Source organism: Muriicola jejuensis, from assembly GCF_010671595.1.
Lineage (GTDB): Bacteria > Bacteroidota > Bacteroidia > Flavobacteriales > Flavobacteriaceae > Muriicola > Muriicola jejuensis.
Window position 1 is genome coordinate 1 of sequence record NZ_JAABOP010000002.1, and the last position, 57671, is coordinate 57671.

The following is a 57671-nucleotide window of genomic DNA, read 5'->3' on the forward strand; positions in this document are numbered from 1 at the left end:
AGGCCTGAAGCAGAGCCCAGGCTCGCTTCAGGATCCCTTCCTGGTAGCCGCTCACACATCGCCACGGCTCGTGTTCACGGACAGTCAGGGATAGGTCGCCGCCTTTTTTAAAAGCACTCATAGCAATATGGGTGCTTTTTTTTTGCTATACAATGAATCAGGCACCAAGGCCTGAAGCAGAGCCCAGGCTCGCTTCAGGATCCCTTCCTGGTAGCCGCTCACACATCGCCACGGCTCGTGTTCACGGACAGTCAGGGATAGGTCGCCGCCTTTTTTAAGAGTCCCTCACAGCAATGTGGGGGACTTTTTTTATGGCCTGACCTTAACGACCATAGCCTCAAAACTCAGGGTTCTTATCCTACCTTACCCCCAGGGGACTAACGTCCTTCTTCCCCCTTGAGAACAAAATAATCCGTAATACCGAAAGAAGAAAGCAGGAAAGGTTTTGGCTGACGCAGTAGCAACCCTAACTCGAAGTAAGCCTTAACAGGAGGTCCCAACCTATTCGTTCCCCCAGGGGACTAACGTCCTTCTTCCCCCTTGAAGACAAAATAATCCGCAATACGGAAATAGAAAAGCGGGGAAGATACATTGAGAGAGAACCCTACATACAATACTGTCCGTTTTCGCTATCGAATAAATTCCTCGAATTTTATTCAGACACCTCAAATACTTTAAACATCCCTTTATCTTCGCTATTGGGAACTTCAGAAATGAAGGCGTACTTTCCGGGCTTGATTTCGGCTTCAAAATACAAAGTGCTCCCTCCGGGAGCGTCATTCGTTCCCCCTAAAAAAGTGACACCCTCCGGAACAGGGGTCATCAAACCATCCGGTGTTGCCCAGTTCATCCATGCTTCTAATCTTACCAGATCTGCACCTTCCTCCAGCCGAACGAGATTGACATCGTGTCCCACAAAATTTTCGTGTACTATTTGATCCATATAATCCACGGAGAACAATTGCTTTCCGGCCTTTATCTCACCCTTAACGGATATTCCATCAGTGCTGGATATGGACACCTGCACTGCAGGAATCGGTGGTTGGCTTTCACCTGCTAAATCCTGTACAACCAGTTCTTTGGTCATCCCCATAGAGGAATGGAACCTTCCATCGGCCATCTTAACGTAGCATTCCATAATATAATATCCCGGAGGGAGGTTCACAATGGTTGTGCCAACAGTACCTGGAGATACCAGTCCGGTTCCCCCGGAAAACACGATCTCGGAAAACCAGGGAGGCAATTTACCAAAAGCCTGCATGGCAGCATCCATATCCCCTTTCATAATGAGTGACATTCCTTCGTCAAAAGGAGGCAGGACTTCTTTTTTCATATCTTCTATATTCTTTCCCTCAGGGTACTTGTCAAATAAAATAAAATGGGGTTCTGTAGACTTGTTGATGTACCTGAAGGTATTCCATCCTGAGGATATAGTGTCTACGGTAATAAAATCCATAACCCGAGTTACGACCTCTATGGTGGAATCCTTGGCAACCTGATCCATAACATCACTTACCGCTTTTTTAGAGTCCGGTTTACAACCTACCCAGGAGATTGTGAAAACAAATACTAAGCAGATCCGACAATAAAATTTAAAGAAGTTCATAATTGTTGGTTTTAGGTTGATTTTCAATATTAAATTTGATAAAGATCAAGCATTAGAAAATTAATAAAAATATTTTATTGTATGAATCCGGGTTGAATGCTAGATGTTTACAGAGCTATTGATTTATTAAATAAAAAAAGCCGCAATCTGCGGCTTTATACAAAGGCAATAGAATTTCATACTCTGGGTAGATCCCCTTCTCCCTTTAAAGGAAGGGAAGACTTGCCCATCAGATAAGTATCAACGTGATAGGCGGCTTGCCTTCCTTCAGATATGGCCCATACGATGAGGGATTGCCCCCTTCTCTGGTCACCGGCAGCGAAGACCCCCGGCACATTGGTCTTGTAGTCCTTAACCGAGGCTTTGATATTGGTACGTCCATCGGCTTCTATACCCAATTGCTCGGCCAGGGTCATTTCGGAACCCGTAAAGCCCAGGGCCAGGAGTGCCAGGTCACAGGGCCACTCTTTTTCTGTTCCCTCTATTTCTTTCAATATAGGGCGTTCCCCTGGTTTGTTTATCCACTCCACTTCTGAAGTAATCAGGGCTTTGAGATTTCCTTCACCATCTCCGATAAACTTCTTTGTGGAAATACTAAAAACTCGTTCGGCTCCCTCTTTGTGAGAGGAACTGGTCCTTAACCTCATAGGCCAGAAGGGCCATGGCTGATCCTGAGGCCTCTCTTCTGTGGGCTTACTGAGAATCTCGAAATTAGTCACCGACTTGGCACCCTGCCTAAAGGAGGTGCCTATACAATCCGAGCCGGTATCACCCCCACCGATCACGATCACGTGTTTGTCCGTTGCTTTAATCTCCTTCTCAAATTTCTTCTTTCCATCTACCCTCCTGTTGTTTTGAGCAAGGAAGTCCATGGCCTGAACGACTCCCTTCAAATCAGCGCCTTCAATGGGTAAACTCCTTCTTACCGTTGCCCCTCCGCATAAGACCAGAGCATCGTAGTCCTTCTTTAGCTTTGTTGCCGGTAAATCAACCCCCACGTGAATCCCACATTTAAAGACGATCCCTTCCTCTTCCAGTACTTTCAACCGCCTGTCTATAATTTGTTTTTCCATCTTGAAATCCGGGATTCCGTATCGCATTAGCCCTCCTGGTTTCTCATCCCTTTCATAGACGGTGACCCAATGTCCTGCCCTGTTCAGCTGCTGGGCAGCGGCTAACCCCGCCGGGCCTGAACCTATGACGGCTACCTTCTTGCCTGTCCTGTTTTCAGGTGGCGCAGCAACTACCCATCCTTTCTTAAAAGCAGTTTCCGCTATATTTTTCTCTATGTTTTCAATGGATACCGGGTCCTCATTGATCCCGAGAACACAGGCTTCCTCGCAAGGGGCAGGACAAAGCCTGCCTGTGAATTCCGGAAAGTTGTTGGTGGCGTGTAAAATAGTCGCTGCCTTTTCCCATTTACCTCGATATACCGCATCGTTGAAATCCGGAATGAGATTTCCCAAAGGGCACCCGCTGTGACAAAAAGGAATACCGCAATCCATACAGCGCGCTCCCTGTTCCTTAAGTTCGTTTTCCTTCAGGGGTACCGTGAATTCCTTAAAATTTGATATGCGTTTTTCTACCGGTTTGTACGGTTCCGTCTTCCTTTTGTATTCTAAAAATCCCGTGATCTTTCCCATATTTCCTTCCTAGGTGATTTGTAATTTCTCTTCCTCCAACCGCAATAAGGCCTGCCTGTATTCCTCCGGGAACACCTTTATGAACTTAGGCAGGTAATGATCCCAATTCTCTAGGATCCTTTGGGCAAGCGGACTAAAAGTGGCATTGTAGTGATTCTCGATCAGCATCTTTAACTCCTTTACATCCTTGTCTTCTTCTACGGCCAGCAGATTCAGGGCTTCTTTGTTGCAGCGCTTGTCAAAGGTCTTGTTTTCATCCAGCACATAGGCAATTCCTCCACTCATCCCAGCTCCGAAGTTCCTTCCAACTTCCCCGAGGATGACAGCAATTCCTCCGGTCATGTACTCACACCCATGATCTCCGATACCTTCCACAACCGCCGTAGCTCCCGAATTGCGAACGCAGAATCGTTCGCCAGCCTTGCCGTTGATATAGGCCTCGCCTGAGGTCGCCCCATAAAGCGTGACATTGCCCGTAATGATGTTTTCTTCCGGTTTCAAGGTCGATTTTTCAGGGATCTTGATGACCAGTTTTGCCCCTGATAGACCTTTACCCAGGTAATCATTCGTGTTACCATTGACGACCATGGTAAGTCCTCTGGTCGCAAAAGCCCCAAAACTCTGACCCGCTGATCCCGTAAAATTGAGTTTCAGTGTATTGTCCGGCAGTCCTTCTGCTCCGTAGATCTTGGAGATCTCATTGCTCAGAATGGCTCCAATAGCCCGGTTCGTATTGTGGATAGGGAAATCCAGGCTGGTCTTTTCCTTCCTGAACAGGGCTGGATGAGCTTGTGATATGATGTCGAATTCGATAGATTCCTTCACCAAATGCTCCTGTTTCGTTGTATTGTACAGCTTGGTTCCTTTGGGAACATCGATGGTATGGAGGATGGGAGTGAGATCCAGGCCATTCGCTTTATAGTGATCGATAGCCTTGTTTCTGTTGAGCTTATGAACTTGCCCTACCATCTCGTTGAGTGTCCTGAAGCCTAATTTGGCCATGATCTCTCTCAATTCCTGAGCAACGAAATACATATAATTTACTACGTGTTCCGGTTTGCCTTCGAACTTTTTTCGCAATTCCGGATTTTGGGTGGCAATGCCTACAGGGCATGTATTCAGGTGGCAAACCCGCATCATAATACATCCTGAGGCGACCAGGGGTGCGGTTGCGAAGCCAAATTCCTCGGCTCCCAGAAGACAGGCTACTGCTACGTCCCTGCCGGTTTTGAGCTGCCCGTCACATTCCAGTACGACACGGTTTCTAAGGTCGTTCATGACCAGTGTTTGCTGTGCCTCGGCTATCCCCAGTTCCCATGGCAGACCTGCGTGTTTAAGGGAAGTCAGGGGAGAGGCTCCTGTTCCTCCGTCGAAGCCCGAAATAAGGATCACATCTGCCTTGGCCTTGGCAACCCCGGCCGCTACGGTGCCCACTCCCACTTCGGACACCAGTTTGACGTTGATCCTGGCTTTACGGTTGGCCGCCTTTAAGTCGTAGATCAACTGGGAAAGGTCTTCTATGGAATAGATATCGTGATGGGGTGGGGGAGAGATGAGCCCTACATAAGGCGTGGAATTTCGTGTTTTGGCAATGGACGGATTCACTTTAGGTCCCGGCAATTGCCCCCCTTCTCCGGGTTTGGCGCCCTGGGCCATTTTGATCTGTATCTCCTGGGCATTGGTGAGGTAGTTGGAGGTCACCCCGAACCGACCTGATGCCACCTGTTTGATGGCACTGTTTTTCCAGTCGCCTGTCTGATTTTTGTAAAAACGTTCCGCGTCTTCACCACCTTCACCCGAATTGCTTTTCCCGCCAATGCGGTTCATAGCGATCGCCAGGTTTTCATGCGCTTCCTTACTTATGGAACCGTAAGACATCGCTCCGGTTTTGAAGCGTTTGACAATATTCGTCCAGGGTTCTACCTCCTCCAATGGGATGGGATCAAAATTGGTGAATTCGAACAGCCCCCTGATTGTCATCAGGTCTTTGGATTGCTCATTGACGATCTCTGCAAATTCCTTATAAGTCTCCGGTTCATTGTTGCGGACCGATTTCTGGAGCTTGGCGATCGACAGGGGGTTGAACATGTGCTTCTCCCCGTCTCGCCTCCACCGGTATTCCCCCCCGATCTCCAGGTCGAGATTGGCCGCTACATGGGTAGGGGCAAAGGCCTTTTTGTGCCTTTTTGCGATCTCTTTCTCGATCTGGTACAGCCCGATCCCCTGTATCCTTGTCGGGGTATTGGGAAAATATTTTTCAACGACCTTGGTGTTCAGTCCAATACATTCGAACAACTGTGAGCCCCTATAGGAATTCAGGGTAGAGATGCCGATCTTGTTCATCACCTTTACGATCCCTTTTCCAATGGCCTTATTGTAATTTTTGATAGCCTCATCAAAGGTGTATTCGGTAATATCGTTCTCTTCGATCTGCTCTCCTATAATCTCGTTTACGAGATAGGGGTTGATGGCACTTGCTCCGAAACCAAAGAGAAGAGCAAAATGGTGCACCTCCCGGGGTTCAGCAGATTCTATGATGATACTCAGCTTAGACCTTTTCCCGAGCCGCTGCAGACCACTGTTAACATAGGAGCACGCCAGCAGGGCAGGAATGGGCGCTTTATGCCTACTGACAAGCCTGTCTGACAGGATGATAATATTAGCCCCTTCATCGATGGATTTGGAGGCCTGGGCCAGGACAGAATCCAAAGCCTCTTCCAGGCCATTGTGCCCGCGATCCACCTCGTAGAGGATGGGAATGGACACCACCTTGTAATTCGGGCTTGCATCGTAATTCTTGATCTTGTCCAGGTCTTCCTTGGAGATCACGGGATTCTGAATCTTAAGTTTACGGCAGTGTAATTCGGTGATCTTGAAGATATTTTGGTCAGTACCCAGAGTGAGGCTGATGTCTGTAATGAGTTCCTCCCTAATCCCGTCGAGAGGAGGGTTGGTGACCTGTGCAAACAGTTGCTTAAAATAATTGTAGATGAGTTGTGGTCTTTCGGACAACACAGCAATGGGCGTGTCAGACCCCATGGAACCAATAGGTTCTTTGGCGTTCTTCCCCATGGGCAGAATAATGGTGTTGATATCCTCCAGGGTGTACCCAAAAAGGGCCTTCCTTTTTTCTACCGTTTCTTCCCCCAGGAAAAGGGGACAGTCGTTATAGGGGATGTCCCTCAGGTGGACCAGGTTGTCATTCAGCCATTTTCTGTATGGATGCCTCTTTGCAATATCCTCTTTGATCTCGCTGTCATTCACTATGCGTCCCTCTTCCATATTCACGAGGAACATCCTTCCGGGTTCGAGTCGGCCGTGCCGCTCAATATTTTCAGGTGCGATATCCAGTACCCCTGTCTCGGAGGACATGATGACATACCCATCTTTGGTGACCGAATAACGTGAAGGCCTGAGGCCGTTCCGGTCTAGCAGCGCGCCTATGTAGTTGCCATCCGTAAAGGGGATGGAAGCCGGGCCGTCCCAGGGTTCCATCATACAGGAATTGTACTCGTAAAACGCCTTTTTCGCATCAGACATTTCCGTGTTCTTTTCCCATGCCTCGGGGACCAGCATCATCATCACTTCCGGCAAGGACCGCCCTGTCATCAGCAATAACTCCACCACCATATCCATGGTAGCCGAATCCGATTTTCCGGGCAGGATGATAGGGAGTATCTTCCGGATCTCGGGCCCGAAAAGCGGACTCTCCATAAGGGCTTCCCTGGAACGCATACGGGTCACGTTTCCCCTCAGGGTGTTGATCTCCCCGTTGTGGCACATGTACCTGAACGGCTGGGCAAGGTCCCAGGTAGGAAAAGTATTGGTGGAAAACCTCTGGTGTACGAGTGCCAATCTCGTTACAACCCGTGGGTCCATCAGGTCTTTGTAATACAACTTGATGTCCTGAGGCATCAAAAGGCCCTTGAAAATGATGATCCTGGTGGATAGGCTGGGGACGTAGAAGAATTTGCTTTCCGAAAGCTTGGATTCAATGATCTTGTGCTCCGAAATTTTACGGGCAATGAACAGTTTTCGGTCAAAGGTTGCCGTGTCCTGTGCCTCGGATTCTTTACCTACAAAAATTTGTTTCACATAGGGTTCTGTCTCCGAAGCCATCCGACCAGGGATACCCTTGTTTACGGGTACATCCCTCCATCCGAGTAACCGCAACCCCTGTTTTGCTATCTCCTCTTCAAAAACGGACATGCAAAAAGCCCTCTGGTTCTCCTTTTTAGGAAGGAAGATATTGCCGGCCGCGTAATTGCCTGGCTCCGGAAGGTCAAAGGAACATACCTCCTTAAAGAACTGGTGGGGGATATCGATCAGGATGCCTGCCCCATCCCCGGTTTTACCATCTGCACTGACCGCGCCCCTGTGTTCCAGTTTGTCGAGGATCTCCAGGGCTTTGTGAATGATGTCATTCGACTTTTTCCCTTTGAGGCTACATATGAATCCGGCTCCGCAATTGTCATGCTCAAACTCAGGTAAATACAATCCTTGCTTCTTCAACATCATTTTAGTGTATTTGATCAAAAGTATCAAAAACACTGTGAATCTTCCTGGAAATGGCTTTATATGATATAAAAAATGCAACGTTTTTAATTTCTTCTTAAAAAATAATCAATATGGAATTTTAATCCCGATTTCAGTGACATTTTAATAATGGGTAAAGACAAAAAAAGACCCGGAAAACGGGTCTTTATAAGATTGGGAAGTGTACCTCTGTAATGGCCTGCTAATCCGTCAGGATACTCCTTGAGATCACGATCTTCTGGATCTCGGAGGTGCCTTCGTAGATCTGGGTGATCTTGGCATCCCGCATCAGCCTTTCCACATGGTAATCCTTGACAAAACCGTTCCCTCCGTGGATCTGGACCGCTTCCACGGCCGTATCCATGGCGACCTGGGAGGCGTATAATTTGGCCATGGCCCCAGAAAGGTCGTAATTCCTTTTCTGGTCCTTATCTACGGCCGCCTTGTATACCAGCATCCTCGCTGCCTCGATCTGTGTATGCATATCCGCCAGTTTGAAGGCGATCGCCTGGTGGTTCATGATCTCTGTCCCGAAGGCTTTTCGTTCTTTCGAGTACTTCTTGGCGAGTTCATAGGCGCCTGCGGCAATCCCAAGGGCCTGTGCGGCGATTCCTATTCGCCCTCCGGCAAGGGTCTTCATGGCGAATTTAAAGCCGAAACCGTCTTCCCCTATCCGGTTCTCCTTGGGGACTTTCACGTCGTTGAAATTCAGGGAATGCGTATCGCTTCCACGTATCCCAAGTTTGTTTTCCTTGGGGCCTATCTCAAAGCCTTCCATCCCTTTCTCCACGATCAGGGCGTTAATCCCTTTGTGCTTTTTACTGGCATCGGTCTGTGCCATCACCAGGTAGACATCGGCTGTACTTCCGTTCGTGATCCAGTTCTTGGTGCCATTGAGGAGGTAGTGGTCTCCCTTGTCTATAGCGGAGGTCTTCTGTGAAGTGGCATCGCTCCCTGCTTCTGGTTCGGAAAGACAAAAGGCTCCAATAATCTCTCCCGTGGCCAGGCGGGTGAGGTATTTCTCCTTTTGTTCCTCTGTTCCAAAGGTCTCTAAGCCCCAGCATACCAGTGAATTGTTTACGGAAACGATAACGGAGGCCGAAGCATCCACTTTGGAGAGTTCTTCCATGACCAGGACATAAGAGAGGGTGTCGAGTCCGCTTCCTCCGTATTTCGGGTCGACCATCATACCCATAAAGCCCAGTTCTCCCATCATCTTTACCTGAGCGGCGGGGAATTTTTGTTCTTCATCCCTTTCAATGACCCCAGGCAACAATTCCTGTTGTGCAAAATCCCGTGCGGCCTGCTGGATCATCAATTGCTCTTCTGTAAGTGTAAAATCCATCTTGCTTATCGTATTGTTAAAAAAGGCCTCCAAAGATACAGCTTGATTGGATATTATTCAATGATTATATAGTCGATTTGAGAATTTCACAATCATATTTTTCGCTTTAGAAGATGGAAGAAATGAAATCCTTTTATACCCGGGCAATATTTTTATATTTGTTCCTAGGGATTTTACACCACTTACGCGCACAGGAATTATGAGACAGCACTAGCTCCGAATAGATATCGTCCTTTTCCAAAGGACACGATTTGATCAAGTTGCCTGCTCATTACCTAATCCCGATTTTAATGAAAGAACTTTTAAAGCAATACGAAGAGAAAGCCCCTGAGATCGTCTTTAACTGGAAGGATCCCGAAACCGAGGCCGAAGGGTGGGCCGTGATCAATTCCCTCCGCGGTGGAGCCGCAGGCGGAGGCACAAGGATGAGAGAAGGACTTGATATGAATGAGGTCCTTTCCCTGGCCAAGACTATGGAGGTCAAATTTACCGTGTCAGGGCCCCCTATTGGGGGTGCTAAATCCGGTATCAATTTTAACCCAAACGACCCCAGGAAAAGGGGGGTGTTAGAAAGATGGTACAGGGCTGTTTCACCGCTGCTTAAAAGTTACTACGGCACTGGGGGCGATCTGAATGTCGATGAAATTCACGAGGTGATACCCATTACCGAAGACGCAGGAGTCTGGCATCCACAGGAAGGGGTATTTAACGGCCACTTCAAACCTACGGAGGCAGACAAGATCAACCGAATAGGTCAGCTCAGGCTGGGTGTTATCAAGGTCCTGGAAAGCCCAGCATATTCCCCGGACACTACCAAGAAATACACAGTGGCCGATATGATCACCGGTTTTGGTGTCGCTGAGGCTGTCAGGCATTATTACGATATCTACGGAGGCTCTGTGATCGGCAAAAAGGCTATAGTTCAGGGCTTCGGGAATGTGGGGGCCGCCGCTGCATTCTATCTGGCTCAAATGGGTGCCAGGGTAGTTGGTATTATCGACCGGGTCGGGGGGGTCATCAAGGAAGAAGGGTTCACCTTCGATGAGATCAAAATGTTCTTCCTGCACAAAAAGGGGAATACACTCATAGCCGATGCGGACAGGATGATCCCTTTCGCCGAGATGAATGAGCGGATCTGGAGCCTGCAGACGGAGATCTTTGCCCCATGTGCCGCCTCCCGCCTCATCACCAAGGATCAGATCACCCAGATGATAGAGAGCGGTCTGGAGGTGATCTCCTGTGGCGCCAACGTGCCCTTTGCCGACAAAGAGATTTTTTTCGGGCCTATCATGGAATACACGGATGAAAAAGTAAGCCTGATCCCCGATTTTATTTCCAATTGCGGGATGGCACGTGTCTTTGCTTTCTTCATGGAAGGAAGGGTGGCCATGGAAGATGAATTGATATTTAACGACACTTCCGATGTGATAAGAAAAGCAATTTTGAATATCTTTAAACAAAATCACACTAAGACCAACATCAGTAAAACAGCATTTGAAATAGCGCTAAAACAACTTTTGTAAAATCTAACCGATATGGAAACCATCATCATCATTGTCTTTTTGGCCGGTTACCTGGCTATCACCCTGGAGCATAACCTGAAAATCGATAAACTGATCCCGGCCCTGGCGATGATGGCTATTTTATGGGCGGTGATCGCCCTTACCCATATGCCTGTTTTCGAGGTGAACACGGAACTCAAGGAGTTGGAACCCTCCCACCTGGATGAGATGCTCCTGCACCACCTGGGAAAAACCGCAGAGATCCTGGTATTCCTGCTCGGCGCAATGACGATCGTTGAGATCATAGACTATTTCGATGGATTTGCCACGATCAAGGGATACATCAGGACGAAGAAGAAATCCAAATTATTGTGGCTCTTTTCTATCCTTGCCTTTGTACTATCCGCTATCATAGATAACCTTACGGCTACCATCGTGCTGGTCACCATCCTCCAGAAGGTGATCAAGGACAGGGAAGTGCGCCTGTGGTTTGCCGGTATGATCGTGATCGCCGCTAACGCGGGAGGGGCATGGTCGCCCATAGGGGACGTGACCACCACCATGCTGTGGATCGCCAATAAGGTGTCGGCCTGGCAGCTCATTGAACACGTATTCATTCCTTCGGTAATCTGCATGGTCGTGCCCGTACTCTTTGCCCTGAGATATAAAATATTTAAGGGAGAACTCGATATGGATCTGGAGGAAGAAATTCCCAAATCTCCTTATGGGGCAACTATGTTGTACCTTGGGCTTGGTTCCATCGTATTCGTTCCCTTTTTCAAGACAATCACACATTTGCCACCTTATGTGGGAATGATGTTGTCCCTGGCCATTGTGGCTACCTTCGCCGAGATCTACAGCAACGCCAAGTTCAGTATTTCCACGGTGGATTTTGACGAAGAAAAACACGATCACCACAGTCCGGTACACGCTTCCCTTTCCAAGATCGAACTGCCCAGTATTTTGTTCTTCCTGGGGATACTTTTGGCAGTAGCTGCACTCGAATCCCTGGGTATGCTCTTTGAGTTTGCGGAGGCCCTGGATAAATATATGCCGATGCTCGGAACCGAATCGGTTGCTGAAAAGGTATCCGATTTGGTGGTACTCATCCTGGGAGTGGGCTCGGCGGTTATCGACAATGTGCCGCTGGTGGCTGCAAGTATGGGAATGTTCTCCGTTCCTATTGACGATCCGGTCTGGCACTTCATAGCTTATTCAGCGGGAACCGGCGGAAGTATGCTTATCATCGGTTCTGCAGCGGGCGTTGTGGCCATGGGAATGGAGAAGATCGACTTCTTTTGGTACCTTCGCAAAATTTCCTGGCTGGCCTTGCTCGGATTCCTGGCAGGATCCATCAGTTTTATCCTCATCAGAAATTTAGTGTTGAACGCATAATTAAATACGCATAACTCCGTTATAGGGGCAAATTAATTAAGGGAACTTATATGATTCTATTTCAAGATCTGGCTAATGAAGCCCAGGTTGGGGAGGTAATATCCGAAGAAAAGACACTTTCCGTCATCGATTTGATCCTCAGTGGGGGTACCGGAAGTATTGTGATCATCTCCGTACTTTTTGCTATGCTGGCCGTAGCCCTGTACATCTACTTCGAACGGTTGCTCGCGATCAAGGCCGCTTCCACCATCGACAAGAACTTTATGAATCAGATCCGGGACCACGTGATGAACGGGAAGCTGGAGGCTGCAAAAATCCTTTGCGCCCAGACCGATTCACCGGTGGCCAGGCTGACGGAAAAAGGAGTGTCCAGAATAGGAAAACCCCTGGATGACATCAACGCCGCCATAGAGAACGCCGGGACACTGGAGGTCTATAAACTCGAGAAGAACGTAAACATCCTGGCCACAGTGGCAGGAGCCGCTCCCATGATCGGATTCCTCGGGACGGTCATAGGGATGATCCTCGCCTTTCACCAAATGGCGAGCAGCGGAGGGCAGGCCGAGATGGGAGCCCTCGCATCCGGAATTTATACGGCCATGACCACAACGGTAGCCGGACTTGTAGTGGGGATTATAGCCTACGTGGGATATAACCACCTGGTAAACCGCACAGACAAGGTCATCCACAAAATGGAGGCCAATGCGGTGGAATTCCTGGACCTGCTCAATGAACCCGTTTAATCCGGACCTATGAAACTGAGAAGAGGAAATAAGATCAGCCCGGAATTCAGTATGTCCTCCATGACGGACATCGTGTTCCTGCTCCTGATCTTCTTTATGCTGACGGCAAACTCACCCAATGCCCTGGACCTTCTTTTGCCGAAGGCCAAGGGGAAATCGACCAATACCCAGAACGTTTCTGTTTCCATTAACAGGGACCTCGAGTACTTTGTGAACAATCAGCAGATCAACGGAGCCTATATTGAAATTGAATTAAAAAAAGCGCTGGAAGGAAAGGAGAACCCCACCATTATTCTGAGGGCAGAAGAAAGCGTGGCCATCAAAGAGGCCGTCAATGTCATGGACATTGCCAACAGAAATAATTACAAGGTGATCCTGGCCGTGCGTCCCAATTGATGTCGTTCCTGGATACGAGACACAAAAAGAAATCCTTTTCGCTTACGGTCTTCCTGCTAAGCGCCCTTCTCTTATTGCTGTTTTACATCGGCCTTACCTATATGGACCCTCCCATTGAGAATGGGATCACCGTAAATTTTGGAAGTATGGAATTCGGTTCGGGCAGGGAGCAGCCAAAGGAGTTGCTCAGGCCAAAACAGGAAGAAACTCCCCAGCCTGTAGAAACGGAAAAGGCGGCAGCCGAACCCGAGGAAATTGAAGAAACTCCGCAGGATGTCGCTCCGGATAGCAAAGCGGAGGATCTGCTTACCCAGGAAAGGGAGGAGGCCATCCGTATACAGAAGGCGAATGAGGCAAAACGAAAAGCCGAGGAAGCTGCGAGAAAAATAAAGGAGGAAGCAGAAAGAGCCGAGCGTGAAAGACAGGCCGCCATTGAAAAGGCGCGGCAGGAAGAGGAAGCCAAGAAAAGAAAACTCGATGCCCTGATGGGGGGCATTAACAATGCAGACGGCACCGCTCAGGGGAATGAGGGGGATGATGCCCTGCCCGGAGACAAGGGCCGTCCCGATGGGGATCCCTATGCCAACAGTTATTATGGCAGCCCGGGATCGGGAAGTGGTACCGGCGGTTATGGCCTCAACGGCAGGTCCCTGGCGAGTCGTGGAAAAGAACAGCAAAATTGCAACGAGGAGGGAAGAGTGGTAGTGAAGATCGTCGTAGATCGCAATGGGAGGGTCATTGATGCCGAACCTGGTGTGAAGGGCACTACAAATAACAACCCCTGCCTGCTCGAACCAGCTAGAAAGACCGCCCTGTTGCACAGATGGAATCCCGACCCCAAGGCGCCCAGCCAGCAGATCGGATTTGTGGTCGTCAATTTCAAATTAGGGGAATAATTCATGACCTACCGGGAAACCTTGGATTGGATGTTTGCACAACTTCCAATGTACCAGCAAAAGGGGGCTTCTGCCTATAATGGTAAACTTGAGGGGATACAGTCATTTGCCACTCATCTGGGAGAACCTCACCTGAATTTTAAAAGTATCCATGTAGCAGGGACCAACGGAAAGGGTTCCTCCAGCCATATGCTCGCCTCCATATTGCAGGAGGCCGGGTATAAGACAGGATTGTATACCTCACCCCATCTTAAGGATTTCAGAGAACGCATCAGGGTCAACGGCCAGATGATCCCTGAAGGAGAGGTGGTTGAATTTATCTCTACCAACAAGCCCTATATCCAAAAGAATAGCATGTCCTTTTTTGAGATGACGGTGGCTTTGGCCTTCGATTTTTTTGCGAAGGAAGAGGTAGACATCGCCGTGATCGAAGTGGGGCTGGGGGGGCGGCTCGACTCGACCAACATTATCAAACCCGAGGTTTCTCTCATCACTAACATAGGGATGGATCACACGGACCTGCTGGGGGATACCATTGAAAAGATCGCCTATGAAAAAGCGGGAATTATCAAACCCTATACACCGGTGGTTATTAGTGAAAGACAAGAGGAGACCCTGGAGGTTTTTGCTGCTGTTGCACAACAACAACTGGCCCCGCTGACCTTTGCAGAAGATGTGATCACGGATGTTTATCCAACCTCTCTGAAGGGGCACTACCAGACCAGGAATATCAAAGGCGTGCTGGCAACGATAGGGGCGCTCCGGGATTTTAACATATCGGAGTCGCATAAAAGACAAGGGTTGATAAAAGTTTCGGAGAACACAGGACTCCTGGGACGCTGGCAGATCTTATCCGAGAACCCAAGGACCATAGCAGACACAGCTCACAACAGTGAGGGCCTGGCCCTGGTCCTTGAACAGTTGGGAAAAGAGGATTATGAGCAGTTGTTGTTCGTTCTCGGTTTTGTAAAGGAAAAGAACCTGGATCAGATCCTGCCGTTTTTCCCAAAAAATGCGCATTACCTGTTTTGCAGGCCGGATATTCCAAGGGGATTGGATGCCGAAATCCTGGCAGAAAGAGCAAGTCATTTTGGGCTGAGCGGACAAGTCTTTGCTTCTGTCCCAACCGCTCTCGAAACCGCCAGGAAAAGGGCTGGCAAAGACGATCTTATCTTTATCGGGGGCAGTAATTTTACGGTAGCTGAGGTTGTATGATTTTTTACTTTTTTTGTTTTAGGTAACAAAAAACTATTCTATATTTGCACTCCCTTTGGGGCTCTTAGCTCAGTTGGTTCAGAGCACCTGCCTTACAAGCAGGGGGTCACTGGTTCGAATCCAGTAGGGCCCACATCACTCAGAAAATCCACGCAGACCTGTGTGGATTTTTTTATACCCGAAAGTCGCCAAACTTGTTTGAGCGACTGGAGGGAATAAAAACATCGCATCCCGCGCATAGCGGGATGTGGATTTTCTATTTGCAGCCGCGGTCTCCCGATGGAACATCCCGCTTTGCGGGATAATCCAGTCAGAGATAAACGCCAAACTTGTTTGAGCGACTGGAGGGAATAAAAACATCGCATCCCGCGCATAGCGGGATGTGGATTTTCTATTTGCAGCCGCGGTTTCCCAATGGAACACCGCATTGTATACGGTAATGCGGAATTATTGAGAAGTCAAACAGAAGTCAGAAAGGATGCGAAGTGTGACACTATGTATTGCCTTGCGGATTTTCGATGGGACTTTGGTCCGTGCATTTTAATCCGACTATTTTCCTATCTTCAAGGTTAGTTCAAAATACATCTAAAGTTGATTTTATTTACCCAGACATCACGCTCCTTTACGGTTAGGCCTTATATTTTTTTATTTTCCGCTATTGCTCTGGGAATGGTCATGAACGGTTGTGAAATAGAATCCGACAAAAAAGAAGCTCCTGATTATTCCTCTTGGGAAAATTACGCCGGCACTAAAGATGGCAGCCGGTATTCTTCCCTGGAGGAGATCGATCTTTCCAATGTCAGAAATCTACAGGTTGCCTGGCGCTATAGTTCGGGAGACAAGGATACACTGAACCGGTCTCAGAACCAGTGCAATCCTATTGTGGTCGATGGCATCCTATACGGGTCTTCTCCTAAGTTGAAATTACTGGCTCTCAATGCGGCCAACGGTGAACCCAAGTGGGTGTTTGATCCTGCAGAGGAGGACAGGTCACATGCAGAGGATCCTTACCGCTTCTACAAGGTTAACAGGGGTGTAGTGTATTGGAGTGGGAATGATAAATACGACAGCAGGGTCTTTTACAATGTAGGATCCAGGGTTTACGCCATAGCCTCTGAATCGGGAAAAGTGATCCGCGAATTCGGAAGAGGAGGATATATAGACCTGGCTCAGGATCTGGACCGTGAACCGGGTACGTTCAAACCATTTATCGCCAATACTTCTCCTGGGATCATTTACCAGGATCTTATCATCCTCGGGTCCCGGGTGGCCGAATCTGCAGACGGGGCCCCCGGTCATATTCGTGCTTATAACGTAATCACCGGGGAGCGGGAGTGGATCTTCCATACCATTCCCCATCCGGGTGAAACGGGATACGATACATGGCCCGATAAGGAAGCTTACAAAAAGCTGGGTGGGGCAAATAGTTGGGCAGGCATGTCCCTGGATGAATCTCGAGGGATCGTATACATACCCACGGGATCGATAGCCGGTGATTTTTATGGGGGAGTACGGGAAGGGGAAAACCTCTTTGCCAATTCCCTGGTTGCCCTCGATGCCGGGTCCGGTAAATATCTTTGGCATTACCAGACCGTACACCACGATCTGTGGGACCGGGACCTCGCTGCCAATCCCAACCTCGCCACCCTCAGGAAGGACGGCAAAGTCCTTGATGCCGTGGCACAGATCACCAAACACGGGTATGTGTTTCTTTTTGACAGGGTAACTGGGGATCCCGTATTTCCGATTGAAGAAAAGCCTGTTTCCCAGAATGCCCTGCCGGGTGAGAAACCCTGGCTCACCCAACCGATCCCTGTATTACCCGAACCTTTTGCCAGGCAAAAATTCAATCAGGAAGATGTTACGAATCTGACTCCGGAAACACATGTGGAAATGCTCAGAAGGTATCATCAGATCAAGTACAGAGAGATGTTCCACCCACCTAGCAGGGAGGGTAGCTGGATCTTTCCCGGATTCGACGGGGGAGGGGAATGGGGTGGAGCCGCCGTGGATCCGGAAAGTCAGATCCTGTATGTCAACAGCAGTGAATTGCCCTGGGCTATGATCATGGTGGATGTCCCTGGAAAAGGTCAAAACCTTCAGGCTGATACCCCGGGGAGGGCAGTCTACAACAAATATTGCTTTGCCTGTCACGGCCTTGACCGGAAAGGCAACGGACCCTCCTTTCCGTCCCTCCTGCAGGTGGGAAGCAAGTACAAAGCGGATGAGATAAAGAATATCCTGAAAAATGGCATCAATATGATGCCCGCTTTCAGACAGATCCCTGATCACGAGATGGACGCCCTGATGGCCTTCTTAAGGGAGGAGGAGAAAGGCCCTGTCATAAAGGTCGCAGTGGCCAAGGAACCCATCACAACAAGGGGCACTGGGGGGGAAAGTATTTTGGATGAAGTGCCTTATCAGATGGCAGGATATACCCGTTTCCTGGATGATAACGGCTACCCCGGGATCACTCCTCCATGGGGTACGCTCAATGCGGTCGACCTCAATTCTGGTAAGTTGTTATGGAAAGTACCATTAGGCGAATATCCCGAACTGACCGCTCAGGGACATCCTAAAACAGGTACCGAAAATTACGGAGGTCCGGCCGTGACCAAAGGCGGACTCATTTTTATTGCAGCCACAAAGGACTCAAAGATCAGAGCCTTCAACAAGGAAACAGGTGAGGAGGTCTGGTCTGCAGAACTTCCTGCACCTGGCTACGCTACCCCCAGCGTGTATTCCGTCAATGGCAAACAGTACGTGGTCATCGCTTGTGGGGGCGGGAAGATCGGTAGCATTTCGGGAGATGAGTACGTCGCTTTTGCATTGCCATAGTATGAAAACCCCTCAAATTTGCCCGGGGAGAAAGAGGACATAAAATGTTGGTCAGGCTTTACCTATTCCCCAAAAAATTCCGATATTGCACCCCCGTTAGAACGCAGGTTCTGACAGGTCATGGAGTGTTAGCTCAGCTGGTTTAGAGCACTGCCTTGACAGGGCAGGGGTCGTTGGTTCGAATCCAATACACTCCACATCACTCAGAAAATCCACACTATTAGGTGTGGATTTTTGCATTTCATAGCTAAGCCGAGCTTGCTCGAGCTTAGCTGGAAATGTAAAAATAACTGCGCCTTTGGCGCAGGATTTTCTAATTGCAGCCGGGGAGCGATTTTGGATCATCGCACCTGCCTGCCGTGAGGCAGGCGAATGTGCGGTAATCCGAGAGTTGAGATTTTGGAGGGGATAAAAAACATCTCATCCCGCAGAGCGGGATGGGGATTTTCTAATTGCAGCCGCGGACTGAGTTTGGATCACGAGCTTGCCTGCCGGCAGGCAAGCGGAGCGAGTAATCCGTTTCTGAGTAGATACATACCAAAAAAGGTTAAGCCGAGCTTGCTCGAGCTTTGCTGGAAATGTAAAAATAACTGCGCCAAAGGCGCAGGATTTTCTAATTGCAGCTGCGGACTGAGTTTGGATCACGAGCTTGCCTGCCGGCAGGCGGAGCGAGTAATCCATGGCTTTAGGCTGGGTGTTCCATCCAAAGCGAAGTGGAAGATCCCACTAAAGGAATTCAAGCGTCCTTTCCAGGGCCATCCCCCTTGACCCCTTGATCAGAACCGAACCCTTTTTCAACGGGTGTTGCTCAAGATGGGCAGAGAGATCCTGGAAGGTTCGGAACTTTTGCCCTTTCACCTGAGTCTTAAAGAAGTTTTCCCCTACGAAATATCGTTCCTCCAGCTCCATTTCCCGAGCGATATCTGCAATGGCCTGGTGTTCCTCTGCAGCACTCTCACCCAGTTCGAACATATCCCCCAGGACAACGCTCTTGACCTTCCCTGGAGTTTGGCCAAAAGCCTCCAGGGCCGCCTTCATGCTGGTAGGATTTGCATTGTAGGCATCCAGGTAGATCTTCAGTCCGTTTTTCTCCAGGATCTGCGACCGGTTATTCTCAGGAAGGTAGGCTTCTATTCCCTTCTTTATCTGGGACACAGAAACCCGGAAGTACATACCCATCAACACAGCGATGGCTGCATTGGGAAAGTTGTATTTCCCTGGAAGGTTCGTTTGGATCTCCGTATTTTCGACCTTTAACCTAACCAGGGGGGTGGCATCCTGGAATTCGATTTTCTGATCTGCTCCAGCACCCTCACTAAATCCGGTCTTATTGGGATACCCTTTGAGTTTCCCGTCCTGTATAGGATCATCTGCGTTCCAGAATATATGGGCGTTTCTCGAGATCAGGTTGGTGTACAATTCACTCTTCCCCTTGATTACCCCTTCTACTCCTCCGAAACCTTCGAGATGGGCCTTTCCGAAATTGGTGATATAACCGTGGTCTGGTAAGGCCAGGCTGCTGAGGAACTCTATTTCCTTCTGGTGGTTGGCCCCCATTTCGACAACGGCGATCTCCGTGTTTTCCCTAATCCGCAGAAGGGTGAGCGGAACCCCAATATGGTTGTTGAGGTTCCCGGAGGTAGCGATGGTCCTGTACTTTTGAGAAAGCACGGCGTGGATCAATTCCTTGGTCGTGGTTTTCCCGTTGCTCCCCGTCAGGGAGATGATGATCGCCCCTGAATGGAGTCGGTGGTGGGTGCCGAGTTGCTGAAGGGAGGTGAGCACATCCCCGACGAGGATAAAGCGCTCGTCCACCCTGTATTCTTTCTCATCAATGACGGCAAAGGAGGCTCCTTTTTCCAGGGCCTCGAGTGCAAAGGCATTGCCGTTGAAATTAGGGCCTTTGAGGGCAAAAAAGATCCCGTCTTTGGGAATGTTACGACTATCCGTTGAGACGGAGGGATGTTTCAGGAAGATCTGGTATAGGGCCTCTGTTGTCATGCCCTAAAGATAAAAAAAGCCCCGACTTTTATGTCGGGGCCCGCATCCATTTCAGATACTTTTTTATTTGACTTTTTTACCTCTTACGGTCTTGTTTTTGGTTTTGGCCTTTGAGCCTACCCTCGACATGGCGCAGCGGAAACCGATATAGTCCGTTGCCATGTATTGGGGGAGGAATCTTCGTTGGGCCGGATCCAACCAGTAGGCCCTGTCTCTCCAAGATCCCCCTTTGTATACCCTTACTTCATCATTGATCAGGGTAGTCCTGTTATTGCTCGTATCATAGCCTCTGACGATATTTCCAAGGGAATCCCTTTCCACCTTGTGCTTGGGAGAATCGTACATCTTGCGCTGATTGGCTTCTTCCTCTTCATCGCTGAACTGCTCAAAAAATCTGGAAGAACCTGGATCTCCGTCCCTGAAAGCCCGGTTGTCGCTGTCAGAGAAGTTGGTCCTTAAATAAGTCTCATTTTCGTCTACCGGTACCATCAGGATCTCGCCGGGAAGATTCACTGCGACCACCTTACCGTTCGGTAGAGTGTCATAGACAATACTATCCCTCAGGATCTCTACTTTTCCATCCTCTCCGATAGCGGTTTTGGTGTAGATATTACCTCTGTAGTAATTGAAGTCGCTGATCTCATCGTCCACAATAGGCCTGTAAACGTCTGCCACCCACTCGGCCACATTACCTGCCATATCGTACAAGCCCAGGTCGTTGGGTTTATAGGACTTCACCTCGGCAGTGATGTCGGCTCCGTCATCAGACCAGCCTGCGATCCCGCCGTAATCTCCTTTTCCCTGCTTAAAGTTTGCCAGTTGATCTCCACGACCTACTCGCTGACCATTTCTGGTGTATTCACCTTCCCAGGGATACTTTTTTCTTCCGCGATAGTTGTTGTATTCCCTGCTTCCCTGAAGGGCCGCTGCCGCATATTCCCATTCGGTCTCAGTAGGGAGTCGGTATTCGGGCGAGATGATCCCGCTGCTGCGTTTGGCAAAAACCGCTACAGAATCTTTTTTCTTGTTGCCCTGAAGGGAATCGATCTGTCCGTTGTACACAGATTCGGGCCTGTTGAGATATGCTTCGGTGTTAAAAGTACCGGCAACCTCTCCGGTCACAGCCTGGTACTTGGCATCCTTCGCCAGGTATCCTTCCCTTTCCAGAACCGCTTCGTTCACACGGTCCGTCCTCCATTCGGCAAACTGGGTAGCCTGTATCCAGTTAACACCCACCACCGGATATTCGGCATAGGCGGGATGGCGAAGGTAGTTGTTGGTCATGGTCTCATTAAAGCCCAGCCTGTTCCTCCATACCAGGGTATCCGGAAGTGCGCCTTTGTAAATATTAGCGTATTTCGGGTTCTCTGGCGGATAAACACTTTTCAGATAATCGAGGTATTCCAGATACATGACGTTGGTAACCTCGGTCTCATCCATATAAAAGGATTGAACGTGTTGCTGGGTTGGCGTGTTATTCCAGTCGTGCATCACATCGTCCTGTACCTTCCCTTTCATAAAGGTTCCCCCTTCTACAAATACCAGACCGGGGGAGGTTTCCTGCTCCTTGAAATCCGAGTTGTATTGAAAGCCACCTTCTTTAGCATTGATCTTCCAGCCAGTGGCTCTGGATACATTTTTGGAACTAGAGGATTTTTTACAGCTGGTGACTGTAAAACCTGCCACCAGCACGGTGCAAGAGAGTACAACTTTGATAAATTGTTTTTTCATCTGTTGATCTTTGATTTAATAATTCTTCTGAATCCGGCGGTATGAACGTTGTTCCGATTATACATCCTCCTACCGATCTGATCCTTTCAGAAATTCTTTAGGTTTTGTCACCCCAATCCATATGGAATGACTGTTTTACTCGATTTCATAACATTTCCGGCTACTAAAACGGTGTTTTAACCATAATATTTTACAGCCGGAAAATTTCTTCAAGGCCTTTACTCAAACAGATACAGGCCAGGTTTACAAATTCATAACGGAACAAATTTCATTATATTATGGACTTATCCTTTTCTTTCCGCCAGGGGGTGTTAAAAAAGCATCCATGAACGCCGAGCCCACTAATTTTAAATACCTATCGATAAAACGCATCTTATTTTTGGTTTGAGATGTTAAAATAATGCACGCATCGGCACAAGATATTTTCAAATTGTCCGTTTACCTCATGTACAAAACACAGGAACCCGACAAAATAAAAGGAGTTAGAGGACCCCTTATGTTCTAAACACTTTATAGGAACGGGACCCGTAACTCCGGAATTGTCCGGGTCTAAATGTTGATTAAGAGAGAAATATGAGAAAATTAGTAGGCTTTTTTGTATTGCTTTGGATTTGTAAGGGAATAGCACAAGAAGACAGAGTGATCACGACGGCAGTACCGTTTCTGACAATTGCGGCAGATGCCCGTGCAGCCGGTATGGGCGATATGGGAGTCGCCACCTCCGTAGACGCCTTTTCCCAGCAATGGAACCCCGCCAAGTTCGCTTTTGCAGAACGCAAAATGGGAATTGGCGTAAGCTATACCCCCTATCTGGAAAGCATTATCACAGATATTTCCCTGCTTAACGGTAGTTTCTACAATAAGATAAACGACCGAAGTGCCTTTGCTTTCAGTCTCCGGTATTTTACCCTGGGTGAAATTGAGCTCAGGCAATTTGCCAATGACCCTGGAACCCTGGCAAAGCCCAACGAACTTGCGCTAGACGGCTCTTACGCTTTGAAGTTGAGCGAGAAATTCTCAATGGCAGTGGCCGGGAGGTTCATCCGATCCAATCTCAGACTCCCTGAGATCAGCAACGTTGACTCACAGGCAGCCAGTTCCTTCGCGGTGGATGTTGCTGGGTTTTACCGGTCTGATGAAATTGCCTATAACAGCTTTAATGGCCGGTGGAGAGGAGGGTTTAACCTCTCGAATCTCGGGGGTAAAATTCAATATGACGAAGGAGGACAGGAAAACTTTCTTCCCACAAACCTCAGATTCGGGGGTGGATTTGATTTTATTTTCGACGAGGATAACGCTCTCGGGTTGACCATGGAATTCAACAAGCTCCTCGTTCCCACTCCACGTGATTTCGACAACGACGGGGATGTGGATTCTGAAGATAACAACCAGTATCAGCAAATCGGATTCCTGAAGGGTGTCTTTGAATCCTTTGGGGATGCCCCGGACGGTTTTAGTGAAGAATTGAAGGAGGTCACCTGGGCACTGGGTGCCGAATATGCCTTCCAGCAGGCCTTTATGGTTCGGGCGGGATATTTTAACGAAAGTGAGGACAAAGGCTCGAGGAAATTCTTTACCCTGGGAGCCGGATTCATCTTTAAAGCGGCACAAATAGACCTGTCTTACCTCTTTTCTTCATCTCAGGTGCGGAATCCTCTGGAGAATACCCTGCGCTTTTCCCTGACCTTTAATCTGGGGGAAGAGTTTATCAATAACTAATGGAGTTTCAATGTCTATAGAAAACCTGCTCCTGAGCAGGTTTTTTTATGCGTTGGATTCCCGGAATTGTATCTTTAGCGTATGAAAAAAGAACTTCATTCCCTGGAACTCACCGTTTATGAATCGGAGGCAGAACTCCCGCCAGAAGACGCTTCCTTATTGCAGGCTGCATTAAAAGCTCAGGAAGACGCCTATGCGCCTTATTCGGAATTCAAAGTAGGGGCTGCTGTTTTGCTGGTCAACGGGGAAGTGGTCATAGGGAATAATCAGGAGAACGCTTCTTATCCATCCGGCCTGTGTGCAGAAAGGGTGGCCGTTTTCCACGCAGGAGCCAGGTATCCCGGGGTCCCTATCCTCAAAATAGCCATTGCTGCGGGATCTTCGGAAAAGCCATTGACGAAACCGGCAGCACCCTGCGGGAATTGCCGTCAGTCCATTTTTGAGTACGAGAACAAACAGGACCGCCCTATTGAACTCCTGCTGCTTGGGGGTGCCGGAAAAGTGTACAAGTGCCCGTCCGTACAAGGACTTTTACCCCTGGCATTCGGAAAGGAATTCCTCTGATCGACCCCTGAGAAATACAGATACGACAGGGAAGGACCTCCCGTGAAGCAAGGGGGGAAGCTTTTTACCTAAATCTTTTTCTCTATTATAATTATGTGTATTTTTGATTTCTTTGAAATACCCGACTTGGGATCACCTTAAAAGAGGGTTATTGCAATCGATTAAACTTCATTCTCAATGAAAAAAATTACCAAGGAAGTCTACCTCAAATGGTATGAGGACATGCTGTTTTGGAGAAAATTTGAAGATAAACTGGCCGCGGTCTACATTCAGCAAAAAGTGCGCGGATTCCTTCATTTGTACAACGGACAGGAAGCAGTCCTGGCCGGCGCCCTGCACGCCATGGACCTCACCAAGGACCGCATGATCACCGCTTACAGGAACCACGTGCAACCTATTGGTATGGGGGTGGATCCGAGAAGAGTAATGGCTGAACTCTACGGAAAGGTCACAGGGACTTCCAAGGGAATGGGAGGGTCCATGCATATATTTTCCAAGGAACACAGATTTTATGGCGGACACGGAATTGTCGGGGGGCAGATTCCTCTGGGTGCCGGTTTGGCCTTTGCGGATAAATATTTTAAAAGGGATTCTGTAACCCTTTGTTATATGGGCGATGGAGCGGTTCGCCAGGGAAGCCTGCACGAATCCTTTAACCTTGCTATGCTCTGGCAGCTTCCGGTTGTTTTCATATGTGAGAATAACGGGTACGCCATGGGTACTTCAGTGGCCCGAACCTCCCATTCCACAGAGATCTGGAAACTGGGACTGGGCTATGAAATGCCCTGTGGCCCTGTAGATGGGATGGATCCCGTGACTGTGGCTGAAGAGATGAGTAAGGCTATTGAACGCGCGAGAAGCGGAGGAGGTCCCACTTTTCTCGAGATGAAGACCTACCGGTACAGGGGGCATTCCATGTCTGACGCGCAGCATTACCGGACTAAGGAAGAGGTGGAGGAGTACAAGAAGATAGACCCCATCACCCAGGTACTCAATGTCATCAAGGAAAAAAAGTACGCCACGGACGATGAGATCAAGGCGATTGATGACCGGGTGAAGAAGCTGGTGAAAGAATGTGAAAAATTTGCGGAGGAGTCGGATTACCCACCTGTACAGCAGCTCTACGATGTGGTTTACGAGCAGGAGAACTATCCGTTTGTCGAACACAAAATTTAAGGAAATGGCAGAGATCATAAATATGCCAAGGCTGAGCGATACCATGGAAGAAGGTACCGTGGCCAAATGGCTCAAGAAGGTCGGAGACAAGGTGAACGAAGGAGATATTCTCGCCGAAATAGAAACGGACAAGGCAACCATGGAATTCGAATCCTTCCATGAAGGAACCCTACTCCACATCGGTATCCCTGAAGGAGAAGGTGCCCCTGTGGATTCCCTTCTCGCGATCATCGGGAATGAAGGAGAGGATATCTCTGCTTTGATCAACGGGGGTTCTGCGAGTGCCGGAACGGCCTCCTCATCAGACGAAAAAAAGGAAGCTCAGGAAGAAAAACCAAAGCAGACTTCCGGGAAAAGCCTCTCTGCGGACATCCCCAAAGGAGTGGAGATCGTAAAGATGCCCAGATTAAGCGATACCATGGAAGAAGGTACGGTTGCCACCTGGTTAAAGAAAGTGGGTGACGACGTAGAGGAAGGTGACATCCTCGCCGAGATCGAGACCGATAAGGCGACGATGGAATTCGAATCCTTTTATTCAGGAACCCTGTTGTATATAGGGATACAGGAAGGAGAATCGGCCCCGGTAGATGAAGTGCTTGCGGTTATAGGTCCTGCTGGCACCGACGTGGAAGCTGTCCTGAACCAGAAAGATTCTGGTCCTTCCAAGGAAAGCATTGAGTCTGAGGCGGAAGCTACACAGGAAAATGAAGAGCAGGAAACGAGCAGTGCTCCTGCACCTCTGGTTGCAAACGACGGACAAAGGATCTTTATCTCACCCCTGGCCAGAAAAATGGCCGAGGACAAGGGGATCGACCTGAATACCGTCAAAGGATCGGGTGACCAGGGTCGCATCGTCAAAAGAGATATTGAGAATTACACGCCTTCCCAGGCGAAACCTGCCCCTGCTGAGGCACAACCCGCTGCCGCAGCGGCTGCCGCTCCCCCCAAGCCAGTAATGCTGCCTTCAGGGGAGGAAGGAACGGAAGAGATCAAGAATTCCCAGATGAGGAAGGTGATCGCCAAGAGACTGAGCGAATCCAAATTTACCGCGCCTCATTATTACCTTACCATAGAGGTAGATATGACCAATGCCGCCAGGTCCAGGGAACAGATAAACAATCTGCCGGATACCAAGGTTTCCTTTAATGACCTTGTCGTAAAGGCCTGTGCGATGGCATTGTTGAAACACCCTCAGGTCAATACGAGCTGGAACGGGGATACGACCCGATACAACAAGCATATCCATGTGGGTGTTGCCGTGGCCGTAGAGGATGGCCTTGTGGTCCCCGTGCTGAAATTTGCGGATCAGATGAGCCTGACACAGATCGGTGCTGCGGTCAAAGACCTGGCCGGAAGGGCGAGAAACAAGAAACTCACTCCGGCTGAAATGGAGGGAAGTACCTTTACAGTTTCCAACCTGGGTATGTTTGGCATCCTGGAATTCACCTCCATTATCAACCAGCCCAACAGCGCCATATTATCCGTGGGTGCTATCGTTGAGAAGCCGGTTGTCAGGGATGGGCAGATCGCCATCGGCAGCACGATGAAGCTGACCCTCGCCTGTGATCACAGGACCGTGGACGGTGCTACCGGAGCTCAATTCCTGCAAACCCTCAGGGAGTATATAGAGAATCCGGTGACCATGCTGGCCTGATTGAGAACAAAAGAATAAATGGAACCCGTGGAAAAGCATTCAAAACCTAACTGAATGCTTTTTTCATTCGGATTAACACCATCTAGTGATATGAGAAGAATTTGTGTATTTCTGGCTGCCACCCTGATCCTATGGAGCTGCAAAACCACTAAAAGCACTTTAATCGACGTTGGGAATTTTTCATCCTCACAAACGATAGGAGCACATATGAATTTTCTGGCCTCCGATGAACTCCATGGGAGAGAGGCCGGGACCGAGGGGATAGAGGCAGCTGCCTACTACATTGTGGATCTTATGGAGAAGCAGGGGATAGATCCCTATTACAGCTCTTACCAGGATACTCTGGATAATTTTGAACCTGCGGCCTATAACGTAGTTGGGATGCTAAAGGGAAAGGACCCGGTACTTAAAGATGAAGTGGTACTTGTCGGAGCTCATTACGACCACATAGGAGCGATCGGGGCCAAAGAAGGGGATTCCATCGCCAATGGTGCCAACGACAATGCCAGTGGTACTTCCACGGTCCTGGAACTGGCCAGATACTTTGCCCTGGCAAACGCCAATAAAAGGACCCTCGTCTTTGCCCTTTTCAGTGCGGAAGAGAAAGGCCTCAAAGGGTCTGATCACCTCGCCAGGAAAATGAAGGCAGAGGGGGTCGACCTCTATGCCGTCCTCAATTTTGAAATGACCGGTGTTCCCATGCAGAATAAGGAATACCTGGTCTATGTAACGGGGTATAATAAATCGAATATCGCAGAGGTAAGCAATGCCCATGCAGGGGAGAATATAGTGGGATTCCTTCCCACGGCTGAGGGGTACAACCTTTTTATGCGTTCAGACAATTATCCCTTTTTTGAGGAATTCAACATCCCTTCCCATACATTTTCAACCTTTGATTTTACGAACTTTGACCATTACCACCAGGTAGGGGATGAGGCAGAGATCATGGATTTCGAACACATGGCCAGAGTGGTCAACAAGATGATCCCGGTGGTGGCAGGGATCGTCAATGCACAAGAAAAAGAAATTAAACTCGACTAATGGCAAACGTAATCATCACAGGCTGCAGCAGGGGGATCGGGCATGAACTCGCCAAACTCCTCGCGAATGAGGGTCACCAGGTCCTGGCCTTGTCCCGAAACGACGGGCCTATCCAAGAGCTAAAGCACGAGAGAATACACGGGTTTTCTTTTGATATCTCAGAGGGTTCCTCCATGGATGCCGTAGTCAGATTTATCAAGGAAAAGTGGCAACAGGTGGATATCCTGATCCACAATGCCGGTATGCTCATCAACAAGCCATTTGCCGAAACGACCACAGAAGACTTTGAAGCGGTATACCGGGTAAATGTTTTTGGTGTGGCTGCACTTACCAGGACCGTTCTTCCCTATATGAGGTCAGGCGGTCATGTGCTCACCATCACCTCCATGGGAGGAGTACAGGGCAGTGCCAAATTTCCCGGGCTCTCTGCCTACAGTTCCAGTAAAGGTGCGGTGATCACCCTGACAGAACTGCTCGCTGAAGAGTACAAGGAGGCCGGTCCTTCCTTTAATGCCCTCGCTTTGGGAGCTGTTCAAACCGAAATGCTGGAAGAGGCATTTCCAGGCTATCAGGCACCGGTCTCGGCCTTGCAGATGGCTCGTTATATCATGGATTTCGCCCTCACAGGACAGACTTTTTACAACGGAAAAACCCTGCAGGTTTCCAGTTCTACCCCATAGGCAAACCTCAATTTAAGCCATCATGGCATGTACTGTTGTTAGAAACTTTATTTTTGTTTCCGATGAATAGTGTATTGGAAAGATACCTGCCTGAGTCGGCCGTCGCCCCTTGCTTCGATCTGATCCGTACCCACCGGGTACACCTCAAGGTGGTGAATGAAAGGATGACAAGACACGGAGATTACCGCTTACTTCCGGATGGGTCGCATCAGATTACCGTAAATGCCACCCCGAACCCCTACCGTTTCCTGATAACCCTCGTACATGAGATTGCCCATCTTATCGCCTTTGAAACCTATGGAAGGCGCATTAAGCCCCATGGAAGCGAATGGAAGCACACTTTTCAGAGCCTGATGCTTCCTTTTTTAAGACCCGAGATCTTTCCATCGATGCTTTTACCCCTCCTGGCGAAACATTTCCGGAACCCAAAGGCCAGCAGCAGCACGGATTCGGAACTTGCCATAGCTTTGTCAAAGTTTGATCCTCCATCGGATCAATCCATTCTCATGGAACTTCCACTGGGAACCGTTTTTCGATTAAAAAATGGACGTACCTTTAAAAAGGGGCATCGCAGGGTAAAGCGGTATCAATGTGTTGAGATCGGGTCGGGTAGGCTGTATCTCTTTCAGCCCAACGCTGAAGTTGAAGTTTTAAATTAACGAAGTATGAAAAACAAGAATTACTATGCCGTTTTAATGGCGGGGGGAGTAGGCTCCAGGTTCTGGCCGGTTAGTACGGCCCGTAACCCCAAGCAGTTCCACGATATGCTAGGTACAGGGGATACCCTGATTCAGAGGACCTTTAAAAGGCTGAACAGGTTTATCCCTACTGAGAATATCCTGATCCTTACCAATGAAAGATACAACGACCTGGTGCTGGAGCAGCTGCCCATGATAGGACCTCGGCAGGTGGTACTTGAGCCTGCCATGCGCAATACGGCCCCTTGTATCCTGTACGCCGCCATGAAGATCCGGAAAATGAATCCGGATGCGGTCATGGTCGTAGCGCCCAGCGATCACTGGATCGAAGATGAGGCGGCATTCGCCAGTGATGTACAGCGGTGTTTTCAGGCCTGTGAAGAAGCAGAGGTCCTATGTACTCTCGGGATCAAACCTACTTTTCCCAACACGGGGTTTGGCTATATTGAATATGACAAAGGGAGCGGGGAAGATCTCAAAAAGGTATCCAAATTCAGGGAAAAACCGGATTATGAAACTGCCAGGTCCTTCCTGGCCCAGGGTAACTTTCTTTGGAATGCGGGTATTTTTATGTGGGGTGTAAGAACCATCATTGCGGCTTTTGAGAAGTATCAACACGAACAATATCAACTCTTTGAGGGAGGGATACCCATGTACAATACCGAAGACGAAGCCGGGTTCATACAGGAGAATTACCCTCGGGCGGAGAATATCTCCATAGATTACGCCATTTTGGAGCGTTCCGATGCGATCTACGTCCTGCCGGCCGGATTCGACTGGAATGACCTGGGGACCTGGGGCTCATTGTACGATAAACTCGACAAGGATCCGAAGGGGAATGCCCTGGTGAACGGGCACCTGCTGGAGATGGACGCCAGGGGAAATATGGTTCGCCTACCTCAGGGGAAACTGGCCGTGATTGACGGACTGGAAGACTACATCATCGTAGATCAGGAGAATGTGCTCATGATCGTTCCCAAGGAGAAGGAACAGCATATAAAAGTGATCGTTTCGAAAACAAAAGCTACATTTGGTGAAGGATATGTTTAAGGTTAATTAATACTATGGAAACAGGCAAGAATCCCGGACAGAAGGACGAACTGGAGGGAGTAGAGGATGTCAAACAGGAATTTAAGGGACTCCTGGGGTCCACGAGAAAATTCCTCACCGAATTACTGGATATTCGCAAGAATACGGATAAGGACAGTACCAAAGAGGCGATCATTGCAGACATACCATTCAAAGGGCATACGGCCTGGATCCTGGTCTGTTCTATCTTTATCGCATCCATAGGCCTGAACGCGAACTCCACTGCAGTGGTCATTGGAGCCATGCTTATCAGTCCGCTTATGGGTCCCATTCTCGGAATCGGATTATCGCTGGCGGTCAATGATATTGATACGCTGAGAAGGGCTTTGCGAAACTTTACGGTCATGGTGGTCCTGAGTGTTTTGACCGCCTATCTCTTCTTCGAATTCTTTCCCCTCCGGGATGAATCCTCTGAATTACTGGCGCGTACCAAACCGGATATCCGGGATGTGCTCATCGCATTTTTTGGCGGACTCGCCCTTGTGATCGCCCGTGCCAAAAAGGGGACCGTGGCGAGCGTGATCTTCGGTGTGGCCATCGCCACCGCCCTTATGCCGCCTCTTTGTACCGTGGGATTCGGATTGGCCATCGGGAACCTCTCCTTTGCCGGCGGGGCCATGTACCTCTTTATCATCAACACTATATTTATCGGCCTGGCGACCTTTCTTGTCCTGAAGCTGTTGCGTTTTCCCATGGTGAGGTATGCAAATTCTGCCCGGAGACGTTTCATCGGAAGGGTTGCTTCCCTTGTGGCCTTGCTGGTCATGATCCCAGCTGGGTTTACCTTTTACAATGTGTTTCAGGAATCGAGATTCATGAACCAGGCAAACGATCTTATCCACAATACGATAGGGATCTATCAGTTCAAAGACAGGGGCAGGTTTATGGAGAACCTCACGGAGATCAATTACGCCCCGGATGGGGTATCGACCATAGAACTGGTTACCATGGGGGATGAATCCATTCCCGAAAACGTGATCACCACCTGGAGGAACCAGATGGGGAATTATTCCAAACTGGAGAATACCGAGCTTAAAATCCTTCAGGGCGGGCAGGATGATTCCGAACAGAAATTCAATTACGTCAACGAATTGTACGAAGCGAAGAAAGCGGAACTGTTATCCAAGGATGAAAGGATCAGGCTCCTGGAAGAGGAACTCTCTGAACTTAGCAGCTTTGCTAAAAAACAGATCCCATTCAGCGATATCAGCAAAGAAGCAAAGACCAATTACGACAACCTGGACAAGCTGTCCTTTTCGTATGTGATCAGCACCGATTTTAAAACACAGGACACGATCCCCGTATTCGAGGCCAAATGGAAGGATGGATCCCGGGCCGAACAGATCAGTGCGGAATCCAAAAGGTTGAACGACTGGCTAAAGGTCAGATTAAAAGATCCAAAAGTAGAGGTGAGAGCCTTACAGAACTAGTTCCGCTCTTCCAGGTACATCTGCCTGACCTTTTTAAAGAGTTCCGAAGAATAGACAAAATTCGTCACAGCCTCATTGTCTGTTTTGAAAATCTCCATGTTGGAGCCTTCCCATTCCTTGAATCCGTCTTTCAAAAAGATGATCTTTTCCCCTATCTCCATTACGGAGTTCATATCGTGGCTGTTGATCACCGTAGTAATGTCGTACTCCCTGGTGATTTCCTGGATCAGGTTGTCTATGAGGATGGCGGTTTTCGGGTCGAGGCCAGAGTTGGGCTCGTCACAGAACAGGTACTTGGGGTTCATCACGATGGCCCTGGCGATGGCGACCCGTTTCTTCATACCGCCGGAGAGTTCTGAAGGGAATTTTTGATTTGAATTGACCAGGTTCACCCTTTTCAAAACAAAATTCACCCGATCCAACATCTCGGACTTCGACTGTTTAGTGAACATATCGAGGGGGAACATCACATTCCCCTCTACGGTCATGGAATCAAAGAGGGCACTGCCCTGAAAGACCATGCCCATCTCCTGCCTCAGGTCTCTCCGTTCTCTTGGTTCGAGTTCTGAATACACCCGGCCGTCATAGCTGATGGTACCCTGTTCCGGCTCAAAAAGACCGAGAAGACATTTGAGGAAAACGGTCTTCCCCGATCCACTCTGCCCTATGATCAGGTTGGTCTTCCCTTTTTCGAAAGTGGCTGATATCCCTTTCAGGACATGGTGGTCTCCAAACGACTTGTGTAAGTTGTTTACCTCTATCATCAGCCTAACAGTAATTGGGTGAGAATATAGTTCAGGATAATGATCACCACACTGGTCCATACAAAGGCCGTCGTGCTCGCTTTTCCTACCTCCAAAGCACCGCCTTTCATGTAATAGCCGTGATAGGAGGGCACTGTGGCAATGACAAAAGCAAAAACCACAGATTTGATAAAGGAATAGGTGACATGGAAGGGAGTGAAATCGAGTTGCAGGCCTTCCACGAAGTCGGCACTGGAACTGAAGCCGCCGAAGACCCCGGCTATCCATCCTCCCAATATCCCGATATACATGGCAATGGCCACAACGAAAGGATAGAAGAACATGGCGATGATCTTGGGAAAGACCAGATAGTTCAGGGAATTCACCCCCATGACCTCAAGGGCATCTATTTGTTCGGTGACCCTCATGGTCCCTATGCTCGAGGTAATATAAGAGCCAACTTTCCCCGCCATGATGATAGAAGTAAAAGTAGGCGCAAATTCCAGGATGACGGATTGCCTGGTCGCGAAGCCGATGAGGTTCCTCGGGATCAGCGGATTGCTGATGTTCAATGCGGTCTGAATGGCCACAACCCCTCCGATAAAGAAAGAGATGAAGATGATGATACCCATGGAGCCATAGATGAGTTCGTCTATTTCCTTTAAGATCAGGGACTTCATTATGGGCCATTTGGTAGGCTTCTTGAAAACCTCACGGATCATTATGGAATAGCTTCCAATAGAGGATACATAATTCATAAGCAGTGGTACGCTTCTTGCTGTAAAAATAACAATATTAACCTTGTTATAACCCGGATTTAAGATTAATAGGGTATAATTAGTTATTTTTGAGAACATGTCTTTTTATATGAAAAATTACTTTTTACGCCTGCTGATTTTCGGTCTCCTCTCGGGGCTATCATCCCAATTTTCTAACGCTCAGACTCCTCAGACAGATCCCATAAAGACTACTCCCAAACTCGTAGTCGGGATTGTGGTAGACCAGATGCGTTATGACTACCTCACCCGGTTTTGGGACCACTATGGGGAGGGCGGATTCAAAAGAATGGTGAACGAGGGATTTAACTGTAAGAACAACCACTTCAATTACGCGCCGACAACCACCGGTCCCGGCCATACTTCGATCTATACCGGAACAACTCCTTCTGTCCATGGGATCATAGGGAACAACTGGTACGACAAAGAATCGGGGCAGATCGTTTATTGCGCATCCGATGACAACTATACTTCCGTAGGCACAACTAGTGAGGCAGGGAAGATGTCGCCCCACTGGATGACGGTTTCCACCATCACCGATGAACTGAGGCTCTTTACCCAAAAAAGGGGAAAGGTGATCGCACTGGCCCTGAAGGACAGGGGAGCAGTGCTGCCGGGAGGTCACCTTGCCAACGCGGCCTACTGGTACAATGGAGGAGCCGAAGGCCACTGGATCAGCAGTTCCTATTACATGACCGAACTCCCGAAATGGGTGAGGGATTTCAACGCCTCGGATGCCGCAATGAAATATAAAAAGCCCTGGAATACCCTGAAAAATATCAACACCTATAATGAAAGCGGACCGGATGATAATCCCTATGAAGGCGCATTTTCCGGAGAAGCTGCACCCGTGTTCCCTCATGACCTGCCAAAACTCTGGGACAGCAACGGACAATTCGAACTCCTAAGGGGTACGGCCTATGGCAATAGCCTGACTACCGACTTTGCGCTAGCCGCCCTGGAGGGAGAAGACCTAGGGAAAGATGCCATCCCGGATTTTCTGGCGATCAGCTATTCCAGTACGGATTATGTGGGGCATCAGTTCGGGGTGAATTCAAAGGAAATTCAGGACACCTACCTTCGTCTGGACGCCGACCTCGAAAGGTTGCTGAAACAACTCGATCAGAAAGTGGGCAAAGGAGAATACCTGGTATTTCTCTCCTCAGACCACGGTGCGGTAGATGTACCCGCATACCTGAAGGATCAGAAACTGCCTGCCGGTTATATGGATTCACAGACCATGTCCACTAAATTCAGGGAATTCATGTCCTTTACTTTTGGAGCTGCTAACTTGGTCAGAAATTACAGCAATGCACAGTTCTTCCTGGATCACGACGTGATCCGAAGTCTGGATCTGGATCTGGAGGAGGTTCAGAACAAGATCGCCCGGGAATTGCTCGGGTACGAAGGGATCAGCAGGGTCTTTACCGGCCATCAGATGGAAACCAACGAATACAGTTGGGGGATTCCTTATATCATACAAAATGGATACAACCAGAAGAGGTCAGGAGACGTGCTTCTCGTCCTGGACCCTGGTGTGGTCTATTACCCGAAAACGGGATCTACCCACGGATCGCCCTATGTCTATGACACCCATGTTCCCCTCTTGTTCTACGGAAAGGGCATACCTAAAGGGAGTACTGTGGAACGGACGGAGATACCGGATATTGCCCCGACCATTTCGGCTATTTTGGGTATTGCCTTCCCGAATGGCACTACGGGCAAACCCATTGAACAAATCTTAGATTAGTTTACCGAAAATCCTCTGCCAGCGCAGATTCCTGATAAATTTACCCTCTTCCGGGGTAACGATGTAGGCTTGTTTTCTCTTTTTGGCCTCCCAATATCCGCTCAGGTTATCGACCAGGATCCTGACCTTGCGGTTTTTCCAGGCCATTTTTAAAGAGGCTATGCTAGAGATCAACAGACCGTAGCGCATTAGATACATGGCCCTGCCCTGAGATCTTCTCGCCTTGGCATTATACGCATCGCCAATGGGCCTTTGGTGTTTTACGTGTAAGGTATTATCGGTCCTGACCTCAAAACCGTGGAAGCGAGCCAGGAGTTCATCCACAGTGTCCCAACCCATGGCTTCCCTAAGACCCCCTATGGCCTTGAAACAACTTTTTGAATACGCTTTGAAAGCTCCCCTTACATGATCCTTGTCCATAGGGTGATTCAATTCCCATTGCCCTTTTTTATTTCTTTCATAGGCGAATCCCCCGGCGATTCCTATTTTTTCTGAAGCACTGAACAGTGATGCGATCCTTTCAAAATAATCGGCAGGAAGTATGGTATCCGCATCGAGCTTGACCAAGAAATCGTATTCCTCATCCAGGAGGCCCAGACCTGTATTGAAGGCGGCCACCACCTTGCTGCCGGGCAGGTGTTCGTCCGAGGATTCCTTATCTATGCTCTGGATAAACGAGTACTTCTTTGTAAAGACCTCCAGAATTCCGGATGTACCGTCTGTGGAATGATCGTTTACCACAACCACTTTTTTTGGGGGGAGACTTTGATTCACCACGCTCTCCAGGGCATCTGCGAGATAGAGCTCCTCATTGTGGGCGGGGATCACGATATAATAAGCGGTATTCGATTGCTGTGACATCCTCAGGAAGTTCGATTTACAAGGCCGAACGCTCGGCGTACACAATGTAATACCTTGGGGTAAATTGCCTTAAAAGGGGCCTTATACCAATCTTATTCACGGGGTGAGCCCATTGCTGGGAGTCGATAATATCCCATCCGGTCTTTCGCAGGAGCCAGTCGAATTGCCAGGCCTCAAATTCGTGAAAATGTCTGTCCCATTCATCCGTCCTGCTCTGGTAGGCGGTGGAAAACCACAGTCTTAAGGGAACACTGGCGACGAGTTTACCGGCCTTGATCTCTTTTAGTACGTTGAAAGGGGCCAGCAGGTGTTCGAATATTTCAAAGGCAGTAACCACAGAGGCATCCGAAGCCTGGATGGACGATAGATCCAGATCCAGGTCCTCTCCCCCTGTGTTGTCGACGGAATACCCGTGCTCTCGCATGATATGGGTAAAGGGATTCTCCACCCCCAGGTCGAGAATGGTCTCATTCGGAGGGATGTGCTTCTGTAAAAAGGAAAGTGTTTTCTGGTATCTCTTCTTTGGATATTGCCTCTCGTACATTCGCTAATATCTGTAAACTACGGCGTTGATGTTCATTCCCGCGCCGACGCTGGCAAAGATAACAACATCGCCCTTGCTTACCTGATGATTCTCCATTTTTCCTTTTCTCACCATATCGTAAAGGGTAGGTATAGTGGCAACGGAACTGTTTCCGAGTTCGTGTATATTCATAGGCATGATCCCTTCCGGCATTTCGCGTTCGTATAACTGGTAAAAGCGTTTTACGATGGCTTCGTCCATTTTCTCGTTGGCCTGATGGATAAAGATCTTTTTGACCTCGTCTATACCCACCCCACTTTTCTCAAGGCACTCCTTCATGGCACCAGGCACGTACGAAATGGCGAATTCATAGATCTTTCTGCCGTACATTTTGATGTATTTGAGATCGTCCGGCATCTCCTGGTGGTATGAGGACCCGTGGAACAGGTAATAGGCCTCTTCATTGGCATAGGTAGCCGAATTATGGGCAAGGATTTCCCCCTGCCCCTCTTTTTCCTCAACGATGCATGCCCCGGCCCCATCGGAATAGATCATGGAGTCACGGTCATGGGGATCTACCACCCTTGAAAGGGTCTCTGCTCCAATGACCAGGCATCGCTTTGCCATTCCACTTTTGATAAAGGCATAGGCCTGTATCATCCCTTCAACCCATCCGGGGCAACCAAAAAGCAGGTCATAGGCCACACATTTTGGGTTTTTGATCTGCAGATCGTTCTTTACCCTTGTGGCCAGGCTGGGGAGGGTATTGCCATGGGAGGAGCCGTAGGGCACATCCCCGAAATTGTGTGCAAAGATGATATAATCCAGATCCTCACCGCTGATCCCGGCATCTTCCAAAGCATTTTTTGATGCCAGGTAGGCCAGATCGGACGCGTTAAAATCGTTCTTGGCATACCGCCTTTCCCGAATGCCTGTGATGGCCTTGAATTTTTCAATGATCACCGTATTGGATTGGGAGAAGGAAGAACCGTCGCTGTTGAGAAAGTGCTTGTCTTCGAACGCTTTGTTGGGGACCAGGACCTCCGGAATATAGCTGCCTGTACCGGTAATGGCGATACTCATCTGTCTAGTGTTGAATTAGTACGGAAATGTAGCCAATTACTTCCCTAAATAAAAATACCTCAGATCTGAAATACGATGTTCAAGAACAATAGATACCTCCAATCATTCCTGGTTTGCAGTCTCGATGACAGCATTAATCTCAGAGTGAGACCATTATTCCGTGTCTGCATAGGCCTCTATGGGGGCACAGGTACAGATGAGATTACGATCTCCATAGGCTTCATCCACCCTCCTTATGCTCGGCCAGAACTTGCTTTCCCTCACATAGGTCAAAGGATAGGCAGCCTGCTGCCTGGTGTAGGGAAAATTCCAGTCGTCTGAGGTTACCATTTCCAGGGTGTGGGGAGCATTCTTCAATACGTTCTGAACTCCTTCCTGGACCGCCTCAATTTCTGCCCTGATAGAGAGCATGGCATCACAGAACCTGTCGAGTTCCGACAGGCCTTCGCTCTCCGTGGGCTCTATCATCATTGTTCCGGCTACCGGGAAAGACACGGTAGGTGCGTGAAAACCATAGTCCATAAGACGTTTGGCAATATCGGTCACTTCTATATCCTTCTGTTTGAAAGGACGACAATCTATGATCATCTCGTGTGCAGCCCTCCCCATTTCTCCGGTATACAACACCTCGTATTTACCCTGCAGGCGTTCTTTGATGTAATTGGCATTGAGAATGGCGATCTCGGTCGCTTTTTTAATTCCGCAAGCCCCTAACATTTTGATATATCCATAAGAGATAAGGCAGGCCAGGGCACTGCCCCAGGGGGCTGCGCTGATGGCCGTTATGGCCTTTTCCCCTCCCGTGGGGATGACCGGGTTACCGGGCAGGAAGGGCACGAGTTGCTCAGCCACACAGATCGGTCCTACTCCGGGGCCACCGCCTCCGTGAGGGATAGCAAAGGTCTTGTGAAGGTTCAGGTGGCAGACATCTGCGCCGATAATAGCGGGATTTGTAAGGCCCACCTGGGCATTCATGTTGGCCCCGTCCATATAGACCTGTCCGCCGTGGTCGTGAATCATTTGGGTGATTTTCCTGATGGAGGATTCGAAAACCCCGTGTGTAGATGGGTAGGTCACCATCAGGGCCGCCAGGTTCTCTGAATGCTTAAGGACCTTTTCTTCCAGGTCCGTGAGGTCGATGTTTCCTTTCTCGTCTGTCTTGGTCACGACAACCTGCATTCCTGCCATCACAGCAGAAGCGGGGTTGGTCCCGTGGGCGGATGCCGGGATGATACAGACATTTCGGTGTGTTTCACCCCTGGATTCGTGGTAGGCGCGAATGGTCATAAGGCCTGCATACTCTCCCTGGGCACCGGAGTTGGGTTGGAGAGAGGTGGCAGCAAACCCGGTGATCGCGCTGAGGTCTCTGGAAAGGTCTTCGAGTACCTTGTGGTAACCCCTGGCCTGCTCGACAGGTACAAAGGGGTGGATGTTTCCCCATTCGGGCATGCTTAGCGGCAACATCTCAGTGGCTGCGTTGAGCTTCATAGTACAGGATCCCAGCGATATCATGGAATGGTTCAGGGCCAGGTCCTTGCGTTCAAGCCTTTTGAGGTAACGCATCAATTGGGTTTCGGAATGATAGGAGTTGAAAACCTCGTGGGTTAGGAAATCCGAGGTCCTTCTCAGTTCTTTGGGTATGGCATAGCCCTTGCCGACTTTATCCGTCTCGGAGATCTCTTTACCCAGAGCCTCTGAAAAGATCGAGAGGATCTCCTGTACCCGTTTCCCGGTGGTTGCCTCGTTCAGGGATATGGAAATTGTTCCTTCATCCACATAGTGGAAATTAACCCTTTTCTTTACGGCAAATTTCCTGACCTTTTCAGCCTCTGCTTTGACCAGCAGGGTATCGAAATACGCAGTATTCACCTGGTACAACCCCATCTTTTCGAGCCCGTTTGCCAGGGTACGGGTGTTCTCATGCACTTTTTCCGCAATGTACTTCAAACCTTTAGGTCCGTGGTAGACGGCATAAGCACCTGCCATAACGGCCAGCAGAACCTGGGCAGTACAGATATTGGAAGTAGCCTTGTCCCTCTTGATGTGCTGTTCCCTGGTCTGTAGGGCCATGCGCAGGGCCCTGGCACCGTCTGTATCCCTGGTCACCCCTATGATCCTTCCGGGGATATTTCGTTTGAATTCATCACGGGTGGCAAAATAAGCGGCGTGAGGTCCGCCGTATCCCAATGGGATGCCGAAACGCTGGGTGGTACCCACTACGACGTCTGCCCCAAATTCCCCGGGGGGAGTAAGCAGGACCAGGCTTAAGATGTCTGCGGCTACCGCCACTTTGATCTCGGATTCCTTGGCCCTGGCCACAAATCCGGAGTAATCGAACACCTGTCCGAATTTACCTGGATACTGCAGCAGGACCCCGAAAAAATCTCTGCTCAGAGTGATCTCCCTGTGATCACCCACAACCAGTTCTATCCCCAGAGGAGTAGCCCTGGTTTGCAGGAGGGACAGGGTTTGTGGCAAAACCTCCTCAGAGACGAAAAATTTTACCGCTCCGTTCTTTTTTTGATCCCTTGTCCTGACATCGAAGAGCATGGTCATGGCTTCTGCGGCCGCCGTGCTCTCATCCAGCAGGGAGGCGTTGGCAAGTTCCATCCCGGTAAGGTCGCACACCATGGTCTGGAAGTTCAGGAGGGCTTCGAGCCTGCCCTGGGCGATCTCCGCCTGATAAGGGGTATAGGCCGTATACCAACCCGGGTTTTCCAGGATATTCCTCTTGATCACGGAAGGAGTGATACTCTCGTGATAGCCAAGGCCGATGTAGGATTTGAAGACTTCATTCAACCGGGACAGTTCATGAATGTGGGAAAGGAACTCCTGCTCACTCATGGGTTCATCGAGGTGGAGGTCTTCCCTGAGGCGGATGTCCTGCGGGATGGTCTGATAGATGAGTTCATCCAAACTGTCGACCCCTATGGTCTTTAACATCGCTGGCAGGTCTTCTTCCCGTATCCCGATGTGTCTTGAGGCAAAAGAATCTGTATTCATTGACGGAGCAATCTTTTATTTTCTGAAAGGAGCACAAAATTAGGTAATAATTCCCTTAAAACAGCCAGTAAATTTCCCTCCGGGATCAAAGTTTTCAACCACCCGGAGTGGAAAGGTGGGGTTTGGTTATTTTTGTTTAATGAAGGTTTGGCACAGGATCTTTGAGATATACGTAAGGGCCAGTATACACGTGGCTTTGGCTGTCCTGGCGTTTTTGTTCCTGACCTGCCTGTTCTTAAACATTCCGGCAGAGAGGTCCCTCTTCTTTTTTGTTTTTTTTAGCACTATTCCCACCTACAATCTCATAAAACATCTCACAGAAAACAGGCGACAGTTTTTCGGGATCCTGTCGATGAACAGGTCACATCTGATCTTGAGCTTGGGCTCCCTGGTCATTTCGGCTTATTTTGTAGTGGATCTGAGGTGGCAAACCCTGGTTGCTATTCTTTGCCTTTCCCTGCTCACGGCGGTGTATGCCATGCCGGTCTTACCGCGGGGAAAGAACCTCAGAAATGTCGGCATCCTTAAAATATTTATCATCGGGGGGGTCTGGTCTGGGGTCACCGTAGTGCTACCTGTACTGGAGGCGTCTTCCCTTAATTCCTGGGATGTTTGGGTCGAATTTACCCAGAGGTTCCTGGTGATCCTCGTGCTCATGGTCCCTTTTGAGATCCGGGATCTGAGTACGGACCCATCCGATATGCTCACGATCCCCCAGCGTTTGGGAGATCGCAAAACTAAAAAGTTAGGGATGTTGGCCTGCCTGATCTTCTTCCTGCTGACCTTTGTGAAGGATGAGCTGTCTGAGGTGGAAATCCTCTCGAAAGCCATCATGGTCATAAGCCTTACGGCCCTGTTGGTTTTCCTGCCTAAAAGACAGCCCCGTTATTTTGCTTCTTTCTGGGTAGAGGCTTTTCCGATATTCTGGGTGACCGTTCTGTGGGGCTTGTCTGCCTGGGTCTAAAGTTCGTTTTGAATGCGCTTCCTCAGTTGTTCTTTTGCCGAGTCGCTGAGGAAGTGCAGACCGGCCCTGTTAAACAATTTGGACAATTGTTTGTTGCGTTTGGAAAAAGAACTGCAGGTACTGCAGAAGAGCATGTGCAGCCTGAGTTTTAGTTTTTCCGGTAAACTGGCCTCCTGGTATTGCGATTTGTTGCAAATCAAGGCGGCTTCATCACATGAGATCATGACGTGAACCAGTTTTTGTTAAGGCAACCCATCAAGGCGGTTCTGGCCCTGTGAATGATTACCCATAGGTTAGACGGATTTATCTGAAGTTCTTTACAAATATCTTCTGTGGAAAGTCCGCGGATCGTCTTCATCACAAAGACCCTGCGCTGATTCTCCGGAAGGCTATCTATACATTCCTGCAAGGCCATACCCAGTTCCTCGTTCTCAAGAAAGTCATTTTCCCTGATGCTGTAGGGATCTGCCACCTGTTCTTCCAGCCAGTCCCCATCAGCATCCGAAGCAGGATTGTAAAGGCGCTTTACCTCTGCTTTCCCCTTTTTGGAATTGATCTTTCGGTAGTGGTCAATGATCTTGCGTTTCAGGATAGCGACAAGCCAGGTCCGTTCCGAAGCCTGACCTTTGAAATTTTCAGCAGATTTTAAGCCGGCAATAAAGGTATCCTGTATCAAATCCTTGGCAATTTCCTCCTGGCCAACCCGGGAGATGGCAAAGTTGTAGAGGTAGTCAGCGTATCTGTCTACCCATAATTCAGGGGACAATTTTCCGGATTTCATAGCGGTATCGTACCTGGTAAAAGTAACGGATTTTAAAGAAATACGGTATATTTGATTAAATGCAACCACCATGAAAAACTCACTGGTCCTTCTTTTCCTTTTCCTGTCCATGGCAGGATGCAAGGAATCCAACCAACTGCCAATTACTGACTTCGATCCTGAGGGGATGAACAAGTACACCGTTGTGGACGTACGAACCCCTGAGGAATACGAAGCGGGCCATCTGGAGAACGCGGTCAATATCAACTGGTACGATACGGACTTCGCGGCTCAGGCATCCCAACTCGACAAGGAAAATACCATCTATGTCTATTGTCAGAAAGGGGGGCGGAGTGCTAAGGCTGCCGCCATGCTCGACTCATTGGGATATCATGTGATAGACCTTTCAGGGGGCTATGGAGCTTTGGTACCTGTTCAGGACTAGGCGGTTTTCTTTAACAGGCCAGCCCTCTCCAGCAGGGCATCCAGTTTGGGTTCGCTACCTCTGAATTCCGTGTACAGATCCATGGGTTTCGCGGTCCCGCCTTTGCTGAGGATACAGGCCTTGAATTTCCGGGCGACCTCCTTGTTGAAGATGCCGTTTTCCTTAAAATAGGCGAAGGCATCCGCATCTAACACCTCGGCCCATTTGTAACTGTAATACCCGGCTGAATACCCTCCCTGGAAGATGTGGGAAAAGGCTGTGCTCATGCAGGTCTCCGGGATATCCTCAAAAAGTTGAGTATCCCCAAAGGCCCTTACTTCAAATTCCTTTACCTGATCTATACCGGAAGGGTCATGGGCATGCCAGGCCATATCCAGGAACCCGAAGCTCAGTTGTCTCAGCGTAGCCATGCCCTCCATAAAGTTGGAGGATTCCTTGATCTTGCGGATCATTTCCATGGGAAGGAGTTCCCCGGTTTCATAATGGTGGGCAAAGTACTCCAGGGCTTCCTTTTCAAAACACCAGTTCTCCATGATCTGACTCGGGAGTTCCACGAAATCCCAGTAAACTGAGGTTCCCGACAGACTGGGATATGTGGTGTCTGCCAGCATCCCGTGGAGGGCATGTCCAAATTCGTGAAAGAGAGTGGTGACCTCATTGAAGGTAAGGAGGGAAGGCTTTGTTTTAGTCGGTTTCGTAAAGTTACAGACGATGGAGATATGGGGTCTTTCATTCCTGTCGCCTTGTTTGTATTGGGGTTTGTAGGAGGTCATCCAGGCCCCTCCGCGTTTCCCTGGTCTGGGATGGAAGTCGGCGTAAAATATAGCCGTGAGATTGCCCTTTTCATCCGTTACCCTGTAGGTCTTCACTTCTTCGTGGTAGGTGTCTATGTCCGTCACTTCCTCAAAACTCAGTCCGTAAAGCTCCCCGGCGATCCTGAACACTCCCGAGATCACATTTTCAAGTTTAAAATAGGGTTTGAGCTTCTCATCATCCAGATCGAACAGTTTTTGTTTCAGTTTTTCACTGTAATAACTCCCATCCCACTTCTGCAGGTGTTCAATACCGTCCTCTTCCTTAGCAAAAGCCTCTAATCTTTCATATTCTTTAAGGGCCGCGGGTTTTGCCTTCTCCTTCAACTCCACCAAAAAATCCATGACCTTATCCGGGGATTCCGCCATTCGTTCTTCTAGGACGAAATGCGCATGAGAATCATATCCGAGCAGGCGGGCCCTTTCGTGCCGCAGCTGAGCGATCTGAAGGATGAGGTCCTGATTGTCCAGTTCGTCCCCATGAAATCCTTTACTGCCGAAGGCGATAGAAAGCTCCTTCCTCAGATCCCTGTTCCTGGCATAGGTCATGAACGGGATATAACTCGGGAAATCCAGGGTGATGATCCAGCCTTCTTTACCCTTAGAGGCTGCAAGTTGCGCAGCCGTCTCTTGTGCGTCCTCCGGTAAACCTTCAATCTGTTCTTTCCGGGTAAGGTGCAGCTCGTACCGATTGGTCTCTGCCAGGACGTGCTCTCCGAAGGTCAGTTTGAGTCGGGCTAGTTCCTTGTCAATATCCCTTAGGCGCGCTTTTTTCTCCTCAGGGAGGTGTGCCCCGTTACGGCTGAAATATTTGTATTTCTTTTCGAGCAGCATCCACTGTTCGGTGGTCAGGTCTATAGTATCCCTTTCCTCATAGACCTTTTCCACTTTTTTAAACAGGGCCTCATTCAGGGCGATATCATTGCTGAATTCAGTCAGCATGGGGGATATTTCCTGGGCAAGTGCCTGGATCTCCTCGTTGGTCTCGGCAGAATTCAGGTTGAAGAAAAGACTGGAGAGCCTGTCGAGATGTGCCCCTGAGAATTCCAGTGCTTCTACCGTGTTTTCAAAGGTGGGGGATTCCTCTGACTGTATGATCAGATCGATCTCCTTACGGGCCTTTTCCAGGGCTTTTTCGAAGGCAGGTTTAAAGTGCTGGTTTTCTATGGCACTGAAGGGAGCCAGGTCAAATGGCTCCAGCAATACGTTTTTCATGTAAACAAGTAGATTTTAATTCGTTCGAGGGAGATCCGGGGACCCGCCTCCTCTTTTCCTAATTCTTGCGCACCTCCTCGGCTCCCTTGATCACCTTATCCTTGAGGCCTTCCTTGTAGAGCACGATCTTGTCCAGTACACAGGAATCTTGGCTTCCTATGATCTGGGCGGCCAGGATCCCAGCGTTCTTCGCCCCGTCAAGAGCTACTGTGGCGACCGGCACGCCGGCCGGCATTTGAAGGATGGACAGGACTGAATCCCACCCGTCTATGGAGTTGCGGCTTTTGATGGGAACCCCGATCACTGGCAAGGGGGAGAGGGAAGCGAGCATACCCGGTAAATGGGCGGCTCCTCCGGCTCCGGCTATGATCACCGTGAATCCCTGGGAATGGGCGTTTTTCCCGAATTCAAAAAGTTTTTCCGGAGTCCTGTGAGCGGATACGATATCCACCATGACCTCAATATCAAATCCCTTCAGGATATCGACCGCTTCCTGCATTACAGGAAGATCACTTGTACTGCCCATGACTATGGCTACCTTGCTCATACCTTCATTTTACTGATTACGTTGATCGTTCTTTTGACTTCTCCGGCTATTTTCCGGGCTTCTTCCATATCCTCATTCACTATGGTCACATGCCCCATTTTCCTGAAAGGCCTTGTCACTGACTTGCCATAAATATGGGGGGTTACCCCTCTTAGGCTCAGAATCTTCTCTATGTTTTCGTAATACACTTCCCCTTCATGGCCTTCGGCTCCCACCAGGTTCACCATGACCCCGGCCACCTTGCTGTCTGTATTTCCCAGGGGAAGGCCCAGGATACATCTGAGATGTTGTTCAAATTGGTTGGTAAAACTGGCCTCAATACTATAATGCCCGCTGTTGTGTGGTCTGGGAGCTACTTCATTTACCAATACCTCATCTTCACGGGTCTGGAACATCTCCACGGCCAACAGGCCGACGTGCTCCAGAGCTTCCGATACCCTCAGTGCTGTCTCAATGGCTTTTTTTGCAACCTTATCGCTGATCCGGGCAGGGCAGAGCACATACTCCACCTGGTTGGCCTCCGGGTGGAATTCCATTTCCACGACGGGGTAATGGACCACACTCCCGTTCCTGCTCCTTGCGACGATCACTGCCAGTTCCGTTTTGAAGGGGATCAGGGTCTCGGTGAGGCACTCCACATTCGGGAGGTCCCTGAGATCCGACCGGTTGCGGACGATCTTGACGCCCTGTCCGTCATATCCGAACTGTGCGCTCTTCCAGACAAAAGGCAATTGTATGCCCCCGTGATCCAGGCTGTCATCGATCTCGCTGGTATAGGCAAACCTGGAAAATGGCGCAGTAGGGATCCCGTGATCCACGTAGAACAATTTCTGGGTGATCTTGTTCTGGATAAGCCTTAATTCCCTTGGGGTAGGGTATACTTCTACTCCCTCCTTCTCAAGGGCTTCCAGGGCATCTATATTTACATTCTCTATCTCAATGGTAAGCACATCGACGTTCTTTCCAAAGTGGTAGACCGTATCAAAGTCCATAAGGTTGCCCTGAACGAATTCATTACAGGCCAATCGGCATGGGGCATCTTTAGATGGGTCCATCACCTTGGTGGCAATATCCCATTTCCGTGTTTCGTAGAGCAACATCTTTCCCAATTGGCCGCCACCTAAAATACCGAGAGTGAATCCTGAGGAGAAATACGAGGTCTTTTTGCTGTCTGACATGTAGGTCGATGTGGTTTTGACAAAAATACATCATAATCTTATAAACCCGGATAAGTGGCCTGAAAAAGAGGCTGCAATGTGTTATCTTTGCCCCCTTAAGAAGTATCCGAAGGTTGTGATTAAGATCCACGATAAAAATTTTGAACTGTACCTGAGCGAAAAGGAGATCCTCGATGCCGTAAAACGGATCGCAGGTGAGATCGCATCGGATTACAAGGACGAAATACCGATTTTTGTCGGGGTGCTCAACGGCTCATTTATGTTCGTCTCTGACTTCCTTAGGCATTACCCCCATCCCTGCGAAGTATCTTTTGTAAAACTGAGTTCCTACAGGGGGCTGACCTCCACAGGCATTGTGGAAACCTTGCTGGATGTACCGGAGAATATAGAAGGCAGGAACGTGATCATCCTGGAGGATATCATCGATACAGGGAGGACGCTTCAGGAACTGGTCCACATGTTCTCCAACGTGAACGTGAAGGACTTCAGGATCGCCAGCCTCTTCTTCAAATCAGACGTCTACAATGGGGAATACGCCATAGATTATTTCGGGATGGAGATCCCGGATCGCTTCATAGTGGGATATGGCCTCGACTACATGGAACAGGGTCGGAACCTGCGAGATGTCTATCAAATCAACAAAGCTCATATGATTAACCTTGTATTATTTGGAAAACCCGGTGCCGGAAAAGGTACCCAGGCAGGGTTCCTGAAAGAGAAGTACAACCTCAAGCACATCTCCACCGGGGATGTCTTCCGTTATAACATCAAGAATGACACAAAACTGGGACAGCTGGCAAAGTCCTATATGGACAAGGGCGATCTGGTCCCGGATGAAGTCACGATCGACATGTTAAAGGAAGAGGTGGAAAAGAACCCAGACGCCAGTGGGTTTATCTTTGACGGTTTCCCCAGAACGACCGCCCAGGCAGAGGCTCTGGATAATTTCCTGGATTCCAGGGATATGAAGATCGATGCGACCATCGCCCTGGAGGCCGATGACGAGGTCCTTATCGAGCGCCTCCTGGAAAGAGGAAAAGTAAGTGGGCGGCCGGATGATCAGGACGAGACCAAGATCCGCAACCGCTTCGAGGAATACAATCAGAAAACTGCACCACTCCGGGAATACTACCAGGCACAGGGAAAATTTCATAGTGTGAACGGGATAGGGAACATTGAGGAGATTACAGGCCGACTCTCTTCCGTGATCGAAACCCTTTGTTGAAAGGGATTTTTTCCAATCCGTACCGAAGTACGGTTCTCCTTGCGCTCTAAACCATTAAACATATCCTATGACTGAAGGCAACTTTGTGGATTACGTGAAAGTTCATGTTTCCTCAGGGAACGGGGGGAAGGGTTCTGCCCACCTCCGAAGGGAGAAATACGTTCCCAAGGGAGGCCCTGACGGAGGGGACGGGGGAAGAGGTGGCCATGTCATTATCAGGGGGAACGACAGCCTCTGGACCTTACTGCATTACAAATTCCAGCGCCATTTCAAAGCCGGTCACGGAGAACACGGCAGCAAGAGCCGGAGTACAGGGGCAGACGGGGAAGACGTCTACCTGGAAGTGCCCCTGGGTACGGTGGTCAGGGAAACCGAGACCGGGGAAGTAGTGGTAGAGATCACTGAGAACGGTCAGGAAAAGGTCGTGTTGGAAGGCGGACTCGGAGGAAGAGGGAACTGGCATTTCAAGAGTGCGACCAATCAAACCCCCAGATACGCCCAACCCGGAATTCCCGGTTCGGAAAAAGAGCTTACCCTGGAACTGAAAGTCCTGGCCGACGTAGGCCTCGTCGGCTTTCCCAATGCCGGAAAATCGACCTTACTCTCCGTTCTGACATCAGCCAAGCCCAAGATCGCAGACTACCCTTTCACCACCCTCAAACCGAACCTCGGGATCGTTCAGTACAGGGATTTCAAAAGCTTTGTGATGGCCGATATCCCGGGGATCATAGAAGGTGCCGCCGAAGGCAAGGGACTGGGACATTATTTCCTGAGGCATATCGAACGCAATGCCCTCCTTTTGTTCGTGATCCCGGCAGACAGCAGTGACGTGTGCGGGGAATACGAGATCTTGCTCAACGAATTGCGGAAGTACAACCCGGAGTTGCTAGACAAGCAAAGGATGGTGGCCATATCCAAGTCAGACATGCTCGATGAGGAGTTGCTGGAGGAGATGCGCGGGGAAGTGAAGGAGGGTTTTAAAGACATCCCGTATATCTTTATTTCCTCTGTATCCCAATACGGTCTTCAGCAACTCAAGGATAAACTCTGGTCGCTCTTGAACGAATAACCCCCTCAAACTCCTTTGTAAAGCCGAATTTTCCGTAAATTAGGGGATAAGTGGATCGCTTCTTAAGGGTATCTTCCCTGGTGGCGATCACCCCAAATTGCTGCGCTATGAGAAATTGGCTATGGGTGCCCTGCCTGTTACTGATCAGTTGTTCGAGCCTCAGAGTAGACTATGATTACGATGCGGCCACGGACTTTTCGAGCTACCAGACCTATAACTACTATCCGGAGATGCAAACCGGGCTGAGTGAACTGGATACGAAGCGTTTACTGTCTTCCCTGGATTCCGTGCTTCTCACTAAAGGCTTCCGCGCCTCCGAAGAGCCCGATTTCCTCATCAATATAGAATCCCGTGAATTCCGCCAGCCTCGAAACAATTCCCTGGGGGTTGGTCTCGGAGGTGGCGGCCGCAACATGGGCGGAGGGGTATCCATCGGCCTGCCTATTGGTCGACCAGAAATGGAACGGGAGATCTTGTTCGATTTCATTGACAGCCAGCGCGACGCCCTTTTCTGGCAGGCCGTCTGTTCGGGTAATCTGAAGGAAAATGCGACTCCCCTGGAAAGGGAAAAACGCATGCGGGAGATTGCCGTAAAGGTGATGTCAAAGTACCCTCCTCGAAAGTAAGGATCTATCGGGATGTTCATCCGACCTCAAAAAGAGGAAGAACCAAGCGTTATAAGGATCTCAATAACCCCCCGTCTATTGGGAAATTGCTCCCTGTGATATACGCAGCCCTGTCTGAGGCGAGAAAGGCAGCCAGATACCCGTATTCCTCTGGTTTGCCAAGTCTTCTGAGGGGTACGCTGTCGGTCATATGATCTCGTACCTCCTCCGGTTTGATATTTTGCTGTTCTGCCTTCTTCCGGTTGAGTTCCTCAAGGCGTTCTGTATCGAAGTAGCCTGTCAGGATATTGTTCACCGTAACCTGATCCGGCCCCACTTCCGTCGCCAGGCTTTTTGCCCAGGCTACCACCGCGGCCCGTATACTGTTTGAAAGGACGAGATAAGACAGGGGCTCTTTCACCGATACGGAAGCCACGTTGATGATCCTACCCCATCGTTGGGACCTCATGTGTTCTAAAGCCAAATGGGTGGTGAGGACGACCGACTTAAACAATACATCAAAAGCCTCCTGATAATCCTCTACCTTCTTTTCCATGGGGGTTCCCGCTTTGGGTCCCTGGGTGTTATTGACCAGGATGTCTACTTTGTTGTGGGAGAAATACTCCCTGATGATCTCAGAATAACGGTTGAAGTCATTGAAATCGACCACCAGGTACTGATGCTTTTGAGCAGGTGATGCCACTTTGAGAGAAGCTACGATGCTCCTGAGTTTTTCCTCGCTTCGGGCCATCAGGGTTACACTGGCTCCGCTCTCAGCCAGCTGTCGGGCAATGGCCAGGCCTATACCCCTGCTGCTGCCACCTACCAAAGCGCTTTTTCCTTCGAGATTTATATTCATGATAACTCTATTTGTATTCTTCCCGAACCGGACTGAACACATCCATGAGTCGGCATGCCGTAAGCGCCTTCCCATAATGCGGTGTATGGGAAGGGATCACAACGAGCTCCCCGGCTTCGAAAATTTGGGTTACATCGCCTAAGGTGAACTCAAAACGACCTTCCAGTACATGCAGGAGCTGTTCGTGGACGTGGGAGTGTTGAGGTACTTCCGCCCCTTTATCCACTTCCCAGAAGGCCAGGGTCATGTTTTCTCCATGGATAAGCCTGCCTTTGAAACCCGGCATGATCTCTTTGGGCTGGAGGTCTTCCAGTTGTAATTTTATCATGGTGTATTTTATTTCTTCCTCAGGAGGTACATGTTTTCTACGAGTACTTCTTCTGTCCGAATATCATGTCCGGATATATACCGGCCCGCAAGGCTTAGCGTGTCCTGGTGATCCTCGAGCTCGTACTGTTGCAAAGTACGATAAAAATTATGGGGGATGGTCTGGTAATTGAACTGCTGGTTCTTCTCGAGGTTCCCTTCGACAAACTCTATCAGTTTCTGGAAAACCTCCATTTTTTCAAGTTCGGGAGTAAAAGATACGCTTCCCATGTACGTATCTTTTCCCTGTAGTCGGGTAAAGAGTTCGAAAAGCCTGACGGTATCCTGTTGACCCAAGAAGAAAAGTACGCCTTCGAGAAGAATAAAGCATTTCCGGTCTTGAACCAGGGGATGCACGGCGAGGTACAAGTCTTCGAGGGAAGGGCTGTTAAAATCAGCCTCAACATACCTGAGATCCCGTACCGGGAGGATGCCTTCTCCTTGCCAGGATTCTGTCCGCTCTTTTTTATAGGCCACTACATCCGGGGTATCGATTTCTATATACAGGAGGGTAGGCGGCAGGTGAAATGGGTACATGCTGAACCCGCAGCCAAAGTTGATCAGGGTATCTATCTGCCCGATATCAATAAGGCGTTGTAAGGTATCCAGGAAATAGCGGTTCCTCAGGCAATGGGCCACCCCTTCATAAAGTGATACTGATTGCATGTATTTCGAGGCATGCCTGTCAGTGACCTCATTCGCCCACAAATGAGCAAAGTTGTCTCTGCTCAGGTCGCTGTCGGCTGCCCTGAAGGAAGCGGTGACGAAGGCCGTTTCGTGTATGTTGATCTTCTGCTCCAAATTGATGCCCCGAAAGAGAAACTAAGATAGTGAGAATAAGGAAGCATCAAAGGTTTGGCAAGCACTTTTCAAAGGCTATCTTTGTCCAAAACCTCACAGAGCAATGCGGATTCATTTTATTGCCATTGGCGGGAGTGCGATGCACAACCTGGCTCTGGCCTTGCACGATAAAGGGTACGAGATCACAGGGAGCGATGACATCATCTACGAACCCTCTAAAAGTCGGCTAAAGGCACAAGGCCTTTTGCCGCCATCCTTTGGATGGTACCCTGATAAGATTGTAAGTGATTTAGACGCCGTCATCCTTGGGATGCATGCCAGGGAAGACAATCCGGAATTACTCAGGGCCAGGAAGCTAGGCTTAACCATCTATTCCTATCCCGAATTTCTATATGAACAGTCGAAGAACAAGACCCGTGTGGTCATAGGGGGTAGCCATGGAAAGACCACCATCACTTCTATGATCCTGCATGTGCTGAAATATCACAACAGGGAAGTGGATTTTATGGTAGGGGCCCAGTTGGAGGGCTTTGACCGTATGGTGCACCTTACCGAGGAGAACGATTTTATCGTTCTGGAAGGAGATGAATACCTCTCTTCTCCTATAGACAGGCGACCCAAGTTCCACCTGTATCAGCCTAACATCGCCCTCCTGAGTGGCATCGCCTGGGATCACATGAATGTCTTTCCCACTTTTGAGAACTACCTGTCGCAGTTTCAAATCTTTGTCGATGGGATCGTTCAGGGTGGCAGTATCACGTATAACGAAGAGGATGAGGCTGTGGTTCAAATCATTGAAAACACCCAGAATCAGATCCGGAAATTTCCCTATCAAACCCCTGCCTACCACATTGAGGCAGGTCAGACCTTCCTCGAGACCGAAGAAGGCCCTTTGCCGGTCCATGTTTTTGGCCGTCACAACCTCAGCAACCTGGCCGGGGCCAAGTGGATCTGTCAGCAAATGGGGATCGATGAGGATGATTTCTATCAGGCTATATCTTCTTTTACAGGGGCTTCCAAGAGGCTTGAAAAAATAGGGGAGACGGAAACCTCAGTGGTCTATAAGGATTTTGCCCATTCGCCAAGCAAGGTGGCGGCTACCACCCATGCCTCGAGGGAACAGTTCCCGGATAAAACCCTGGTTGCCTGTATGGAGTTGCATACCTATAGCAGCCTCAACGAGACCTTCCTGTCTCATTACAGAGGAGCCCTCGATGCAGCAGACGTGGCCGGGGTCTTTTATTCTCCCGAGTCCGTGGCCATCAAGAAGCTATCCCCTTTGTCCGAATCTCAGATCCGAGATGCTTTCCGAAATGATAAGCTTAAGATTTTTACCGATCCCGATCAGTTCAAGCATTTTTTATACGGACTGGACAAAGAGAATAGCGTTTATCTGTTTATGAGTTCGGGGAATTACGGCGGACTCGACCTTCCTGCTTTTTTAAAGCATCTGGGTTAAAGGTAGAACGATCCCAATTGGGATATCATACGCCGAACTGCTTTAAGTGGTGATCCAGGTGCTTGTAGTTCATTTGCCCCCATTGATCATGGGTGAGTTTTCCAAAGAGTGGATGCGGGTTCCAGGATTCCCGGTCTTTCAGGTCGTGGAATTGAGCGATCAGGTCCAGCAACTTATACCTTTCCACGGTAAAGTCCTTCTTTTCGGTCGCTCTGGCGAAAGGAGAAGTCGGCAGATTTTTGCGCCAGGGGGAATCATTGTAAAGTGATTTCTTGAAGAACAACCGGATCAGTAGATTGCCTTTTTTCTTCGTGGGTTTGTTCTTTATGGCCAGTTTGAGGGGTACCTGGCAATGCCAGACCATTTGTCCGACAGTCATTTTACCCCATAGGCCCTTCCTATCGGAATTCAACTCCCCGACCCTCCTCTGGATCTCCTGAAAGGCTTCTTCTTCAAATAAAGATTTCATGGCCGCTTTTTAATTGCAGTGCAAAACGTACTTTAACAATATTAGTTGTTTATATTTAACCATGGAAAAAAACCCAGTGTCTTTCTCCATAAAAACCTGGGCTGATGACGATAAACCCAGAAGAAAATTAATGGTAAAAGGTAGGACCGGTCTTTCCGATGCCGAACTTCTGGCCATTCTGATAGGTTCCGGCAGCAGGGAGGATACAGCCCTGAGCCTGGCCCGAAAAATACTAAAAAATTCCGATGACAGCCTGACGCTCCTCGGGAAGATGTCTGTAGCAAAACTGATGAAGTTCAAGGGAATAGGGGAAGCAAAAGCAGTTACCATCGCGGCTGCCATGGAGATCGGCCGAAGGAGACGGGAAGAAACGGTCACAGAACTCAGGTGTATTAAGGGAAGCGCAGATGCCTTCGCGGTACTGGAACCAGTTCTATCCGAACTTCAGCACGAAGAATTCTGGATATTGTATCTCAACAATGCCAACAAAGTCATACACAAGTCGCAGTTGAGCAAGGGAGGTATCACGGGGACCCTGGTGGATGTTCGGCTCGTGCTAAAGGAAGCGCTCGAATTGGGAGCGGTTGGGATCATCCTCGCGCACAATCATCCTTCAGGGGCATTAAAGCCAAGCGAAGCCGACAAGGCGATCACAAAAAAGTTGAAGAAAGCTGCGGAAATGCTGGATATCAAGGTTCTGGATCACCTGATCGTCACGGAAAAGTCCTTTTTTAGTTTTGCTGACCAACACCTCATCTGAAATGCTGTTGATCTACACACATAAGATTACTCCCAGATTCAGCTACATCATGAAGCAGATCTTCAGCCGTATGCTGCAGATCGAGGTGGGATTCACTACCCGTGTGGAGGACTTCATCAAGCATTCGGGACCCAAGATCACCTACACCAAACAACCCTTACAGAACGAATTCTTTATCAGGAGCCATACCCTCTTATTCGAACAGGGCATCAGGAATATGAACCTGGCCGTAGGGAAGTGGGATGATCTTCCCTGTTTCTTTCCAGCCGGGGAACGCAGTAATTTACCCTTTGACATCTTTGCAGCCAGTTTCTATCTCCTTTCGCGTTATGAGGAATATTTCCCTCATGTAAAAGACCTCGTGGGGCGTTTCCCCCTGAAGGAAAGCCTGGCTTATGAACACGATTTTCTAAAGAGACCGGTGGTAGATCTCTGGGCGAGGAAAATGCTGGAACTGCTCAAGGAGCGATTTCCGGCCCTTGAGGTAAGGCCCAAACTGGTGCGGCATACCTCGGTGATCGACGTTCCCATTTCCCATAGTTATGCGCACAGGGGACTGTTGCGGGGTGGGATAGGGATGTTGCTGGATCTTTTCTCTCTCAGGTTCCGCAGGATTTCCCAGCGCATGGCGGTCATGTTAAAGGCGAAGCCTGATCCGTATGACAATTTCAAAGAGCTTGTCGGGATCCATGCAAAGTACGATCTGCCAGCTATTTTCTTTTTCCAGTTCGCACAGTATTCGAGATACGACAAGAACATATCCACGGAGAACAATGCGTTCAGGCACCTCATTAAATCAGTGGCAGATTACGATACGGTGGCCCTTGCCGCCTCATACAGTTCATTTGCCAATACGGATCTGCTGAAGGAAGAAAAAGAGAACCTTGCCAACGTGATCAACAGGCCGGTGAATTACGTGAGACTTCGCTATAACCGCGTAGATGTTCCGGAAACATACAGGAATCTGGTTTCGGCTGAATTTACCGATGATTACTCAATGGGATACACACATGAGATGGGTTTCAAGGCAGGGACCTGCACCTCCTTTTATTTTTACGACATTCCCCAGGAGGTACAACAACCTATCAAGATACATCCTTTTGCCGTCCATGATTACGCTCTGCTGAAATTCGCGTCCGAAGAGGAGATCTTCGTGGAACTCGACCGGCTCTACAAGGAGGTCAGGGATGTTGGTGGTCATTTTATCACCGTGTTTACCAATGAATTGCTGGGTTCTGAAGGGAAGGTAAACTGGTTACAATTGTATGCTAAAATGATCGGCAGGTATTATGTTTAGGAATGTTGTGACCGACGTATTTTTTGATCTGGATCATACCCTCTGGGATTTTGAGAGGAATTCGGCCCTTACCTTTCAAAAAATTTTCATCGATTACGGGATAGACCTTGACCTCAACCTTTTTTTGGCAGAATATGTCCCTGCCAACCTCGCTTACTGGAAACTGTTCAGGGAAGGGAAGATAGGAAAGGAGGACCTGCGTTACCAAAGACTGAGAACGGTCTTTGATGCGGTCCGGTACAGGGTGGAGGATGACATGATCCACAGCCTGGCGAATGCCTACATTGAGCATCTTTCGTCTCATGACCACCTGGTTCCCAATACCAGGGAAATCCTCGAGTATTTAAAACCCAAATACCGGCTTCACATCATCACCAATGGTTTTGAAGAGGTACAGGCAAAAAAGATGAGAAATTCCGGGATCGATTCCTTTTTTGACCAGGTGATCAATTCAGAGATGGCCGGGGTAAAAAAACCCCATCCCGCGATCTTCCGGCTGGCCCTTGAAAGAACCCGGGCCCTGCCCCAGCATGCGATCATGGTGGGAGACAATCTGGAAGCGGATATCCTGGGGGCCAGGACGGCAGGGATACACACTATCCATCTCAATGTACACAAGGAGCCCCCTCATGAACACGGGGTGATCATTCACGATCTGCGTGAAATAAAATTGTATTTATAAAGTTATATAGGGTATTGGGGAAGGAGTTACCTTCTTGTCACTGAGGATCATCAAGTGAAGCTAGGGATGAAGAAATTTCATTACGGGTTGTTTTTTATCTGTCTGGCTGTTGCCTCTTGCGTAGAGCAACAGAATTTCGACCAATTTGACGATCTGGAGATCATCCCCACGGTGGAGGCCAGTATCCTTTACGTGGAAAGCCCCGAAAGTGTCATCAACGATGCCTCGGGCGCTGTATGGTATATTCAGACCTTTAACTTCGATGCCTTTAACGAACAGTTCTTTGCCGACAATGTCCTGGACGGGGTCATCACCTATGAACTCGAGAACACCACCAGCAAACCGCTGGAGATCCTCTTTGAATATCTGGATGATGGGGGTAATATACTCGATTCGGAGTTTTTCTCTCTCGATCCTGCCCCAACAGCCGTGCTGAGAAGGGAAACTGCCTACGGAACGCCCACAGGCCGCAACCTGGATATCATCAGAAATACCTCCGGGGTAAGGGTGAATGCCAGTAATTTAGGAGATACCACAAGTATTTCCATCCTTCCGGATCCCATGGTCATCTTCAGGTCCAGCGGTAAATTCAGACTCCGGTTAAAATGAAACTATGGAAGCCCTTATTGACCGTCATCTTCCTCGGAAGCGGCTTCCTCTATGCCCAGAACAGAGAATTGTTATATGATTGCACGGAGATTCCACAGGCTCTGCTCCTGAATCCCGGGATGGAGACTTCCTTTACCTGGTATGCCGGAATCCCTCTGGCATCCGGGATTTACGCACAGGCCGGAAGCAGTGGGATAACGGTGAATGATCTCTTTGCGAATGACGGGGTCGATTTTAACCAGAAAGTTCGCACAAGGGCTCTGAACGGGATGACCAAAAGGGATGAATTTGGGGCAACTGTCCAGATCGACATTTTTAACGGGGGTTTCAGAAGCCGGAGCAACCCGGAGCTTTTCTATTCTTTTGGGGTTTATTTTGAGACGAATACTATCCTGTATTGGCCGGAGGACCTCGCTTACCTCGCCTTCGAAGGCAATGCCGATCAGTTGGGAAGACGTTTCGACCTGGGTCACCTGAAAACCAGGGGCGAGGGTTTGACGGTTTTTCATTTCGGGATCAATAAGGTGATAGACCGTAACCTTACGGTCGGTGCCAGGGTCAAAGTGTACTCCGGGATCTATGATTTCCACTCCTCTACGAACTCCGGATATTTCCTGACCGAAGAAGGGCAAAATAACCTCCTGTCCAATACCCTTGTTGCAGATATGCAATTGAGGACCTCCGGGATCGAAGGGATAAGGGCGATCCTGGATGATGAGGCCAGTGGTACTGTAGGGGGGGTGCTCACCAAAAGGGCTTTACTGGGAGGAGACCTGGGCCTGGGTGTAGACCTCGGTTTTACCTATCATCTCGATCCTCAAACCGTAATCACTGGCAGCCTGCTGGATCTGGGTTTTGTGTACCATTCCGGGGATGTAAAAGGATATTCCCTTCAGGGGCGCGCTACTACGG

General features: G+C 49.2%; 49 protein-coding genes and 2 tRNA genes (1 of these 51 running past the window's edge). 30 read left to right on the forward strand and 21 right to left on the reverse strand.

Annotated features, from left to right (window positions below):
* Nucleotides 1–652 precede the first annotated feature (652 nt).
* The 4 genes from GWK09_RS07965 to GWK09_RS07980 form a co-directional block, all read right to left on the reverse strand.
* Entirely contained in the window at nt 653–1504 is an 852-nt protein-coding gene (locus GWK09_RS07965; RefSeq protein ID WP_239530862.1) for a hypothetical protein, read from the reverse strand.
* Nucleotides 1505–1782: 278 nt separating this feature from the next.
* On the reverse strand, nt 1783–3249 hold the full coding sequence (locus tag GWK09_RS07970; protein WP_163692565.1) for a glutamate synthase subunit beta: 1467 nt from the start codon (nt 3247–3249) through the stop codon (nt 1783–1785).
* 9 nt (nt 3250–3258) lie between these two features.
* The gene (gltB, locus tag GWK09_RS07975) at nt 3259–7767 is read right to left on the reverse strand and encodes a glutamate synthase large subunit (RefSeq protein ID WP_163692568.1); all 4509 of its coding nucleotides are present in this window, start codon (nt 7765–7767) and stop codon (nt 3259–3261) included.
* A gap of 220 nt (nt 7768–7987) precedes the next feature.
* Complete coding sequence (locus GWK09_RS07980) at nt 7988–9130, reverse strand: acyl-CoA dehydrogenase (protein ID WP_163692570.1); 1143 nt, start codon at nt 9128–9130, stop codon at nt 7988–7990.
* Between the two features lie 290 nt (nt 9131–9420).
* Between GWK09_RS07980 and GWK09_RS07985 the strand changes: the two genes are divergently transcribed.
* The 9 genes from GWK09_RS07985 to GWK09_RS08025 all read left to right on the forward strand — a co-directional run bounded on the left by GWK09_RS07985 (nt 9421) and on the right by GWK09_RS08025 (nt 18312).
* The gene (locus tag GWK09_RS07985; RefSeq protein ID WP_163692572.1) at nt 9421–10653 is read left to right on the forward strand and encodes a Glu/Leu/Phe/Val dehydrogenase dimerization domain-containing protein; all 1233 of its coding nucleotides are present in this window, start codon (nt 9421–9423) and stop codon (nt 10651–10653) included.
* A 12-nt stretch (nt 10654–10665) separates the two neighbouring features.
* Nucleotides 10666–12027, forward strand: coding sequence for a sodium:proton antiporter NhaD (gene nhaD / locus GWK09_RS07990; RefSeq protein WP_163692574.1), 1362 nt, complete (start codon nt 10666–10668; stop codon nt 12025–12027).
* A gap of 50 nt (nt 12028–12077) precedes the next feature.
* Nucleotides 12078–12770, forward strand: coding sequence for a MotA/TolQ/ExbB proton channel family protein (locus GWK09_RS07995; protein WP_163692575.1), 693 nt, complete (start codon nt 12078–12080; stop codon nt 12768–12770).
* A gap of 9 nt (nt 12771–12779) precedes the next feature.
* Nucleotides 12780–13166, forward strand: coding sequence for an ExbD/TolR family protein (locus GWK09_RS08000; protein ID WP_163692577.1), 387 nt, complete (start codon nt 12780–12782; stop codon nt 13164–13166).
* Nucleotides 13166–14062 carry a TonB C-terminal domain-containing protein gene (locus GWK09_RS08005; RefSeq protein WP_163692578.1) on the forward strand — a complete coding sequence of 299 codons (897 nt, stop codon included), beginning with the start codon at nt 13166–13168 and terminating at the stop codon, nt 14060–14062. Before GWK09_RS08000 ends, GWK09_RS08005 begins: the two co-directional genes overlap by 1 nt.
* A gap of 3 nt (nt 14063–14065) precedes the next feature.
* The gene (locus GWK09_RS08010; RefSeq protein ID WP_163692580.1) at nt 14066–15277 is read left to right on the forward strand and encodes a bifunctional folylpolyglutamate synthase/dihydrofolate synthase; all 1212 of its coding nucleotides are present in this window, start codon (nt 14066–14068) and stop codon (nt 15275–15277) included.
* A gap of 58 nt (nt 15278–15335) precedes the next feature.
* A tRNA-Val gene (locus tag GWK09_RS08015) sits at nt 15336–15410 on the forward strand.
* A 458-nt stretch (nt 15411–15868) separates the two neighbouring features.
* On the forward strand, nt 15869–18115 hold the full coding sequence (locus tag GWK09_RS08020) for an outer membrane protein assembly factor BamB family protein (RefSeq protein ID WP_204260414.1): 2247 nt from the start codon (nt 15869–15871) through the stop codon (nt 18113–18115).
* A gap of 122 nt (nt 18116–18237) precedes the next feature.
* Nucleotides 18238–18312, forward strand: a tRNA-Val gene (locus tag GWK09_RS08025).
* Between the two features lie 529 nt (nt 18313–18841).
* Here GWK09_RS08025 and GWK09_RS08030 read toward each other — a convergent pair.
* Nucleotides 18842–20116: a UDP-N-acetylmuramoyl-tripeptide--D-alanyl-D-alanine ligase gene (locus tag GWK09_RS08030; RefSeq protein ID WP_163692582.1), complete on the reverse strand. Its 1275-nt coding sequence runs from the start codon at nt 20114–20116 to the stop codon at nt 18842–18844.
* A gap of 63 nt (nt 20117–20179) precedes the next feature.
* Nucleotides 20180–21847, reverse strand: a complete 1668-nt coding sequence (gldJ, locus tag GWK09_RS08035) for a gliding motility lipoprotein GldJ (protein ID WP_163692583.1) — start codon at nt 21845–21847, stop codon at nt 20180–20182.
* A 573-nt stretch (nt 21848–22420) separates the two neighbouring features.
* On the opposite strand from gldJ, the gene porV reads away from it, so the two are divergent.
* The 9 genes from porV to GWK09_RS08080 all read left to right on the forward strand — a co-directional run bounded on the left by porV (nt 22421) and on the right by GWK09_RS08080 (nt 31898).
* Entirely contained in the window at nt 22421–23566 is a 1146-nt protein-coding gene (gene porV / locus GWK09_RS08040; RefSeq protein WP_163692585.1) for a type IX secretion system outer membrane channel protein PorV, read from the forward strand.
* Between the two features lie 81 nt (nt 23567–23647).
* On the forward strand, nt 23648–24130 hold the full coding sequence (locus GWK09_RS08045) for a cytidine deaminase (RefSeq protein ID WP_163692587.1): 483 nt from the start codon (nt 23648–23650) through the stop codon (nt 24128–24130).
* A gap of 177 nt (nt 24131–24307) precedes the next feature.
* Nucleotides 24308–25306, forward strand: a complete 999-nt coding sequence (pdhA, locus tag GWK09_RS08050) for a pyruvate dehydrogenase (acetyl-transferring) E1 component subunit alpha (protein ID WP_163692589.1) — start codon at nt 24308–24310, stop codon at nt 25304–25306.
* Between the two features lie 4 nt (nt 25307–25310).
* Nucleotides 25311–26960 (forward strand): pyruvate dehydrogenase complex dihydrolipoamide acetyltransferase, encoded by a 1650-nt coding sequence (locus GWK09_RS08055; RefSeq protein ID WP_163692591.1) that lies wholly within the window; start codon nt 25311–25313, stop codon nt 26958–26960.
* Nucleotides 26961–27050: 90 nt separating this feature from the next.
* Complete coding sequence (locus tag GWK09_RS08060; RefSeq protein WP_163692592.1) at nt 27051–28001, forward strand: M28 family metallopeptidase; 951 nt, start codon at nt 27051–27053, stop codon at nt 27999–28001.
* Entirely contained in the window at nt 28001–28681 is a 681-nt protein-coding gene (locus tag GWK09_RS08065) for an SDR family NAD(P)-dependent oxidoreductase (RefSeq protein ID WP_163692594.1), read from the forward strand. Before GWK09_RS08060 ends, GWK09_RS08065 begins: the two co-directional genes overlap by 1 nt.
* Nucleotides 28682–28743: 62 nt before the next feature.
* Nucleotides 28744–29340 (forward strand): SprT-like domain-containing protein, encoded by a 597-nt coding sequence (locus GWK09_RS08070; RefSeq protein ID WP_163692596.1) that lies wholly within the window; start codon nt 28744–28746, stop codon nt 29338–29340.
* A gap of 6 nt (nt 29341–29346) precedes the next feature.
* Entirely contained in the window at nt 29347–30429 is a 1083-nt protein-coding gene (locus GWK09_RS08075) for a mannose-1-phosphate guanylyltransferase (RefSeq protein ID WP_163692598.1), read from the forward strand.
* 14 nt (nt 30430–30443) lie between these two features.
* On the forward strand, nt 30444–31898 hold the full coding sequence (locus GWK09_RS08080; protein ID WP_163692599.1) for a DUF389 domain-containing protein: 1455 nt from the start codon (nt 30444–30446) through the stop codon (nt 31896–31898).
* Here the strand turns inward: GWK09_RS08080 and GWK09_RS08085 are convergent.
* Complete coding sequence (locus GWK09_RS08085) at nt 31895–32662, reverse strand: ABC transporter ATP-binding protein (RefSeq protein ID WP_163692601.1); 768 nt, start codon at nt 32660–32662, stop codon at nt 31895–31897. The two genes, GWK09_RS08080 and GWK09_RS08085, sit on opposite strands and share 4 nt — an antisense overlap.
* Nucleotides 32662–33399, reverse strand: a complete 738-nt coding sequence (locus GWK09_RS08090; RefSeq protein WP_163692603.1) for an MlaE family ABC transporter permease — start codon at nt 33397–33399, stop codon at nt 32662–32664. The genes GWK09_RS08085 and GWK09_RS08090 overlap by 1 nt, the downstream gene beginning before the upstream one ends.
* 109 nt (nt 33400–33508) lie before the next feature.
* Here GWK09_RS08090 and pafA point away from each other — a divergent pair, with 109 nt between their 5' ends.
* Nucleotides 33509–35167: an alkaline phosphatase PafA gene (pafA, locus tag GWK09_RS08095; protein ID WP_163692605.1), complete on the forward strand. Its 1659-nt coding sequence runs from the start codon at nt 33509–33511 to the stop codon at nt 35165–35167.
* Here the strand turns inward: pafA and GWK09_RS08100 are convergent.
* The 4 genes from GWK09_RS08100 to gcvP all read right to left on the reverse strand — a co-directional run bounded on the left by GWK09_RS08100 (nt 35159) and on the right by gcvP (nt 40637).
* A complete protein-coding gene (locus tag GWK09_RS08100; protein WP_163692607.1) occupies nt 35159–36028 on the reverse strand; it encodes a glycosyltransferase in 870 nt (289 codons plus the stop codon). The genes pafA and GWK09_RS08100 overlap by 9 nt on opposite strands.
* 16 nt (nt 36029–36044) lie before the next feature.
* On the reverse strand, nt 36045–36572 hold the full coding sequence (locus GWK09_RS08105; RefSeq protein ID WP_163692609.1) for a methyltransferase domain-containing protein: 528 nt from the start codon (nt 36570–36572) through the stop codon (nt 36045–36047).
* A gap of 3 nt (nt 36573–36575) precedes the next feature.
* Entirely contained in the window at nt 36576–37634 is a 1059-nt protein-coding gene (locus tag GWK09_RS08110) for a 3-oxoacyl-ACP synthase III family protein (RefSeq protein ID WP_163692610.1), read from the reverse strand.
* 153 nt (nt 37635–37787) lie between these two features.
* Complete coding sequence (gcvP, locus tag GWK09_RS08115) at nt 37788–40637, reverse strand: aminomethyl-transferring glycine dehydrogenase (RefSeq protein WP_163692612.1); 2850 nt, start codon at nt 40635–40637, stop codon at nt 37788–37790.
* 139 nt (nt 40638–40776) lie between these two features.
* Between gcvP and GWK09_RS08120 the strand changes: the two genes are divergently transcribed.
* Nucleotides 40777–41601: a UbiA prenyltransferase family protein gene (locus tag GWK09_RS08120; protein WP_163692614.1), complete on the forward strand. Its 825-nt coding sequence runs from the start codon at nt 40777–40779 to the stop codon at nt 41599–41601.
* On the opposite strand, the gene GWK09_RS08125 is transcribed toward GWK09_RS08120, so the two are convergent.
* On the reverse strand, nt 41598–41825 hold the full coding sequence (locus GWK09_RS08125; RefSeq protein ID WP_163692616.1) for a hypothetical protein: 228 nt from the start codon (nt 41823–41825) through the stop codon (nt 41598–41600). The two genes, GWK09_RS08120 and GWK09_RS08125, sit on opposite strands and share 4 nt — an antisense overlap.
* Nucleotides 41822–42382, reverse strand: a complete 561-nt coding sequence (locus tag GWK09_RS08130; RefSeq protein WP_163692618.1) for a sigma-70 family RNA polymerase sigma factor — start codon at nt 42380–42382, stop codon at nt 41822–41824. Before GWK09_RS08130 ends, GWK09_RS08125 begins: the two co-directional genes overlap by 4 nt.
* 70 nt (nt 42383–42452) lie before the next feature.
* On the opposite strand from GWK09_RS08130, the gene GWK09_RS08135 reads away from it, so the two are divergent.
* Nucleotides 42453–42806: a rhodanese-like domain-containing protein gene (locus tag GWK09_RS08135; RefSeq protein ID WP_163692620.1), complete on the forward strand. Its 354-nt coding sequence runs from the start codon at nt 42453–42455 to the stop codon at nt 42804–42806.
* Here GWK09_RS08135 and GWK09_RS08140 read toward each other — a convergent pair.
* From GWK09_RS08140 to GWK09_RS08150, 3 genes are read right to left on the reverse strand one after another with little or no spacing between them, the layout of a single operon-like run.
* Nucleotides 42803–44833 (reverse strand): M3 family metallopeptidase, encoded by a 2031-nt coding sequence (locus GWK09_RS08140; protein WP_163692621.1) that lies wholly within the window; start codon nt 44831–44833, stop codon nt 42803–42805. The genes GWK09_RS08135 and GWK09_RS08140 overlap by 4 nt on opposite strands.
* 58 nt (nt 44834–44891) lie before the next feature.
* On the reverse strand, nt 44892–45380 hold the full coding sequence (gene purE, locus GWK09_RS08145) for a 5-(carboxyamino)imidazole ribonucleotide mutase (protein WP_163692623.1): 489 nt from the start codon (nt 45378–45380) through the stop codon (nt 44892–44894).
* Nucleotides 45377–46558: a 5-(carboxyamino)imidazole ribonucleotide synthase gene (locus GWK09_RS08150; RefSeq protein WP_163692625.1), complete on the reverse strand. Its 1182-nt coding sequence runs from the start codon at nt 46556–46558 to the stop codon at nt 45377–45379. Before GWK09_RS08150 ends, purE begins: the two co-directional genes overlap by 4 nt.
* A 115-nt stretch (nt 46559–46673) precedes the next feature.
* Here GWK09_RS08150 and GWK09_RS08155 point away from each other — a divergent pair, with 115 nt between their 5' ends.
* The 3 genes from GWK09_RS08155 to GWK09_RS08165 all read left to right on the forward strand — a co-directional run bounded on the left by GWK09_RS08155 (nt 46674) and on the right by GWK09_RS08165 (nt 49478).
* Nucleotides 46674–47783, forward strand: coding sequence for an adenylate kinase (locus GWK09_RS08155; RefSeq protein ID WP_163692627.1), 1110 nt, complete (start codon nt 46674–46676; stop codon nt 47781–47783).
* 67 nt (nt 47784–47850) lie between these two features.
* On the forward strand, nt 47851–48852 hold the full coding sequence (gene obgE, locus GWK09_RS08160) for a GTPase ObgE (RefSeq protein WP_163692630.1): 1002 nt from the start codon (nt 47851–47853) through the stop codon (nt 48850–48852).
* Nucleotides 48853–48959: 107 nt separating this feature from the next.
* Nucleotides 48960–49478 carry a DUF4136 domain-containing protein gene (locus GWK09_RS08165; protein ID WP_163692631.1) on the forward strand — a complete coding sequence of 173 codons (519 nt, stop codon included), beginning with the start codon at nt 48960–48962 and terminating at the stop codon, nt 49476–49478.
* A 49-nt stretch (nt 49479–49527) separates the two neighbouring features.
* Here the strand turns inward: GWK09_RS08165 and GWK09_RS08170 are convergent, their stop codons facing one another.
* The 3 genes from GWK09_RS08170 to GWK09_RS08180 are packed head-to-tail and all read right to left on the reverse strand — an operon-like array spanning nt 49528 to nt 51483.
* The gene (locus GWK09_RS08170) at nt 49528–50316 is read right to left on the reverse strand and encodes an SDR family oxidoreductase (RefSeq protein WP_163692632.1); all 789 of its coding nucleotides are present in this window, start codon (nt 50314–50316) and stop codon (nt 49528–49530) included.
* Nucleotides 50317–50323: 7 nt separating this feature from the next.
* Nucleotides 50324–50644: a cupin domain-containing protein gene (locus tag GWK09_RS08175; protein WP_163692634.1), complete on the reverse strand. Its 321-nt coding sequence runs from the start codon at nt 50642–50644 to the stop codon at nt 50324–50326.
* Between the two features lie 8 nt (nt 50645–50652).
* Nucleotides 50653–51483 carry a class I SAM-dependent methyltransferase gene (locus tag GWK09_RS08180; protein WP_163692635.1) on the reverse strand — a complete coding sequence of 277 codons (831 nt, stop codon included), beginning with the start codon at nt 51481–51483 and terminating at the stop codon, nt 50653–50655.
* A gap of 103 nt (nt 51484–51586) precedes the next feature.
* On the opposite strand from GWK09_RS08180, the gene GWK09_RS08185 reads away from it, so the two are divergent.
* The gene (locus GWK09_RS08185; RefSeq protein WP_163692637.1) at nt 51587–52942 is read left to right on the forward strand and encodes a UDP-N-acetylmuramate--L-alanine ligase; all 1356 of its coding nucleotides are present in this window, start codon (nt 51587–51589) and stop codon (nt 52940–52942) included.
* 25 nt (nt 52943–52967) lie between these two features.
* On the opposite strand, the gene GWK09_RS08190 is transcribed toward GWK09_RS08185, so the two are convergent.
* Nucleotides 52968–53411, reverse strand: coding sequence for a DUF1569 domain-containing protein (locus tag GWK09_RS08190; protein ID WP_163692639.1), 444 nt, complete (start codon nt 53409–53411; stop codon nt 52968–52970).
* A gap of 61 nt (nt 53412–53472) precedes the next feature.
* Here GWK09_RS08190 and radC point away from each other — a divergent pair, with 61 nt between their 5' ends.
* The 5 genes from radC to GWK09_RS08215 form a co-directional block, all read left to right on the forward strand.
* A complete protein-coding gene (gene radC / locus GWK09_RS08195; protein WP_163692640.1) occupies nt 53473–54171 on the forward strand; it encodes a RadC family protein in 699 nt (232 codons plus the stop codon).
* Between the two features lie 49 nt (nt 54172–54220).
* The gene (locus GWK09_RS08200) at nt 54221–55468 is read left to right on the forward strand and encodes a polysaccharide deacetylase family protein (RefSeq protein ID WP_239530864.1); all 1248 of its coding nucleotides are present in this window, start codon (nt 54221–54223) and stop codon (nt 55466–55468) included.
* The gene (locus tag GWK09_RS08205; protein WP_163692642.1) at nt 55461–56150 is read left to right on the forward strand and encodes a YjjG family noncanonical pyrimidine nucleotidase; all 690 of its coding nucleotides are present in this window, start codon (nt 55461–55463) and stop codon (nt 56148–56150) included. Before GWK09_RS08200 ends, GWK09_RS08205 begins: the two co-directional genes overlap by 8 nt.
* Before the next feature lie 66 nt (nt 56151–56216).
* Nucleotides 56217–56759, forward strand: a complete 543-nt coding sequence (locus tag GWK09_RS08210; protein WP_163692644.1) for a hypothetical protein — start codon at nt 56217–56219, stop codon at nt 56757–56759.
* A protein-coding gene (locus tag GWK09_RS08215) for a DUF5723 family protein (protein ID WP_163692646.1) crosses the window boundary here: on the forward strand, nt 56756–57671 show its 5' portion. The gene runs 530 nt beyond the window's last position; only the first 916 of its 1446 coding nucleotides appear in the window; it begins with the start codon at nt 56756–56758; the stop codon falls past the right edge of the window. The genes GWK09_RS08210 and GWK09_RS08215 overlap by 4 nt, the downstream gene beginning before the upstream one ends.

Bases quoted from the DNA above. Each gene is read 5' to 3' on its own strand.
- GWK09_RS07965 (WP_239530862.1), bottom strand. From the start codon at position 1,504: ATGGATCAGGTTGCCAAGGATTCCACCATAGAGGTCGTAACTCGGGTT.
- GWK09_RS07970 (WP_163692565.1), bottom strand. From the start codon at position 3,249: ATGGGAAAGATCACGGGATTTTTAGAATACAAAAGGAAGACGGAACCG.
- gltB (WP_163692568.1), bottom strand. From the start codon at position 7,767: ATGATGTTGAAGAAGCAAGGATTGTATTTACCTGAGTTTGAGCATGAC.
- GWK09_RS07980 (WP_163692570.1), bottom strand. From the start codon at position 9,130: ATGGATTTTACACTTACAGAAGAGCAATTGATGATCCAGCAGGCCGCA.
- GWK09_RS07985 (WP_163692572.1), top strand. From the start codon at position 9,421: ATGAAAGAACTTTTAAAGCAATACGAAGAGAAAGCCCCTGAGATCGTC.
- nhaD (WP_163692574.1), top strand. From the start codon at position 10,666: ATGGAAACCATCATCATCATTGTCTTTTTGGCCGGTTACCTGGCTATC.
- GWK09_RS07995 (WP_163692575.1), top strand. From the start codon at position 12,078: ATGATTCTATTTCAAGATCTGGCTAATGAAGCCCAGGTTGGGGAGGTA.
- GWK09_RS08000 (WP_163692577.1), top strand. From the start codon at position 12,780: ATGAAACTGAGAAGAGGAAATAAGATCAGCCCGGAATTCAGTATGTCC.
- GWK09_RS08005 (WP_163692578.1), top strand. From the start codon at position 13,166: ATGTCGTTCCTGGATACGAGACACAAAAAGAAATCCTTTTCGCTTACG.
- GWK09_RS08010 (WP_163692580.1), top strand. From the start codon at position 14,066: ATGACCTACCGGGAAACCTTGGATTGGATGTTTGCACAACTTCCAATG.
- GWK09_RS08030 (WP_163692582.1), bottom strand. From the start codon at position 20,116: ATGACAACAGAGGCCCTATACCAGATCTTCCTGAAACATCCCTCCGTC.
- gldJ (WP_163692583.1), bottom strand. From the start codon at position 21,847: ATGAAAAAACAATTTATCAAAGTTGTACTCTCTTGCACCGTGCTGGTG.
- porV (WP_163692585.1), top strand. From the start codon at position 22,421: ATGAGAAAATTAGTAGGCTTTTTTGTATTGCTTTGGATTTGTAAGGGA.
- GWK09_RS08045 (WP_163692587.1), top strand. From the start codon at position 23,648: ATGAAAAAAGAACTTCATTCCCTGGAACTCACCGTTTATGAATCGGAG.
- pdhA (WP_163692589.1), top strand. From the start codon at position 24,308: ATGAAAAAAATTACCAAGGAAGTCTACCTCAAATGGTATGAGGACATG.
- GWK09_RS08055 (WP_163692591.1), top strand. From the start codon at position 25,311: ATGGCAGAGATCATAAATATGCCAAGGCTGAGCGATACCATGGAAGAA.
- GWK09_RS08060 (WP_163692592.1), top strand. From the start codon at position 27,051: ATGAGAAGAATTTGTGTATTTCTGGCTGCCACCCTGATCCTATGGAGC.
- GWK09_RS08065 (WP_163692594.1), top strand. From the start codon at position 28,001: ATGGCAAACGTAATCATCACAGGCTGCAGCAGGGGGATCGGGCATGAA.
- GWK09_RS08070 (WP_163692596.1), top strand. From the start codon at position 28,744: ATGAATAGTGTATTGGAAAGATACCTGCCTGAGTCGGCCGTCGCCCCT.
- GWK09_RS08075 (WP_163692598.1), top strand. From the start codon at position 29,347: ATGAAAAACAAGAATTACTATGCCGTTTTAATGGCGGGGGGAGTAGGC.
- GWK09_RS08080 (WP_163692599.1), top strand. From the start codon at position 30,444: ATGGAAACAGGCAAGAATCCCGGACAGAAGGACGAACTGGAGGGAGTA.
- GWK09_RS08085 (WP_163692601.1), bottom strand. From the start codon at position 32,662: ATGATAGAGGTAAACAACTTACACAAGTCGTTTGGAGACCACCATGTC.
- GWK09_RS08090 (WP_163692603.1), bottom strand. From the start codon at position 33,399: ATGAATTATGTATCCTCTATTGGAAGCTATTCCATAATGATCCGTGAG.
- pafA (WP_163692605.1), top strand. From the start codon at position 33,509: ATGAAAAATTACTTTTTACGCCTGCTGATTTTCGGTCTCCTCTCGGGG.
- GWK09_RS08100 (WP_163692607.1), bottom strand. From the start codon at position 36,028: ATGTCACAGCAATCGAATACCGCTTATTATATCGTGATCCCCGCCCAC.
- GWK09_RS08105 (WP_163692609.1), bottom strand. From the start codon at position 36,572: ATGTACGAGAGGCAATATCCAAAGAAGAGATACCAGAAAACACTTTCC.
- GWK09_RS08110 (WP_163692610.1), bottom strand. From the start codon at position 37,634: ATGAGTATCGCCATTACCGGTACAGGCAGCTATATTCCGGAGGTCCTG.
- gcvP (WP_163692612.1), bottom strand. From the start codon at position 40,637: ATGAATACAGATTCTTTTGCCTCAAGACACATCGGGATACGGGAAGAA.
- GWK09_RS08120 (WP_163692614.1), top strand. From the start codon at position 40,777: ATGAAGGTTTGGCACAGGATCTTTGAGATATACGTAAGGGCCAGTATA.
- GWK09_RS08125 (WP_163692616.1), bottom strand. From the start codon at position 41,825: ATGATCTCATGTGATGAAGCCGCCTTGATTTGCAACAAATCGCAATAC.
- GWK09_RS08130 (WP_163692618.1), bottom strand. From the start codon at position 42,382: ATGAAATCCGGAAAATTGTCCCCTGAATTATGGGTAGACAGATACGCT.
- GWK09_RS08135 (WP_163692620.1), top strand. From the start codon at position 42,453: ATGAAAAACTCACTGGTCCTTCTTTTCCTTTTCCTGTCCATGGCAGGA.
- GWK09_RS08140 (WP_163692621.1), bottom strand. From the start codon at position 44,833: ATGAAAAACGTATTGCTGGAGCCATTTGACCTGGCTCCCTTCAGTGCC.
- purE (WP_163692623.1), bottom strand. From the start codon at position 45,380: ATGAGCAAGGTAGCCATAGTCATGGGCAGTACAAGTGATCTTCCTGTA.
- GWK09_RS08150 (WP_163692625.1), bottom strand. From the start codon at position 46,558: ATGTCAGACAGCAAAAAGACCTCGTATTTCTCCTCAGGATTCACTCTC.
- obgE (WP_163692630.1), top strand. From the start codon at position 47,851: ATGACTGAAGGCAACTTTGTGGATTACGTGAAAGTTCATGTTTCCTCA.
- GWK09_RS08165 (WP_163692631.1), top strand. From the start codon at position 48,960: ATGAGAAATTGGCTATGGGTGCCCTGCCTGTTACTGATCAGTTGTTCG.
- GWK09_RS08170 (WP_163692632.1), bottom strand. From the start codon at position 50,316: ATGAATATAAATCTCGAAGGAAAAAGCGCTTTGGTAGGTGGCAGCAGC.
- GWK09_RS08175 (WP_163692634.1), bottom strand. From the start codon at position 50,644: ATGATAAAATTACAACTGGAAGACCTCCAGCCCAAAGAGATCATGCCG.
- GWK09_RS08185 (WP_163692637.1), top strand. From the start codon at position 51,587: ATGCGGATTCATTTTATTGCCATTGGCGGGAGTGCGATGCACAACCTG.
- GWK09_RS08190 (WP_163692639.1), bottom strand. From the start codon at position 53,411: ATGAAATCTTTATTTGAAGAAGAAGCCTTTCAGGAGATCCAGAGGAGG.
- radC (WP_163692640.1), top strand. From the start codon at position 53,473: ATGGAAAAAAACCCAGTGTCTTTCTCCATAAAAACCTGGGCTGATGAC.
- GWK09_RS08200 (WP_239530864.1), top strand. From the start codon at position 54,221: ATGAAGCAGATCTTCAGCCGTATGCTGCAGATCGAGGTGGGATTCACT.
- GWK09_RS08205 (WP_163692642.1), top strand. From the start codon at position 55,461: ATGTTTAGGAATGTTGTGACCGACGTATTTTTTGATCTGGATCATACC.
- GWK09_RS08210 (WP_163692644.1), top strand. From the start codon at position 56,217: ATGAAGAAATTTCATTACGGGTTGTTTTTTATCTGTCTGGCTGTTGCC.